Below are 57,671 nucleotides of genomic sequence, written 5' to 3' on the forward strand. Positions count from 1 at the left end.
GGTGGTGGCCGGCCAGCGCGGCCCGTCCGCCGTCGCCGTACTCGCCTGGATCGGCTGGCGCGCCCGCCGGCTCGGCCGGATCCGCCCGCTGCTGGTGACGGGCGCCGCGCTGCTGCTGCTCAACCTCACGGTCGGCACGGTCAAGATCGTCACAGGCCGGCTGGGCCCGCACTACGCCCACTACGTCGGTTCGCCCGAGCTCTTCTCCGGCGGCACCATATTCCCCTCCGGACACACCGCCAACGCCGTGGTCACCTGGGGCGTGCTCGCCTACCTCGCGGGCCGGTGGCGCCGCACCGGGGCGGTGCTCGCCGGCGCCACCGCCTGCTCGGTCGGGCTCACCACCGTCTACCTGGGGACCCACTGGGTGACGGACGTGCTGGCCGGCTGGGCGGCCGGCCTGCTCGTCCTGCTCTCGCTCCCCCTGCTGGAACCGCTGGTCCTCGCCGTCGAGCGACGCCTCGGCCGGCCGCCGGCGAGGACCGGTCCCGGCGGGGCCGGCCGGGACGTCCCGGCGAGCGCCCCGGCTACCCCTCCCAGCTGCGCACCACCACCCCGTCGCGCACCGCGAGGTTGAGCCGCCCCTCCCGGTAGTCCATGGTCATCGCCGCTCCCTGCGCCATGACCCGCACCGAGGCCCATCCGTGCCTCCGGGCCAGTTCCTCGGCCCGTTCCACCCGCAGCCCCGCGTAACCTTCCGCGTCGGCGTCCGTCATCGCCCCTCCCCGGCTCGCATCCCGGACGTACGCTGGAATCGTAGACCGCCGTACGAGGACCCGTACCGACGGCAGGCGCCGGTGGCCGGCACCGGCGGCCGACCCGGGAGGTGACCGCGGATGCCCACCACCGCCCCGCGCCGGTGGCGCAGCGGCACCGAGCCCGCCACCGCCCGCAGTGCCCTCCGGCTGCGCTACCTGCTCTCGTTGACCTTCACCCCGTTGTTCGCCCTGGCCACCGTGGGCTTCGCGGTCTGGGCCGCGAACGCCCCGGAGTTCGGCGCGCCGAGCCGGTCCACCCTGACCGGGTTCGCCGTGGCCTGCGGAGTCCTCACGCTGTTCGCCGTCGTCGATCTCGTCGTCGTGATCCGGCGCCGCCGGACCGAGCTCTGAGGCGGTGCCTCCCACGGAGTGGGAAGCCGGCACGCCCGGCCTCCCGATCCCCCCACACCCCGGCGCCCGACCTCCCCGGCCGCACGGGCCGGCCGCACGGATCCACTGCCAGGACCGGCCGCGCGGACCGGCCGGACCGCTCAGCGGTTGGAGACCGCCTGCTTCACCAGGGTCCGCCCGAAGTCCCACATCAGACCGCTCCCCCGGTGCGCGTCGTCCATCACCTCGGTGAACGCGTCCATGAAGCGGTCGACGTCCCGTTCGGTGATGATCAGCGGCGGGATCAGCTTGATCACCTCCAGGTGGTCGCCGGACACCTGGGTGAGGATCCGGTGCCGCTGCAGCAGCGGCACGACCACCATCTGGGCGAACAGCCCCTTGCGGGCCGCCTGCAGCGCCGTCCAGCCGGTCCGCAGCTTCAGCGACTTCGGTCGGCCGAACTCGATGCCGATCATCAGACCGCGCCCGCGCACCTCGGCGAGCAGCTCGTACGTGTCGACGAGCGCCGTCAGCCGCTCCCGGAAGTACTCGCCCACCTTGGCGGCGTTCTCCACCACCTGCTCGTCCCGGACGACCTCCAGGGTCGCCAGCCCGGCCGCCATCGCCTGCGCGTTGGCCCCGAAGCTGGCCGAGTGGACCAGCACCCGGTCCATCGAGGAGTACACCTTCTCGAAGATCCAGCTCTTGCCGAGCGTCGCGCCGACCGGCACATAGCCGCCGGAGAGCGCCTTGGCCGCGCAGACCAGGTCGGGCAGCACGCCCTCCTCGTACTGGTAGGCGAAGAAGTCGCCGGTGCGTCCGATGCCGGTCTGCACCTCGTCGCAGATCAGCAGCGCCCTGTGCTCGTGCAGCAGCTCCTGGGCCGCGCGGAGCCAGCCGGGCGGGGGCGCCTGCACGCCCTTGCCCTGGATCGGCTCGACGATCAGGGCCGCGACGTCGCCCCGCTTCAGCTCCTTGGCCAGCGCCCCCAGGTCCCCGAGCGGGACGGCGGTGTCCGGGAGCAGCGGGTCGAAGCCCTTGCGGAAGCCACCCTCGCCGTTGACCGAGAGTGAACCCGTGGTCAGCCCGTGGAAGGCGTGGTCGGCGAAGAGGACCCGTTTCCGGCCAGTGGCGTACCGGGCGAACTTGAGCGCCGTCTCCACCGCTTCGGTGCCGCTGTTGCCGAAGAAGACCCGGTCCAGTCCGGGCGTGTGGGACAACAGCCGCTCGGCCAGCAGACCGGGCAGCGGCGAGCAGTCGAAACGGACCAGGTCGGGCAGGTCGAGGTCCATCACCTGCTGGATCGCCGAGCGGACCACCGGGTGGTGCCGGCCGAGCGCGAAGATGCCGAAGCCGGCGAGCATGTCGAGGTACTCGTTGCCGTCGGCGTCGTAGAAGTACTGTCCCTTGGCACGCTCGTAGAACTTGTCGAAGCCGATGGTGTGCAGCATCCGCGACAGCTGCGGATTGAGGTAGCGGCTCTGCAGCTCGTACCGCTCGCCGCCGCGCTCGGCGAGCAGGGCGGCGAGGTCGAAGCGCGCTTCGGTGCGGTCGTCGGGGTCAGCCGGCATGGTGCTGGTTCGCTCCTCGGTTCGGTAGTCCTCTGGCCCGTAGCAGGTTCTTGGCGAAGGCGGCGGTCTGGGCGGCGACCCCGGTACCGGTCAGGCCGGTCTCCTCCAGGATCTCGCCGCGGGCGGCGTGCCCGAGGAACTCCTGCGGCAGTCCGAGCACCCGGACCGGGACGTCCACGTCGGCGTCGCGCAGTGCCTGGGCGACGGCCGTGCCGACCCCTCCGGTGCGCCCGTTGTCCTCGACGGTGACGACCAGCCGGTGCCCGGCGGCGAGGGCCGGCAACGCCGGGTCGACCGGTTTGACCCAGCGCGGGTCGACCACGGTCGCGGTGAACCCCTCGGCGAGCAGCAGCCGGGCGGCGTCCAGTACGGCGGCGGCCGTGGTGCCGACCGCGACCAGCAGGATCTCCGGCTGCTCGGCGGTCCGCAGCAGGACGTCCACGCCGCCGATCCGCTCGACCGCCGGGACGGCCGGACCGACGGTCCCCTTCGGGAAGCGGACCACGGTCGGGGCGTCCGCGACCTCGACCGCCTCGCGCAGTTGGACGCGGAGTTCGTCGGCGTCGCGCGGGGCGGCGAGCCGCAGGCCGGGGACGACCTGGAGGATCGACATGTCCCACATGCCGTTGTGCGAGGCGCCGTCCGGCCCGGTCACCCCGGAGCGGTCCAGCACGAAGGTGACGCCCAGCCGGTGCAGGGCGACGTCCATCAGCACCTGGTCGAAGGCGCGGTTCAGGAAGGTCGCGTACACCGCCACCACCGGGTGGAGCCCGCCGGTGGCCAGGCCGGCGGCGCTGGTGACGGCGTGCTGCTCGGCGATGCCGACGTCGAAGGTCCGCTCCGGGTGGGCCTTGGCGAACTTGGCCAGCCCGACCGGCTGGAGCATGGCGGCGGTGATCGCCACCACGTCCGGACGCTCCGCGCCGATGGCGAGCATCTCCTCGCCGAAGACGGACGTCCAGGAGACCCCGCCGCTGGGCGAGATCGGCAGGCAGGTGTAGGGGTCGATCGGGTTGACCGCGTGGAAGCGGTCCGCCTCGTCCTGTTCGGCGGGCCGGTAGCCGCGGCCCTTGACCGTCAGGCAGTGCACGATCACGGGGCCGCCGAAGCCGCGGGCCTTGGTGAAGGCCGACTCCAGGGCCGCCAGGTCGTGGCCGTCGATCGGGCCGAGGTACTTGAGCCCGAGGTCCTCGAACATGCCCTGCGGCGCGAAGGCGTCCTTGAACCCCTTCTTGGCGCCGTGCAGCGCGTCGAAGATCGGCTGGCCCACGACCGGGGTGCGCTGCAGCGCGTCCTTGCCCCAGGAGAGGAACCGCTCGTAGCCCTGCGTGGTGCGCAGCGTGGCGAGGTGGTTGGCGAGGCCGCCGATGGTGCGCGCGTAGGAGCGCTCGTTGTCGTTGACGACGATGACCAGCGGCCGGTCCTTGGCGTCGGCGATGTTGTTGAGCGCCTCCCAGGCGAGGCCGCCGGTGAGGGCGCCGTCGCCGATCACCGCGACGGTGCTCCGGTCGTGCTCGCCGAGCAGCTGGGCGGCCTTGGCGAGGCCGTCGGCGTAGGAGAGGGCGGTCGAGGCGTGCGAGTTCTCGACCAGGTCGTGTTCGGATTCGGCCCGCGAGGGGTAACCGGAGAGTCCGCCCCTGGAGCGGAGTTTCGAGAAGTCCTGGCGACCGGTGAGCAGTTTGTGGACGTAGCTCTGGTGGCCGGTGTCCCAGACGATCCGGTCGTACGGGGAGTCGAAGGCCCGGTGGAGGGCGATCGTCAGTTCGACCACCCCGAGGTTCGGGCCGAGGTGGCCGCCGGTCCTGGTGACGGCGTCGATCAGGAAGTCGCGGATCTCGTCGGCGAGCCGGGGCAGTTCGGCGGCCGGGAGTCTTCGCAGGTCCGCCGGGCAAGTGACGCTGGAGAGCAGTGACACGGGTTCACCTCACGACTCGGAGCGGTGCGGTGGTACCCCGCCTGGCGGGGTGGCCCGGCCCGGGCGCGGAGGCCCGGGCCGGGCGGGGCGGGGCGGCGGTCGCGCCGCCCGCCGACGGTGTGCGCTCAGCGGCTCCGGCCGGAGCCGACGGTCTCGGTCATCGCCCGCAGCGACTCCTTGAGCGAGCCCATGGTGGCGAGGACGGCGGTCGGCTCGTAGCCGCAGTGCGCCATGCAGTTGGCGCAGCGGGCGTCCTTGCCGCGGCCGTACTTGTCCCAGTCGGTCTTCTCGATCAGTTCGCGGTAGGTCGGCACGTACCCGTCGGCCATCAGGTAGCAGGGCCGTTGCCAGCCGAACAGCGAGTAGTTCGGAATGCCCCAGGCGGTGCACTCGAAGTCGACCTTGCCCTCCAGGAAGTCCAGGAAGAGCGGGCTGTGGTTGAGGCGCCAGCGCCGCCGGTTCCCACCGGCGAAGGTCTTGCGGAACAGCTCCCGGGTCTGCTCGACGCCGAGGAAGTGCTCCTGGTCGGGCGCCTTCTCGTAGGCGAAGGCCGGGGAGATCATCATCTCGTCGACCTTGAGGTCGTCGTTGAGGTAGTCGAGCACGTCGATGATGGTCTGCGGGGTGTCGGTGTTGAAGAAGGTGCTGTTGGTGGTGACGCGGAAGCCGCGCCGCTTGGCCTCCTTGATCGCCTCCACCGCCTCGTCGAAGGTGCCCTCCTTGGCCACCGAGGCGTCGTGCCGTTCCCGCAGGCCGTCGATGTGCACGGTGAAGGTGAAGTACGGCGAGGGCGTGAACTTGTCGAGCTTCTTGCGCATCAGCAGCGCGTTGGTGCAGAGGAAGACGTACTTCCGGCGTTCGACCAGCTGCCGGACGATCTCGTCGATCTGCGGGTGCATCAGCGGCTCGCCGCCGGCGATCGAGACCATCGGGGCCCCCGACTCCAGCACCGCGCCGACCGCCTGGGCGACCGGCATCCGCTGCTTCAGCACACCTGCCGGATGCTGGATCTTGCCGCACCCCTCGCAGGCCAGGTTGCAGGCGAAGAGCGGTTCCAGTTCGACGATCAGCGGGAATTTGTCGCGCCGCTTGAGCTTCTGTTGCATCAGGTAGGTGCCGACCCGCACGGTCTGGCGCAACGGCATGGCCATGGCTAGCTCGCCTCCTGAGGGAGCGTCGAGGATGTGGGGTGGTTGAGGGTGCCGGGTGACGGTCGGTCCCGGTCCTGCCGGTTCCGGTGGTGCCAGTCGACCAGCGCGGGCACCGTCGCCCGCAGGGTCCGCCAGGCGCGGACGCCGGCCGGCAGGGTGCCCGGGCGCAGCAGCTCGCGCTCGGGGGTGTCGACCACGACCCGCAGCACGGCGGCGGGCAGGGCGGGGCGCAGCTCGCGGAGCGCGGCCAGTACCGCGGCCGCCTCCATGTCGACGGCGAGTGCTCCCTGAAGGTGCAGGGCGCGCCGTTCGAGCCCGCGCACCACGTGGTCGGCGGTGTGGTGCACGCCGGTGTGGGCGGTCAGGCCCCGCTCCCTGAGGGCGCGGGTCAGTGTCGGGCCGGAGTCGACGGCGAAGTGGTTCCCCTCGGCGTCGCGCACCCCGTCCGCGACGATCACGTCCCCGGGCGTGACCCCGGGTGCGACGGCCGCTCCGAAGCCGGCCACCACGACGGCGCCGTAACCGCCGGGCGCCGCGGTGAGCAGTCGCCGGACCGTGAGCGAGGCCCGGCGCCGGCCGACACCGGTGCGGACCAGGACCGGCGGGCCGCCGGCCGAGCCTCGCCAGTCCCCTCCGCGCAGGGCCCACACCTCGGGGCCGAGCGCGCAGAGGACCAGCAGCGGGGCGGGCCTCACCGGGACGCCCCGATCGTCGGGGCACCGGGGGCGAACCGGCCGGTGGCGGGGCTGCCGTGCAGGTAGCGGCCCAGCGCGGTGACCGGGAAGACCAGCCGGTACAGGTGGTAGTTGATGGAGAAGTCCCACGGGAAGCCGGTGCCGGTGAACTGCGGTTCGTCCCAGGTCCCCTCGGGCAACTGGGTGCGGACCAGCCAGTCGACCCCGCGTTCGACGGCCGGGTTGGCGTGGCCGTCCGGTCCCTCGCCGGCCGCGAGCAGCGCCATCAGCGCCCAGGCGGTCTGCGAGGCGGTGGAGTCGCCGCGCCCGGCCCAGCGCGCCGGGTCCTCGTAGGAGCGCATGTCCTCGCCCCAGCCGCCGTCGGTGTTCTGCCGGTCCTCCAGCCAGCGGACGGCCCGGCGGATCGCCGGGTGCTCGGCGGGCACACCGGCGGCGACCAGCGCGGGCAGCACCGAGCCGGTCCCGTAGATGTAGTTGGTGCCCCAGCGGCCGAACCAGGAGCCGTCGGCCTCCTGGTTGCGCAGCAGCCACTCGACGCCGCGCCGGGTGCGCGGGTCCCGGGCCTTGCCGACCTCGGCGAGCATCTCCACCACGTGTGCGGTGACGTCCGCGGACGGCGGGTCGACCACCTCGCCGAAGTCGCAGAACGGCAGCTTGTTCGGCAGGGTGCTGGTGTTGTCGACGTCGAACGCGCCCCAGGCGCCGTTCTTGGACTGCATGCCGAGGTTCCACCGGACGCCCCGGTCGATCGAGCCGCCGACCTTGGCCGGGTCGGGGTGGGCGACCCGGCAGAGCGCGAGCACCACCTCCGCGGTGTCGTCGATGTCCGGGTAGGTGTCGTTCTCGAACTCGAAGGCCCAGCCGCCGGGGGCCAGCGAGGGCCGCTGGACCGACCAGTCGCCGCGCCTGGTGATCTCCTCGCCGATCATCCAGTCGACGGCGGAGACCAGCGCGGGGTGGTCGGGCGGCAGACCCGCGTCGGCCAGCGCGACGGTCGCCAGGCAGGTGTCCCAGACCGGTGACTGGCAGGCCTCCAGCCAGCGCCGGCCGTCCTCGGTGTGGACGGTGAACCGGTCGAAGGAGGAGAGGCCGGCCCGCATCACCGGGTGGTCCAGTTCGTAGCCCTCCAGGTGCAGGGCGATCAGCGAGTAGACGGCCGGCGGCTGGATGCCGCCCCAGCAGCCGTCGGCCTCCTGGCGCTCGACGATCCAGCGGCAGGCCTGGGCGACGGCGAGCTTGCGCAGCGGGCGCAGGGCCCGGCGGTGGTAGGCGTGCAGCACCTTGTCCAGGCGTTCGAAGACGCCGTCCCAGGTGGTGGCCCGGGCGAGCGGCCTGACCGGGTACGGGTCGTCCGGGTCGGTGTGCAGCTCGGTGAGCGGGAAGGGGGCCGGACGCACCGGCCGGTGCGCGGAGACCACGGTCAGCGGGACGATGGTCTGCCGTGCCCAGCACCCGAAGGCGTAGATGTTCAGCGGGAGCCACTTCGGCAGGAAGATGATCTCCGGCGGCATCTCGGGCAGCCGCTCCCACGGCCACCAGCCGAAGAGCGCCAGCCAGATCCGGGTGAAGACCCGGGCACCGGCGATGCCTCCGGCGGAGCGGATCCAGCGGGCGGCGGCCAGCATGTGCGGTGCGTTGGGGTCGTCGCCGGCCAGTTTGAGGGCGACGTAGGCCTCGACGGTGGTGGAGATCTCGGCGGGCCCGCCGTGGAAGGTGGACCAGGTGCCGTCCTCCCGTTGCTGGGAGCGGATCCACTCGGCGGTGGCCTTGGTCTGCTCCTCCGTCCGGATGCCGAGGAACTGCCGGAGCAGTAAGTCCTCCGCGTCCATGGTGACGTTGGTCTCCAGGTCGCCTTTCCACCACCCCTCGGAGCTCTGTAGGGAGAGCAGGTGAGTGGTGGCGCGGGCCAGGGCCTCCTCGGCGGAGGCGGGCTGTTCCTGTTGTTGTTCGGTCCGGCCGGCCTGGCGGGCCGGCGCGGACCCCTCGGGCTGCCGCCGCCCGGCGCTCAGCAGCGCCGGGGGGAGGCCCCCCACCGCGACCGGCTCGGAATCGTACTCAGGGTCGAGCCGGCCGTCCGCGGTTGCTGTCAACGTAACGTCACCTCTCTCGTACCACCACGAATTCGGCGAGTGCGACGAAGTGCTCGCGCACCCCGTCGGGCATGGGCACCTCGTCCAGGGCGGCGAGGGCAGTCGTGTGCTGGCGGCGGGCCTCCTCCCGGGTCCAGTCCCGCCCGCCGGCCTGCTCGATCAGCGCGGCACGGGCGGCCAGCTCGGCCTCGCTCTCCTCGCCGCGCCCCTTGGGGTCGGCGAGCTGCTCGGCCAGTTCGCGCGAGGCGGCGCCGCCCTCGGCGAGCGCGGCGGCGACCGGAAGGGACTTCTTGCGCTGGCGCAGGTCGCCCCAGTGCGGCTTGCCGGTCACCTCGGTGGCGCCCCAGATGCCGAGCACGTCGTCCACCGCCTGGAAGGCCAGGCCCAGGTGGTGGCCGTACCGCTGGAGGGCGTCCGAGACCCGGTCGTCGGCGCCGGCCAGGACGGCGCCGATCGCCGAGGCGGCGGCGAGCAGGGCTGCGGTCTTGCCGCCCTCCATCTCCAGGCACTCGGCGACGGTGACGCTGTCCCGCTGCTCGAAGGCGACGTCCATCGCCTGCCCGTCGATGAGCCGACGGGTCGCGGTGGTGAGCAGCCGGACGGCGCGCGCGGCATCGACGGGGCTCGCGCCGCCCGCGGTCGCGGCGTCGAGCAGCACCTCCGTACCGAGCGTGGCCAGAGCGTCACCGACCAGGATCGCCTGGGCCGGACCGAAGACCGTCCAGGCGGTGGCCCGGTGGCGTCTGGTCTCGTCACCGTCCATCAGATCATCATGGAGCAGGGAGAAGTTGTGCACCAGTTCAACAGCGACACCGCCCGGCACACCGGTCTCCGCCGGAGCCCCCGTGGCCCGGGCGGAGAGCAGTGCCAGGGCGGGGCGGACGGCCTTGCCGCCGTCCCCCGCGGCCGGCGTGCCGTCCCGGTCGATCCAGCCGAAGTGGTACGCCGCGACGGTGTCCATCGGCGCCGCCAGACGGGCGACGGCGGCCCGCAGCGGCGGGGTACAGAGCGTGCGGCTGCGGGCGAGCAGCTCCGGCACCGAGACCGGTTCGGCGTGCGCCGTGCCTCCGACGGCAGTGCCGGTGCGTGACTCCACGTGCGTTCCCTCTCCCTGGTGGTGCCGAGCCGCGTGGGACGGCCGGGCGCTGGCGATGTCGATGCGGCCGGTCGGACCGGTGGGGCCGCCGGAACCTGGGGCGTGACCGCCGGGTCTGGCGGGGTCGCCGGGGTCGCCGCCGAGCGGGCCCCGGGTCACCTGGGCCACCTCCCGTCGCCGCGGTCCGCCGGAAGGCGGTGGCCGTCGGCGGCGAGCACGGCGTCGGCGGCGGCATGGCCGCTGCGCACGGCGCCCTCCATGGTCGCGGGCCAGCCGGTGGCCGTCCACGCGCCGGCCAGCAGCAGGCCGGGGACCCCGGTGCGCGGACCGGGGCGCAGCGCCGCCGTCCCGGGAGCCGGGTCGAAGGTGGCGGTGCGCTCCCGGGTGACGAAGAAGTCCAGCACCTCGGCCCCGCCCGCGGCGGGGAGCAGCCGGGCCAGCTCGGGGAGGTACCGGTCGCGCAGCTCCGCGACCGGCAGGTCGATCTCGTCCTGCACGGCGGACTGCGAGAGCGCCAGGTACTGGGCGCCGGGGTGGGCCCGGCCGAGTTCGGTGCCGGCCAGACCGGAGTGCGCGGTGCGGTCGAAGACCCACTGGACCGGCGAGCCGAGTGCGGCGAAGAACGGCTTGCGCAGCACCTTGCGGTCGTAGACCACGTGGACGTTGAGGATCGGCGCGGTGCCGAACTCCGCCAGCCGGGCCTGTCCGGGGATCGCGTCGGGCGGCAGCAGGGCGGCGGCCGTGTCCTGGGCGCCGGCCAGCACCACGGTGTCGGCGGCGAGCGGCTCGCCGTCGCCCTCCAGCCGGACTGCGTGCTGCGGCGCGGCCGGCTTGAGCTCCGCCACGCGGGCGCGCAGCAGGACCTTCACCCCGGCCCGCTCCAGTTCGGCGAGCGCCCGGTCGTGGTGGATCGTGCCGAGCGGGACGGTGGCCGTGCCGATGTCGGAGGCGCCCGGGTCGGACAGCAGCCCGGTCTTGAACACCATCGCGGCCAGGGCCAGCGACACCTGGTCGGCCCGCGCGTTCAGGGTGGCGACGCCGACCAGGTCCCAGAGGGCGGCCAGGGTCCGCTCGTTCTGCCCCTGGCCGCGCAGCCAGTCACCGAAGGAGACGGCGTCGAGCGCCGGGTCGGCGAGGTCCAGCCGCTGGAGCGCGAGCGCGCCGCGGACCACCCGGGCCCGGTCGAGCGGGCCCAGGTGCGGGTACCGGGCCAGGCTGCCGGCCAGGTGCAAGGGGACGGGCAGGGCGGCGCGGCCGAGCCGGCCGAGCGTGCGGACCGGGGCGTCGGCGGGCCCGGAGACGCCCAGCACGGGGACGTCGAGCCGGTCCTGGAGGTGGACCAGCCGGCCGGCGCCGAGCCGGTCCAGCAGGCCCCGGTAGGCGGTGCAGCAGCGCAGGTAGACGTGCTGGCCGTTGTCGACGGTCAGCTCGCCGCGCTGGAAGGAGAAGGCCAGGCCGCCGAGCCGGGGGCGGCCCTCGGCCAGGGTCACCCGGTGGCCGGCCTCGGCCAGCCGCAGCGCCGCGGTGATGCCGGCCAGACCGCCGCCGACCACCACGGCGGCCGGGCGCGCGGCATCGGCTCGCCCGGTCATCGGCCCTCCCCCTCGTGTCCGACGCGCGGCCCGTTCGTGGCCGGCGCGCCCGTGATCAGTACGGTCGTGCCCAACACAGCGGTCAACACGGCTCTACCCATAAGTGATTCCCCGCTGACACAGCGTGACAGAACTGTGGCAAGAATCAAGAACGCCCCCCGGCGAGCCCGGAAAGCGCGACGTACGCCTTCTCCCAGCCCGGCAGCGAGACCCGGCCGCGCAGGACGGACTCCGGGTCCGCCGCGATCCGGCCGAGCAGCCGGTGGTAGATGCCCGCCATCGCGGCCGTGCACGCCCGGCTGCGGCGGTCGAGCATCGGCAGCAGCCGCAGGCCCTCCTCGAAGGCGGCCTGGGCCCGGGCGGCCTCGAACGCGATCAGGCCGGTGAAGTCGGCACCGACCGGCGGCCTGGACAGGGCGAAGCCCTCCTGGCAGCCGAACCGGACCAGGTCCTCGGCGGGCAGGTAGGTCCGGCCGTTCATGGCGTCCTCGCGCAGGTCGCGGAGGATGTTGGTGAGCTGGAGCGCCAGGCCGAGGGTGTCCGCGTAGCGGGCCCCGCGCTCGGGGTCGTCGCAGCCGTAGACGCCGAGCGAGAGCCGGCCGATCGCCCCGGCCACGCACCGGCAGTAGACCTTGAGCTCCTCGTACGTCTGGTACTCGGCGCCCTTGAGGTCCATCTCGACCCCGTCGATCAGCTCGTCGAAGCCGCCGAGCGGGATCGGGAAGCGCCGCGCGGTGTCCGCCAGGGCCACCTTGATCGGGTCGGTGTCGTCCTCCGCCACCGAGCCGGCCCGGACCTCGTCCAGCAGCTCGCGGGTGCGCAGCAGGGCCTCGGCCTTGCGGTCGGCCGGGAGGTCGCCGTCGCCGATGTCGTCCACCCGGCGCGCCAGCGCGTAGAGGGCCGACATGGCCAGCCGTTTCGGCTCCGGCAGGAGCCGGATCCCGTAGCTGAAGTTGCGGGCCTGCAGCCCGGTCACTGCCTCGCAGTACCGGTACGCCGCCATGACCGGCGCCGACGCCAGTGGTGATGCCGCCACGCGGGCGTTCACCTTCCCTTCGCGAAGATGGCCGCCGCCTTCACTGCGAGGCGGCGCTTGTCAGGCTTCGCCTGCTGGGCGAGTACGTCGTACCCGGCGGCCTCGACGGCCGCCAGGGCCGCGTAGCCGCCGGCGGTGAATCCCGCCAGGAGCAGTCGAAGCCTCCCCCGAACCGTACCCACCAGGGGCGCGCCCCGGTCGAGCAGGGTCCGGGCCCGCTCCGCCTCGAAGGCGATCAGCTCGCGGACCGGGCCGCCGGCGGTCGGCGCGGCGAGGTCGGCCTCGGTCACGCCGAACCGGGCGAGGTCCTCGGCCGGCAGGTAGATCCGCCCGCGGGCGAGGTCCTCGGCGACGTCCTGGATGTGCTCGACGATCTGGAGGCCGCTGCAGACGGCGTCGGAGAGCGCGATCCGTTCGGGGGTGGCGACGTCGGCGAGGGCGAGCACCATGCGGCCCACCGGGTCGGCGGAGAGCGTGCAGTACTCGATCAGGTCCTCGTAGCGGGCGTACCGGGCGGTGGTCTGGTCGACCCGGTTGGCCTCGATCAGCCGGCGGAACGGCTCCGGGGTCAGCCCGTGCCGGTCCAGCAGCGGGACGAGGGAGCGCATCAGGGGGTGCCGCGGGGCCTCGGCGGTCCGGGGGTGCAGGGCGCTCTCGAACGCCCGGTCGAGGTCGTGTTCCAGCCCGTCCAGGAGGGCCAGCCGGAACGCGGTCTCGGCCGGACCGGGCTGCGCCGAACGGGTCACGGCGGCGGGCGGTCCGGCCACCCCGAGCAGTGCGGCGGTGCCGGCCGGGTCGGCGAGGTCGCCGTCGCCGGCGTCGTCCACCAGCCGGGCGAATCCGTAGACGGCCATCAGGTCGTCGCGCCACGCGGCGGGCAGGAAGAACGGGGCGACCGGGAAGTTCTCCGCGCCCGCCTTGTCCAGGGTCGCCCCCACGGGGCTCTCCGCCGGGGCGCCACCGGGGCGGGACTCACTACTGGGCTGGGCCGAAGCCGACACTGCTGTCACTCCCCCGTTCTACACCGCTCCGCTGATCGGCCCGAGTCGGACACGCGTCCGACCACGGGAGTCACGTCCGGCACACCACCCCCGCGCCTACAGCCTGACACCGTCGGCCGCGCCGGAGAAGAGCGCCTCGCCCGGCGCACGGGGCGCTCACCCGGGCGGCGGCGGGCCACCCGGGGCACGACGGGCGGATCCGGGGCGCACGAACGGCAGGAGGGCCGGCCCCCGGATCACCTCCGGCGGCCGGCCCTCCCTCACGGTCGGGTCTGCGGTGCTACGGGCGCTCGCCGCGCTCGTAGCAGCCGACGACCAGCTCGGTCGGCCCGTCCATGACCAGCTCGCCGTGCTCGATCCAGATGGTCCGCTCGCAGGTCTCGCGGATCGAGGCGTTGTCGTGGCTGACCAGGAAGACCGTGCCCGCGGCGTCGCGCAGCTCCTTGATCCGCTTCTTGCTGCGCGCCTGGAAGGCCTGGTCACCGGTGGCCAGCGCCTCGTCGATCAGCAGCACGTCGTGGGTCTTGGCCGCGGCGATCGCGAACCGGAGCCGGGCGCCCATGCCGGAGGAGTAGGTGCGCATCGGCAGCGAGATGAAGTCGCCCTTCTCGTTGATGCCCGAGAAGTCGACGATCTCCTGGTAGCGGCTCTTCACGTCGGCCGGCGACATGCCCATCGCCAGGCAGCCGAGGACGACGTTGCGCTCACCGGTGAGCTCGTTCATCAGGGCCGCGTTCACGCCGAGCAGCGAGGGCTGGCCGTTGGTGTAGATGCCGCCGTGCTCGGTCGGCAGCAGGCCCGCGATGGCCGCCAGCATGGTGGACTTGCCGGAGCCGTTGGAGCCGATCAGGCCGATCGCCTCGCCCTTGTACGCGGTGAAGCTGATGCCGCGCACGGCGTGCACCTCGCGCACGCCGGCGGAGCGCTTGCGGCTGATGATCCGGCTCAGCGCGGACGTCGCGCTGCCCTTGCCGGAACCGGCGCCGTGCACCCGGTAGACGATGTGGACGTCGTCGACGACGACGGTGGGCTCGCGGGCCACGTCGGCGTCGAAGATCGGACGGGTCTTGGGCAGGTCGTTCTTGCCCAGCGCGCCCTTGCCCGGCGCGCTCTTGCGCAGGTCGGTGTCAGCCACGGCCGTACTCCTCCTCGGCCTTCCAGAAGAAGACGTATCCGATGACCAGCATGCCGACACCCCAGGCGATGCCGTACTTCCACTGGTGCGGCGGGAACTCCAGGAACACCGCTTCGTGCTTGTTGTAGATGACCGGCGCCAGCGCGTGGCGGACCAGGTCGATGTACACGGAGGCGGGGTTGATCTCCATCACCGTCTGCCAGAACGGCGGCCATTCCTTGATCTTGTCCTGGATGCTGTACATGACGCCGGACAGGAACAGCCAGGCGCGCATCGCGAACGGGATCAGCTGGGAGATGTCGCTGGTCCTGGCGCCGATCCGGGCGAAGATCAGGGCGACACCGGTGTTGAACATCGACTGCAGCAGCAGGGCGGGGATCACCAGCACCCAGGTGCGGCCGGGCGAGACGCCGCTCGCCAGCACCACGACGAACAGCACGACCATCGAGATCATCAGCTGCTGGAGCTGGATCAGGGTGAACGAGATGGGCATCGAGGCGCGCGGGAAGTGCAGCGCCCGGATCAGCCCGAGGTTGTCCGCGATCGCCCGGGTGCCGGACTGCACCGCGTTCTGCGTGAACTGGAAGATGAACACGCCGATGCAGAGCCACGGCACGTAGTACGGGTTGTCGTCCTTGTTGGCCAGGATCTCGCCGAACACCAGGTAGAACACCGCGCAGTTGAGCAGCGGCGTCACGACCTGCCAGACCTGCCCGAGCTTGGCGTCGGTGTACTGGGCCACCAGACGCGCGGTGGCGAAGGCCCAGATGAAGTGGCGCCGGGCCCAGAGCTGCTTGGAGTACGCGAACAGGCCGGGCCGTCTGCCGCTGACCGTCAGGCCGTACTTGTCCGCCAGCTGCTTGGGGGTCAGGCCCGTGTCCGCCCCCCTAGGGGCTGAGAGGCTGACGGGTTCACTCACTGTCGACACATTCGTCCTTCGCGCGGGATCGGGTCGGGGCGAGCCGGTCGGCGGGGGGTCCGCCGGCCTTCCGCCGAGGGGGATCCACTCGGATCTCGGGGGGAGTCCGGCCGGTGCGTGACACCGGCCGCGGCGATCGGCCTGCCGTACGGCTGTACGACCGTCCGATCCGTCTACCGTACGGTCATCGGACAGATCAGATGACCGGGGGTCGGCCCAGCCTGGTCAGTCGCCAAACGGTACGCCATCGCATGGGCCGCCGCGTACCGCAGGGTTCGCGCCAGCCCGCCCGGAACCCGCCGAGCCAGGCCTTCAGCGCCTCGGGGGAGGGGCGGCGGGCCACGGTCAGCAGGAACCAGGTTCCCAGATAGAGAGGCACCAACAGGCCCGGAAGGTTCCGTCTCGCGAGCCAAACCCTGTTCCGGGCCACGTTGTGGAAGTAGGAGGCGTGCCGCGCGGGCGAGGTGGTGGGGTGGTGCAGCACCACGTCGGCCCGGTAGTCGATGGCCCAGCCGGCGTCCACCGCACGCCAGGCGAGGTCGGTCTCCTCGTGGGCGTAGAAGAACTCGGCGGGCAGCTGGCCCGCCTTGTCGAAGACCGCGCAGCGCACCGCGCTGGCACCGCCCAGGAAGGTGGTCACCCGGGACGAGCGCAGCGGGTCGCTGGCGCGCAGCCGGGGCACGTGCCGGCGCTGGGTGACGCCGGTGTCCGGGTCGGCGATCCGGAAGCTCACGATGCCGAGCTCCGGGTCACCGGTGAAGGCCTCGCGCAGCAGGCGGGCCGAGTCGGTGCCGGGCAGCCGGCCGTCGTCGTCCAGGAACAGCACCGCGTCGACGTCCCGGCCGTTGCGGCCGAAGAGCTCGATGCCGACGTTGCGGCCGCCCGGGATGCCGAGGTTCTCCGGCAGCTCGACGGAGCGCACGCCCGCGGGGAGCGGGGGCAGCGGGGCGCCGTTGGCGACCACGGCCAGCTCGACGGCCGGGCCCTGCTGGGCGCGGACCGACTCGATCAGGGCGTTCAGTTCGGCCGGGCGGTTGCCCATGGTGATGATGACCGCACCGAGCCGGAAGGCGTCCGCGGCGCTCGCGCCGGGGCCCTCCGGGGCGCCCTGGACGTCGCGGGTGTTCGGGGTGTCCCGGTCCACGTTCACGGCGCTCACCGGAGCCTGTTCGACAGGACGATGCTGAGCAGGTGCAGCACGGTCTGCAGCATGGCGATCGAGGCCAGCACGACGACCGCGAGCCGGGTGAAGAAGAGCCCGCCGTGGACGGCGTCCGCGACACCCGCGGCGAGGATGAACAGCGAGGCCTCGACCGCGCCCACCAGCCGGTGGAACTTCAGGAGGGAGGCGGCCCGGCGGGCCTTGGCGACACCGGACGAGCGCGGCACGGCGGCGCTGTCCTCGACCGCCGTCAGGCCGCTGCGGGCCCGGGCCACGTCGACCAGGTCGGTCTCCGACTTGATCAGGATCGCGCCGAGCGCCGCCAGCGTGCCGAGGAACGCCCACTCCCAGTGCGAGGCCGGGCCCTCCCGGTGCAGCAGGTCGGTGCCGCGCAGGCCGAGGCCCGTCAGCAGGGCGGCCTCGGACATGTAGTGGCCGACCCGGTCCAGGTAGACGCCGGTGAGCGAGGTCTGCCGGCGCCAGCGGGCCACCTCGCCGTCCACGCAGTCCAGCAGCAGGTAGACCTGGATGAGCACGGCCGCCAGCACCGCGCCGGCGAGGCCCGGGAGGACCAGCGCGGCACCGGCGAGGACGCCCGTGAGCATCATCAGGTAGGTCAGCCCGTTGGGCGTGATCGCCGTCACGGTGGAGAGCACGCGGGTGATCCGCAGCGAGATGCTCCGCATGTAGAGCCGGCCGGCCCAGTGCTCCGCGCTGCGGCGCTGGAGCATGCCCTCCGGGTGGATCACCGCGCGCAGCTCCTCGATCGAGGGGCGGCGGGTCAGGTCCACCGGCGGCGGCGTGGACCCGGCGGCGGAGCGGTCAGCTGTTGACGGCTTGGACATAGTCGGCGTACGCGTCCCTGATTGCGGAAGGGGAGAGGTCGAGGTGCTCAAGGATGGTGAAGCGGCCCGGGCGGGTGTTCGGAGCGTAGTGCACCGCTTCGGTGAACTCCGCCTCGGTGAAGCCGATCTGAGCGGCGGTCACCGGCAGTCCGTGGTGCGCCAGGCGCTCCACGATCAGACCGGTCAGCTCGCGCTCGCCCCGCAGGAAGCTGGCGAAGGCGGCGCCGAGGCCGACCTGCTCGCCGTGCTGGGCGGACCGCTTGGGATACAGCACGTCCAGGGCATGCGAGATCTCGTGGCAGGCGCCCGACGAGGGCCGGGTACTGCCGGCGATGTTCATCGCGATGCCGGACAGTACCAGTGCCTCGGCCAGCGCGGTGAGGAGGTCCTGATCCTGGAGGTTTCCTGGGTGCCGCAGCAGGTTCTCACCGGCCGAGCGGGCCATCGCGACGGCCAGTCCGTCGACCGGTTCACCGGTCTCGACGTGCGACAGCTCCCAGTCGGCGCAGGCCGAGATGTTGGAGACGACGTCGCCGATGCCGGCCGCGACGAACCGTGGCGGGGCGTCCCGGATCACGTCCAGGTCGATCACGATGCCGATCGGGCTGGGCACCCCGTAGGAGCCCCGCCCGGCGTCGTTGTCGAGGGTGGAGACGGGCGAGCAGATGCCGTCGTGGGCCAGGTTGGTGGGGACCGAGACCAGCGGCAGGCCGACCCGGGCCGCGGCGTACTTGGCAGCGTCGATGATCTTGCCGCCGCCCAGGGCCACCATGGTGTCGTAGTGACCGCCGCGCATCGCGTCCGCCAGCCGCACCGCACTGTCGATGCTGCCGTCGTCGACGTGGTACCAGTCGGCGCCGGGCAGCGCCGGCTCCAGCCGGGTGCGCAGCACCGTGCCCGAGCCGTTGCTGATCGCCACCGCGATCCGGCCCGAGGCGGAGAGGCGCTGGTCGGCGAGGATGCCGCCGAGCGCGCCGAGCGCGCCCGGGCGGATCTCGACGAAGACCGGCGACGGCACCAGCCGGGTCAGTACTGGCACGCGATCTCCCGCGCCTTGGCCAGGTCGTCGTGGTTGTCGACCTCGACCCAGGACACCTCGCCGATCGGCTGGACGTCGATCCGCAGGCCGCGGTCGACCATCTCCTGGTAGCCGTCCTCGTAGTAGAGCTGCGGGTCGCGCTCGTAGGTGGCGCGCAGCGCGTCGGTGAGGTCGGCGGCGGCGGCCGGGTTGATGACGGTGACGCCGATGTACTCACCGGTGGCCTCGGCCGGGTCCATCAGCTTGGTGATCCGGCGCACGCCGGTGGCCGGGTCGACGACGACCTTCATCTCCTCGTCGGCGAGCTTCTTCACCGTGTCGAGGGCGAGCAGGATGCCCGGGGCGCGGCCCTCGGCGGTCAGCCGCTCGTTGCCCTCCAGCATGGTGCGCTGCACCGAGACCGGGTGGACGGTGTCGCCGTTGGCGAGCAGCAGGCCCTCGGCGAAGAGGTCGCGGGCGCACCAGAGCGAGTAGGCGTTGTTCCACTCCTCGGCCTTGTCGTTCTCGACCAGGGTGAGCCTGACGCCGTACTTCCGCTCCAGGGCCGCCTTGCGGTCGAGGACCGCCTCCTTGCGGTAGCCGACGACGATCGCGGCGTCGCGCAGGCCGATCTCGGCGAAGTTCCCGAGGGTGAGGTCCAGGACGGTCCGCTCCCCGTCGACCGGCACCAGTGCCTTCGGCAGGGTGTCGGTGTACGGGCGCAGCCGGCGGCCGGCGCCGGCTGCCAGAACGAGGCCGATCATGCGGTTCTCCTGATCCGTCGTGCTGTGCGCTACCGCGCCGGTTACCGGTCCGCGGGACGGCGGGGCCGGCCCCTTCGGGTGGCGCGCCCGGGGCCGCCGAGGTGCGGCCGCCGTGTCCTATGTGATGGTAGGCGACCGCGACGACCAGCCCGAACGCGGCCGGGGGGCTGTGCGGCACGGTGCGCGGGTGCCGCGCGGGGCGCGGTGAAGAAGGGGTGACGCCCAGGTGCGCGTTCCCGTACGGCCGGGCCACCTGATCGAACGGGAGTCGAACAGGTTCCGAACGACTCTGCTATTCCCATGCCCTCAGGCGGCCCGGAACGGGTCGGGGGCGGTCCTGATCCGGCCGGTTGTGCGTGGGACCCCCTGGGGAGTGCCACCCGTACGGCAGACTTGACCGCGACGCCACCGGTGCCGTGGTTGCTCCCATTGCTCCCGAAGCTTCCGAAAGAGGCCTCATGCCCCAGAGTCTGCCGACCGATCCGACGCGCTTCGCCTCGGACACCACGGAGATCGGGACCGGTCTCGACACCGGCCTCGACACCGGCCTCGATGTGGAGACCGACGTGGCGACCGGCGCGGAGGCCGTCGGTGCCCCCGCCGAGATCCTGCTGGAGCTGGTCGACGACGAAGGCGTGACCATCGGCACCGCCGAGAAGCTCTGGGCCCACCAGCAGCCGGGACGGCTGCACCGCGCGTTCTCGGTGTTCCTCTTCGACCGCCAGGGCCGGCTGCTGCTCCAGCGCCGGGCCCTCGGCAAGTACCACTCCCCCGGCGTCTGGTCGAACACCTGCTGCGGCCACCCCTACCCCGACGAGCCGCCGTTCGTGGCCGCCGCCCGGCGGACCGCGGAGGAGCTGGGGGTCGCCCCGGCGCTGCTCTGCGAGGCGGGCACGGTCCGCTACGACCTGCCGGACGAGGCGTCCGGGCTGATCGAGCGCGAGTGGAACCACCTGTTCGTCGGCCTGGTCACCGAACCGGTCCGGCCGAACCCCGACGAGGTGGACGACTACGCCTTCGTCACCGCCGCGGAGCTGCGCGAGCTGGAGGCGGACCGGCCGTTCTCGGTGTGGTTCCGGACCGTCTTCGAGGCCGCGCTGCCGGGGATCCGGGAGATCGCCGGGAACGACTGGTAGGACGGACGCCCGGCCCGCCTCAGCGCTCCGGGTCCCTCCGGGGGAGCGGCAGCGAGGCCCAGATCACCTTGCCGCCCTCCCCCGCCTGCTCGACGTCGCACACCCCGCCGGCCTGCAGCGTGATGCTCTTCACCAGCAGCAGGCCGCGCCCGCCGGTCCGGCCGGTGTCGGTCTCCAGCGCCTTCGGCCGGTACGGGTCGCCGTCCTCGACGGAGACCCGCACCCAGCCGTCCTGGACGGCCAGTTCGGTGGTGACCTCCGGTGACAGTTCCGCGGCGTGCGTCACCGCGTTGCCGACCAGCTCGGAGACGATCAGCAGGACGTCGTCCACCAGCTCCTGGTAGCGGATCTCCGCCATGCCCTGGGCCAGCAGCCGGTCCCGCACCGCGTGCCGGGTCCGCGGCACCGAGGCCTGCTCGGCCGGAACGGTGAACCGCCACACTCCCTCGGCGGGCCCGTCCTGGGCCCGGGCCTTCGCCGCCGCCCCGGCCCGCGCCGCCGTGGCCGCTCCCGCCTGCGCCACGGCGGCGAGGACCGCTCCGGCCTCCAGGATCGCGGTGGCGAGCACCGCGCCGGTGTCCCGGACCGCCCCGGCCGCGCAGGCCGGCCCGCTCCCGGCATCGGCCGCCGCGGTCTCCACCTCCGGCCCGGCCCCTGTCTCTTCCTCGCTGGTCTGCTCCACGTCCAGCCGCCCTTCGTCCGCGACCCCGGGAATCAGGCGTTCCGCTCATGGCGCCCTCGATCCACAGAGGCTAGGAGAGCCGCCCCCGGGACCGGGGCACCGTCGACAACTTGCCCGTGTCGGATCGCTCCAGACCGCTTCCGACCGTTCGCCACCCCTGAACCGACCGTTTACCGCCCTCGAACCACCGCTTCGCGCACATCCGCGACCCGTCCCCGTCACCCCGCCCATCCCCACCGGGGAAACGCAGGTGAGAAGCACTCCGGGAGCCTGGTAATGTTCTCTCTGTCGCCGAGGGGGCGCCGAGAAAGTCCCCGAAGCACACACCCTGTCCGGGTGGCGGAATGGCAGACGCGCTAGCTTGAGGTGCTAGTGCCCTTTATCGGGCGTGGGGGTTCAAGTCCCCCCTCGGACACCGTGAATTCCCCCGGGGAACTCGAAAGAGTTCCCCGGGGGAATTTCTTTTTTCCGGGTGCGTTTACGGCCCGGACTTCCGACCCGGACTTCCGGCCCACGTTTCCGGCTGCCCGTCCCGTCGGGACCCCCGCCGAATGTCCGACGACCGGACACGGGACGGCAACGATCGGACGATTTGCGGTAAATCTGAGGCCGATCTGAGGTTTGGTCCGATTTCGCCCCATAAGCTGCTGTCCGTTTGTGCGTATACCCGATGAGCAGATGAGACAGAGGACCGATACGTTGAGTGAGCGCGAGTCGACGACGGCATCCCATCAGAACTACCGCCGCTCGCTCGGCACCATCAGCCTCACAGCCGTCGGGCTGGGGTCGATCATCGGCTCGGGCTGGCTGTTCGGCGCCGAACGGGCCGCCCGGCTGGCCGGGCCGGCGTCGATCGTCGCGTGGGTGATCGGAGCCGCCGTCGCGCTGACCATCGCCCTCACCTACAGCGAGCTCGGGTCGATGTTCCCCAAGGCCGGCGGAATGGTGCGGTACGGGCAGTACTCGCACGGCTCGCTGGCCGGCTACCTGGCCGCCTGGGCGAACTGGATCGCCATCGTCTCGGTCATACCCGGCGAGGCGACCGCCTCGGTGCAGTACATGAGCTCCTGGGACTTCGGCTGGGCGAAGGACCTGTACGACGGGAAGGAACTCTCCCTCAGCGGTGTGGCGCTCGCGAGCGTCCTGCTGGTCGGCTACTTCGCCCTGAACTGGTTCGCCATCACGCTGTTCGCCAAGACCAACACGGCGATCACCGTCTTCAAGGTCGTCGTCCCGACACTCACCGCCGGTGCGCTCCTGCTCGCCCACTTCGACACCGCGCACTTCACCGACCACGGCGGCTTCGCGCCGAACGGCTGGAGCGCCGTGTTCACGGCGGTGGCCGTCTCCGGCATCGTCTGGGCGTTCAACGGCTTCCAGTCCCCGCTCAACCTCGCCGGCGAGGCCCGCAACCCCGGCAAGTCGCTGCCCAAGGCCGTGATCGGCTCGATCCTGATCGCCCTGGTCATCTACGTCGCCCTGCAGATCGCCTTCCTCGGCGCCATCCCGTCGGCGGACCTGACGAACGGCTGGAGCAACCTCGGCTACACCTCGCCGCTGGCCGACCTGGCCATCGCCTGGGGCCTCAACTGGCTCGCACTGCTGCTGTACGCGGACGCCTTCGTCTCCCCCAGCGGCACCGGCATGATCTACGCCGCCACCACCTCGCGGATGATCCACGGCGTCCAGGAGAACGGCCACCTGCCGTCCCTGTTCGGGCGGGTGGACCGCAGGACCGGCATCCCCCGCCCGGCGCTGGTGCTCAACCTCGTGGTCGCCTTCGCCTTCCTCGCGGTCTTCCGCGGCTGGGGCTCGCTCGCCGAGATCGTCTCGGTGGCCACCGTGATCTCCTACGTCACCGGCCCGGTCGCGGTGATGGCGCTGCGCCGCCTGGCCCCCGAGCTGCCCCGCCCCGTCCGGCTGCGCGCCATGCCCGTGATCGCCCCGGTCGCCATGGTCTTCGGCTCGCTGGTGCTCTACTGGGCCCGCTGGCCGCTGACCGGCAAGGTCATCCTGCTGATGGCCGCCGGGCTGCCGATCTGGGCCTGGTACGAGCTGCGCAAGCCGTTCTCCGAGCTGAAGCCGCACCTCAAGGCCGGCGCCTATATGATCGCCTACCTGTTCGTGATGGCCGGCGTCTCGTGGGCCGGCTCCACCGAGTTCGGCGGCGAGGGCTACCTCCCCGGGGGCTGGGACCTCCTGGTCGTCGCCGCGATCGGCCTGACCTTCTACGCCTGGGGCGTCCGCAGCGCCTGGGCCAACCCCTCCCTCGACGCGGTGAAGCGCGAACTCGCCGCCGAGGCGGAGGCCGGCGGGACCGGGGGAACCGAAGCCGAACCGCCGCACCGAACGGCCCAGCCCTCCCGGGCCTGACTCCCGTACACATCGCGCCGGAGGGTCCACCGACTCGTCGGTGGACCCTCCGGCATTTTTTGGCACGGGCGTCGATCCAGGTCTGACCGTACGAAATACTGGATCACATGCCACCCGTCGCCTCCTCCCCCTCCGTCGCGACACGCATGAGTCGCCAGGCTTCCCGCGACACCGCGCAGGAGGTGGCCGTCCGACGTCTCCTGTTCAAGTGGGGTCTCCGGTTCCGCAAGAACGCACGCGTTCCGGGGATGCCCCGCCGGACCGTCGACATCCTCTTCCCCGGCCCCAGGATCGCTGTGTTCCTCGACGGATGCTTCTGGCACGGCTGCCCGGAGCACAAGACGAGCCCCAAGGCGAATGCTGTGTGGTGGCGGACCAAACTGGACAAGAACGTCGCCAGGGATCGCGAGACCACCTCGCACCTGGTCGACGAGGGCTGGACCGTTCTGCGGTTCTGGGAACACGAGTCGGCGGACGACATCGCCCGGGCCGTTTACAGACAGGTGCGACCTGACACCGTCCCACCGGAGGATCGTCGGTGACCCACAGGTTCACGTCGCTCGAGATCTGCTCCGGCGTCGGTGGTCAGGCACTCGGGCTGGAGCGTGCGGGGTTCGACCCGGTGATGCTGATCGACAACCGGGACGACGCCTGCAGTACGATCCGCCTGAATCGGCCGCACTGGGACGTGCGCTGCCAGGATGTCGTCGACTTCGATCCGGAGGATCATCCCCACACCTACGACGTCGACCTCCTCAGCGGTGGTCTGCCCCGGGTCAAGTCCGCCGCGGCGGTGCGTCGGGTCGAGGACGAGGCCGAGCGCAAGGTGCTGCGTGCCGCGGTACTGCTCCTGACCGCTGTCCGACCGAAAGCTCTGCTGCTGGAGAACGTCCCGGAGCTGGTCGAGAAGGCCACCTACACCGATGACCGCAGCTGGATCGAGGACGAACTCGTACATGCCGGATACCGGCCGTACTGGAAAGTCCTCAACGCCGCCGACTTCGGGGTGCCGCAGAACCGGAGGAGCGGGTTCCTCGTCGCGCTGGCCGACGGCCCGGGGGTGAACTTCTCCTGGCCCGAACCTACGGGCGAGCCCACGCCGACCGTCGGCCGGGCCCTCCGTGTATCGATGGCAGCCCACGGTTGGCCCGGTGCGGAGCGGTGGGCGGAACGTGCCGACCGACCGGCACCCGCCCTCGTCGGCGGGTCCCACCGTCGTGGTGGCGCGGACCTCGGACCGACCGGCACCAAGAAGGCCTGGGCGGCCCTCGGAGTGAACGGGAACAGTCTCGGCGACGAACCTCCGGCCGCCGACTTCCCGCCGGACGGACACCCCAGGCTCAACGTCCGCCAAGCGGCGACGCTCCAGGCCGTTCCCGACGACTGGCACATCCACGGTCGCAAGACTGCGGCGTACCGTCAGATCGGGCACGCCCTCCCTCCACCCCTGGCGGAGGCCGTCGGCCGGTCGATCGCAACTTCCCTGTCGAGCTAGGATCGTCCCCATGCCTTCGCCCGACCCAACCCCCGACTTCAAGATCGTCGATCTCTTCGCCGGCCCCGGCGGCCTCGACATGGCCGCCCACGTACTGGGGATTCCGGTGACGGGCGTGGAGTGGGACGGCAACGCGTGCGACACCCGGTCCGAAGCCGGCCTCGAAACGGTGAAGGGTGACGTCCGTCAGCTGGACCCCGGTCATTTCGACGCCAACGTACTCGCCGGCGGCCCCCCGTGCCAGACCTTCACCGTTGCCGGCAAGGGCGCCGGGAGGCAGGCGCTGGACCAGGTCCTCGGATTCGCCAGGCGCATGGCCCTGGGGGAGGACGTGCGGCCCGAGCTCGACGGACTCGACGACGAACGCACCGGCCTCGTCCTCGAACCGCTGCGATGGGCGCTGGACGCGCTGAAGGACAACGGCGCCGGCTACGACACGATCGTGCTGGAGCAGGTACCGGCAGTACTCCCGGTCTGGGAGGAATACAAGCGCATCCTGGAGGAGCGGGACTACTCGGCCCACTGCAAGGTCCTCCACACCGAGGAGTTCGGTGTTCCGCAGACGCGCAGGCGGGCAATTCTCATCGCCCGCAAGCGTCCTACGGGCGTTCTGCTGAGTCATGTGGTGGAATTCCCCAAGCCCACCCACCGACCGTTCCGGAAGGGGAAGGGTCCCGAATTCGGCGATCCCGCGCTGGAGCCCTGGGCCACTATGGGAGAGACCCTGAAGGGCCTGAAGACCCCTCCCTACGAAGTCGTGTCGAACTACGGCACCGGCGGCGATCCCCAGGCACGTGGCCGCCGCAGCCACAACGAACCCGCCTTCACCGTCACGGGCAAGGTCTCCCGGAACCTGCTGGAACGTCCGAACAGCCGGGCCTCCGATCCCAAGGAACGCTTCGATTCCAAGGAGTCGGGCCTTCTCCAGACCTTTCCCGCCCTGTACCCGTGGTCCGGCAAGGACCAGTCTCAGCAGGTCGGCAACGCCATTCCTCCCCGGCTCGGCGTCCACGTCCTGGCCGCCGCCCTGCAGCGGAGCAAGGAGGACGTCGCAATGGCGTTGAAGAAACTGGAGGCTTGGGAACCGTCCTCCCGCACCGTCGCCTGCTCGGTGGCGGACTGGAAGCACAGGGCCGAGGTCGAGAGGTCGACAAAGACGGTCGCCCCCGCCTGACGAACGGGTCGGGGGGTCGGTCGCCGGGGGAACCGACCCGACCTACCGATCAGGAAGCCCCCTCACGGCTGCGGTCCCGCAGTGGTGCGGCCTCGGAGAACTGCTGGAACATCAGCGTCAGGTGGTCCACCGAATCGCGTCGGACCGCTTCCTCGGGCGGGCCGTCGGGCAGGCGGTCCCACGGGACGGCGGGAGCCGAGTCCGCCTCCTTGATCCATTCGACCAGCGCAGCCGGATCGACCGGGTCGTCCGGCGCGAGCACGTCGTACATCAAAGTGCTGCCGGCCACGTTCACCGCGGTGCAGAGCGCGTTCACGCGGTCACCCAGTCGAGTGACGCCCGACTCTGCGAGGCCCTTGAGAACCCTGACCATCGCCAGAGCGGTCGGTCGGTGGTCGAGTGCGTCCAGACGCAGCGCCGTATTGAGCATGTCCTGGTTTCGACAGGCGATCTCGACCGGGCGGTAGTCGTAGCCGTCCCGGAACACCTCCGCCGCCCACCAGAGTCGGGCGAAGGCCTGGCTGTAGTGCACCCCGGTGAAGCGCGGGGCACTGACCGCCCGTGGCTCCCCGTTCTTCGCCTCACCCCGTGGGAGGTGTCGCCACAACACATAGTCCGGTGCCACGACCAGCGCAAGGAAGTTCCAGAGCGCTGGGCGGGCCGCCTCGGCCCGGGTCATGCGCAGAGTCGCGTGCAACCGGGGAGCCAACCAGGCGTCTGCGTCCGTCGGTACGTCGAACCGATGTATCGCCTCGTCGAGGACCTCGCGTACGGGAGCGACGTCCCAGCGGCCGGATCCGTCCTCGAGGGCCTCGCTCGCGCGCAACAGCGCGACCTGCGGGAGTCGCTCGTGCCCTGACCGCACTGCGGTGGTGAGATGTTTGGCCGCCGCCGTCGCAGGGAGTAGCGCGAGCCGGTCGGGCGTGGCCTGGGTTCCGGGTCGGTTCATCGGCTCGGGCCTTCCTGGTTGCGAGAGACGGTGCGAACGGCTGCGGTCAGCTGCTTGGGCATCTGGGCCCGTCGGGCGGCCGCGAACTGGATCCGGGACTGGAGTTCGGCCCAGCCGTGCCCGTCGCGCCGCCGATCGTGCGCCTCCGTCAGAGCGTCGGCGACCGGCAGCCCCGGCAGGACATCGGGAAGCATCGCGCGCAACACGGCCTCCCGCCAGCCGTCGGGGAACCGAGGAACCCCGTCCTCGTCGAGCTCCAGGTCGCCGAGCGCGGCCTGGAACATCGCGGTCCACGCCTCGGCCGCCGCCTGGGCGGCCACCAGACCGGCGGTGGCCTTCTCCAACGGGCCGCGCGGAGCGTTGAGCAGTTCGGCCAGCCCTTCGAACGCCGTGTTGAGCAGAACCACCGGCAACTCGCCCGCGGTCTCGATCAGCCACGGCGACTCCTTGTACGGCCGGAGCCACTCGTGCGGGCCGTCACGGAAGTCCTCGTGCCGGATCTCGATCTCCCGCCGGCGCAGCGGGGTGCGGGCGAGGAGATCGACGAACCAGGGCTCGTCGGCCGTCCCGATGATGCGACCGTCGACCCCGTCGTAGCTCCCGACGAGGCTCACCTGCAGGGTGGCGCGCGCCGCGTGGGACGACCTGCGGACGACAACCTCACCGCGCCAGCGCCGGTCACTGCGGCTCCGGGCGAGCCGCGTAACCACCCTCGTGTTGGTGGCGCCCTCGGTCAGTACCGCAACACAGGTCACAGCCGCCCACGGGCCGTCGGCGAGCTCGTCCTCCGGCGCGGCGACCTCCAGGTCGAGCACACCTTCCTGCCAGTCGGCACGGCCGACCTGGTGAAGGGCGACGACCCGTTCGCGATCCGAGACGTAGGAGAACGGCAGGTCCTTGCCGTCGATGCTCGCCCGCCGGACGGACACGTCGATACTGCCCAGCAGGGTGGGGTAGGGGTACACGGTGCTCACTGCGAGGCCTCCCTTGCCTGCTGGACCTCGACGAGCACACCCGCCATGGCGGCGGGGACCGGGTGACTGCCGACGGCGGTGACCCCGGAGAACCTTGCGGAGCGGATCTCGGAATCCACGAGGATTCGTCCGTCGACGATCCGGCAGTTCTCGACGGCCGAGAGCTCGGCCCATCGTAGGGACGGGCGCCCGCCGGATCGCACGTCGAACTTGACGACCGGTGTCAGCTGCCACGGATCTTCACGGGGCGGGATCTTCAGGAGCACGTCGAGTGTCCAGGCACCGGAGGCGTCGACCCGCCCCCTGACCCGATCCACGACGGGGTGGCCGTCGACGCGACGAGCGACGGACGGTGACAGGTCCAGACGCAGCAGGTTCCGTAGCACCTCCGGCCCGGCGGACTCCTGGCGATCCAGCCTGCGGCCCACCAGCTCACGCAGGGCAGCGTCCATCGCCGCGTTGAACTCGGTGAGCCTCCGCGGGGCGTTGGGGTAGGTGGCGGTGAGATCCTCGGTCGTGCCCCAGCGGTCGTGCTCGGGCGGTTCGGCCGCACGCAGGAAGGCCTCCCCGGCGTGCACCGCCGCGTCGTCCTCGCCCGTCGCGAAGCCCGCCAGCAGGACGGCCTGGAACGGGTCGACACCGGGGCCGAGATTCCGGGGCGGACGAGCTGTGACGGTCATCCGAGTGCCGCGCATGCAGACGATCCGACTGTGCTTCTCGTCGGTGTCGTCGGCCGGGGTGACAAGGAGAACGGCCTGGTGGGTCAGGCCCTTGGCCCGTGCCCCGGCAGATCGCGGTGCCGGTACGTCGAGCGCGACGCGTACCGCTGCGACCTGGTCGACAGCCGTGAGCCGGTCGACGGTCTCGCCGTTGAGATAGGCCTGGAGGGCGTGGGTCAGCGACGGGCGGCGTTCCCGCGGGTCGACCCGGCGCTCGGAAAGGATCGGTTCCCCGTTCTGCAGGACACGGACCGAGGCCTCCAGCAGCGGCGGAGCGGAACGGCCCGCGGTCATGGCCGCCCAGAAGTTCTCGGCGAGCGCACCGACCAGCGAGTCCTGCATCTCGGCGAGGCGGTTGCCGTCCCTCGCCTCCGAGAGGGCGCCGTTCCCCGCGGCCGCGTCGTGCGCTCCGACGATCAGGAACGACGTCCCCGGGTCATCGCCCTCACGGGCGAGGTGCAGGTCCGCGACCGTCTTCTCGTCGGCCCACCAGGAACGGGAGACACCCTCGTGCTCCTTCTCTGTGTCCGGCTCTCCGAGCCAGGCCGGCCCGGCGTAGGCGACGCCGTCGACGGTTCGCCAGGGCAGGTCGAGGCGGCCGACCACACGACGTGCGGTGCGACCCTCGTGGGCGGCCGACAATGTGCTGTTGATCAGCACCAGTCCGAGGCGACTGGCAGCCCACAGGGTGGCCTTGCCCAGACCGTACGACCCACCTGCGCGGTCATTGCTCTTGTGGCTGTCAAGCTGACGACGGACAACGGCGGCGAACCGCCCGTCGCCGTACTCCGGGCCGGTCAGCCCCGAAGCGTTGTAGTCGTCGATGCGGAGCAGCAGGAGCGAGGTCTCGTCCCTCAGGCCCCTCAGCCCCTCGGCGACCACCCGGCCCACCTTCTGCCGGGACTGTGCCGCGGCGTCGTAGTGCGGCTCGATCTTGTCCCAATGGAGTGCGCGGAGGAAGGAATGACGGTACTCGCCGGTCAACTCGTGCAGTGTGAAGCGGACCCTGACCGGCCGGGTCGGGTCCAACCGCTCGTCCAGGCTGTTCTGGGTGGCCTCACGTGCGAGCACGGCGAGGTTGGCGTCGAAGGCGAAAGCAGCGGCATTGCCGTACTCCCGGCCGCCGTCCTGGTGGGCCGACCGGTGGTGCCACCTGATCGGTCGGACCGCACCCGTATCGGTGTCCCGGGTAACCACGGTGGCCACGTCCGTGTCCAACAGTTCCGCGATCCTCGGCATGAGCTCCGGCCGGGGATGGGCCCGGCCGGTGACCCAGGCCGAGACAGCTGCTCTGGTGAGCTCCAGCTGTTCGGCGAACTCGGCCTGCGACATCCCGCTCCGGCGCAGTTGGCGCCCCAGCCAGGTGCCGAAGTGCTCGCTGTCCTCCATGTGCTCCACTTCCGTTTCCTTCAGGACACCGCCCCCGCGGCAGCCCGCGGAACAACAGTAGCACCGACGATTGACACTGCGGGATGCGTCAAACAGGCTTTGACATGAGCCGCCGGTCTCAGCGCCAGCAGTCGTCGATTCCGAGAAATCACGAAACCCCTGACGCCGACCGACGGACTGTGCCACTATGGCGCCGCGATCTTCCTCGACCCGGCCGACGGCCGGGTCGAGGGTTGAAAGCAGGGGGGTGGGGAGGATAGGCTCCGTCCTGTCGGGTGAGCCTCAACTCCCCCTTCAGAAACGCCTGTTGCTTGAACAGCGGCACCCGTGCGTCCACATATCGGAGGGGAACGTCTTGTCCTACAGCACCCGGATCGCCCGCCACATCCAGCGCTATGACGCACTGCCCGATTGCCGGGCCCGCGCCGACTACCTGGCCCGGCACGGCCTCCTCCTCCACGACCTGGACTACGGAAGGCAGTTCCTCCTGGAGCGGCGTGCCTCGATGGAAGCGGTCACCAGTACCACGGACGTTCCCGGCCACCTCCGTCCCCGCCGGATCCACCGCCGTTCTCGGATGCAGCGGCGCCGTCGGACCACCGCCGCGCGCGTCGGCACCGGTAGGACCCAGGGGCTCCCGTCCGTCCGGACGCATTGGGCGTACCAGAGGTCCTCCCGCACTTTCGTGCTGACCCTCACGATCCGGTTCCGGGGCTGAACTTCCCCTCCCCTCTGCCCCACCCCGGGGGTGCCGGCCTGCCGTGCGCCGGCACCCCCGCCCATCGTGCTCGTTCGGATCTTCCCGAGAACAGGTGCTCCATGAGTGACCGGCAGTTTGCCGAGCCCGCCCTCTCCCCCGTCATCGCCACCGTGCTGCGACAGTCGTCAGTCGTCCTCCAGACCTACAAGGTGGACCCGGGCCTCGTCCAGGAACACGCGAACGGCGAACGGCGCATCACCCAGGGCGGCTACGGGGACCGTCAACTCTTCGAGCTCGTCCAGAACGGCGCCGACGAGATCGCGGCGGCCCCGGGCGGGAAGCTGCACGTCGTACTGACGGACACCCACCTCTACTGTGCCAACGAGGGCACGCCGGTCACTCCCCAGGGAGCCGAGACCATTCTGCGGATGAGCGTCTCGCGCAAACGGGGCGGCCAGATCGGCCGCTTCGGCGTCGGGGTCAAGTCGGTCCTGTCGGTCAGCGACACCCCCCAGTTCTTCAGCACCAGTGGCAGCTTCGGTTTCGACCGCGACTGGTCCGCCGGCGAGATCGCGGCTGCGTTGGGCGGTCAGGGTCCGTCGGACACGGAGACGCCGGTCCTGCGCATGGCCCGGCCGCTCGACGAGGAGCAGGAGCGCGCCGACGACAGCGTCCTGGACAGTCTCCTCAAGTGGGCGAGCACCGTCGTGCGGCTTCCCCTTCTGCCGGGTGCCGCAGAACGCCTCGGTCACGACATCAACGGCCACAAGTACCGCGACGGACGCACGATCAGCCCCTTCCCGTCCCGGTTCCAGCTGTTCTCCTCCCACGTCGGCCAGGTACTGCTGCTCGACCACCGGACCATGCCGCCGGTCCGCCGGGAGATCTCGGTCGAGAGCAGGGGTGTCCGTCGCACGCTGAAGGAACTGGCGCGAGGAGCGAAGCCGACGGTCGAGGAGTGGAAGGTCTTCACCGCCCCGCACAGTCCCACGGCGGACGTCCGCGACAGCGCGGGCGAACTGCAGTACCGTCCGGTCCTCGACATCTCCTGGGCGGTTCCGGAGTACGTGGTCAAGAACGGACTGCACACCGTTCCCATGGGGAAGGGCGAGTTCTGGGCCTTCTTCCCCACCAAGTACGAGGTCTCTCTCACCGGCATCCTGAACGCACCGTGGAAGACGAACGAGGACCGTCAGCACCTGCTGGACGGCAACGCATTCAACCTGGAACTGCTCCGGGCTGCGGCCGAACTCGTCGTGGACACCGTCCCGGCGCTGGTCCCGGCGGAGGATCCCGCTGCCTACCTTCCGCTGCTTCCGGGCCGCACCAAGGAGTCCCTGAACTGGGCCGACGACTACCTGCTCCGGCAGGTCTGGTCGCTCGCGGCCCGGAGGCCCTCGTTGCCCGACCAGAACGGCGAGTTGCAGGTCCCGGCCGACCTGAACATCACACCGGCCGCGCTGGAGAAGGACTGGGTGCGGATCTGGTCCGAATATCCGGGCCGTCCCACGAACTGGGTCCACTCCTCGGTCGACGCCGCCGACAACGCCCTGCGCCGCGGCAAGATGAACTGGATCCTGGACGCCGCCGGGAAGAAGCCCGAGGACGTCAGGACCTGGTTGGAGGCGTTGGTCGCCGACGGAACCCCCGAGGCCTCCTGCCATGCCATCGAGATCCTCTCCTCGATGGTCGTCACCGACCAGTCCCGCCGGCTGTCCCGGGACTCCGAGATCACCGCCGACGCCCGCAAGGCACGGATCGTCCTGACCGAGGAACACGGCATGGTGGCCCCGGTGGCGGGCGAGATCTTCCACCGGACGTCGGACGACGCCCTGCGGGACGACATGGTCTACATCGACCCCCGTATTTCCGGGCGCAACGACATGGCCCGGCACCTGCACAACATCGGTATCCGGGTCGCCGACGCACAAGGGCGGTTCGAAGGTGTGCTCGACCAGGGCTTCGAGCACTACAACGCCCAGGACTGGACCAACTTCTGGGTGCTGTTGCGCAGCGCGGGCGGCAATGCCCAGATCAACCGCATTCGCGCAAAGGTCGCAAAGCCGCTGGAGACACTGCACGTCCGCACCGTCGACGGCCGCTTCCGTCCGATGCGCGGCTGTCTCCTGCCGGGGCCGGTGGTCCCCGACGACGGAAGCCGCGACCGGTCGATCGCCGTGGACACGGACTTCCACGCCGGCGATCGGTCCGTCTTCCGGGACCTCGGCCTGTCCGACCGTCCGACACCGAGTCACCGTCCGGATGCCGAACCCTGGTTCGACGAGTACCGGCAGGTCGTGCACGAGCACTACCTGCGCACGCTGCCGGCGGACGCCCCCCGCCCCAGCCCGTCCCGACTGACCGTCGAGGGCGCTCCGACTGCGGGGCCGCTGCACCTGCTGAAGGAGCTGTCGGACGAGGGTCGTGCGGGATTCGTGGCGGCCCTTCCCGACCTGGGGATCGTCCAGCAGTGGACCAGCCAGTACGGTGCCCAGTCGGCGACCCGCAAGGCGGTGGTCTCCCCATTGCGCTGGATGATCAACCGATACGGTCGGGTCAACACCTCCCTCGGCCTGACCAGGATCGCCGAGGCGGTCGGCCCGCAGCTCAAGGAGTACGCGGGCGTCCTGCCTGTCGCGAGCATCCCCGCCGAGACCGCGCACAGGCTCGGTATGCCCACCACTGCCGACGCGGTTCCCGCAGCGCGTTGGGGCAAACTGCTCGACCGGGTACTGGAGAGCGAGGACGACGCATTCATCGGCCGTACCTACGCACTGCTGCTCCGGGTCGGTTTCGACTTCCCCGACGACGTGCTGACACGTTGCCGCATCGGAAACACGTGGGACACCCGCCCCGACGGCAAGATCGCCGTGGCGACCGACGAGACCTCCTTCAAGGAGCTGGTGCGCGAGCAGCTGCCCGCACTCCTGGTCGCCGACAGGACGGACGCGGCCACCGCCAAGGCGATGGTCGAGGAATGGGGCATGCTGAAGGTCTCCGACGTCATCAGCAAGGAGGTCCGGTCGGTCAAGACCGGCCCGGCCGTCTCCCTGCTCGACGAGTTCACCACCGTGCGTGCCCGGATCGGCAACGCCGGGAACAGTCTCAAGATCCAACGCTGCTCGGAGCTCGACCATGCGATCCGGACGGAGAAGGGACTCACGTCGACCCCGCTGGAGTACGCCCGCAAGGGCAACACCCTCCTGGTGCGGGACAACCTCGACCGGCTGCAGGTGTTGACGGCCGCCGACGCCGAGTTCAAGTGGAACTTCGGCGCGGACGGCTGCCGGCAGGCACTCGAACTGCAGGTCCGGCAGGAACAGGACCAGCAGCTCCAGGCTCGTCTGCGTGCCGTGCGCGAGGTCGAGAGCGTCATCGACAAAATCGCTCTGCTCATCGGTGCGGAAGCGCTCACCCGGGGCCTCCCCCCGGGCCTGATGGAGAGCGAGCGCGACGAACGGGGCGAGGAACCGACCGAACGCCGGGTCGCGGAGATGGCCTTCAACTCGCACGGCGAGTCGATCCTCTCCGAACACGCACGGGACCTCTCGCTGGAGTTCCCCGCCCGCGCCCCCAGTGCTTTCAACGGTAGCGACAAGGCCCGCCGATTCGTCGCCGACCTGGGGTTCCCGGACTCCTTCGCCGGTGCCCGTGCGCCGTCGCTCGACCCGCGTCTGGAGGTCGACGGCCCGTCCGAGTTCCCGTCCCTGCACGCGTACCAGGAACAGTTGGCACAGGCGCTGCTCGCCCTTCTGGCAAGCCCGACGCCGCGGCGTGGCATGCTCAGCCTGCCGACCGGGGCGGGCAAGACCCGTGTGACGGCAGAGGGCGTGATCCGCTGGATCCGCGACGTCGAGTCCCGGCCGGGGCCCGTACTGTGGATCGCCCAGACCGAGGAGTTGTGCGAGCAGGCGGTGCAGAGCTGGAGGTTCGTCTGGTCGAAGGTCGGCCCGGAACGACCGCTGGTCGTCAGCCGCCTGTGGTCCTCCAACTCCGCCACGCCCGTCGACGACCGTGTCCACCTCGTCGTGGCAACGGACGCGAAGCTCGCCGAATGCCTGGGTACGGACGACTACGCCTGGCTGCGCGACGACACCTCGCTGGTCGTCGTCGACGAGGCCCACACCGCCATCTCGCCCCGGTACACGCGGCTGCTCGAACTGCTGGAGCTGACGCACCACCGCACCGGCAGGCACCTGATCGGGCTCACCGCCACGCCCTACCGCAACGACGAGGAGCTGACCCGACGCCTGGTACAGCGATTCGGGAACCGTCTCGACACCGGGGTGTTCGACGGCGACCTGGCCGAAGCGATCAAGCAGCTCCAGCACATCGGGGTTCTGGCCCAGGTGCGACACCGGGAGCTGGCCGGGGGAACGATCTCCCTCAACCCGGACGAGCTGAAGCGGTCCGAGAGGTTCGCGACCTTGCCGAAGGGCGCCGAGCAACGATTGGCCGACGACCACGAACGCAACCAGCGAATCATCGAAGAGATCGCAGACATGCCGTCCGAGTGGCCGGTCCTGGTCTTCGCCACCTCGGTGGCGCATGCCAAGTTCCTCGCCGCGAAGCTGAGCGACCGCGGGATCTCCGCCACAGCCATCGACTCCACCACTCCTGTCGCGGACCGTCGCCAGCGGATCGACGCGTTCCGAAAGGGGAGGATCCAGGTGATCACCAACTACGGTGTCCTCACCCAGGGCTTCGACGCCCCGGCCACCCGTGCCGTGGTCGTGGCCCGACCGACCTACAGCCAGCACGTCTACCAGCAGATGATCGGACGCGGTCTGCGCGGCCCCAAGAACGGCGGCAAGGAGACCTGCCTGATCCTCAACGTCCGCGACAACATCACCAACTACGGCGAGCGCCTCGCCTTCACCGACTTCGAGTACCTCTGGGGGGAGGAGAAGTGACGTCGCCCGTCCGCGGGGACCACCCGCTGACAGCCGAGCAGCAGGCCGTGGTGGACCGGCCGTGGGACGCCCGCGTACTCGTGACGGCGGGGGCCGGCGCCGGCAAGACCCACACCCTCGTACGACGTCTCGACGCCTTGGTGGAACGGGAGGAGCTGGAAGCCGGCGAGATCCTGGTCCTGAGTTTCTCGCGGGCCGCGGTAAGCGAGTTGGCGGAGCGGATCGAGCGGCACGCCTCGGCCGCACAGCGGATCCGGGTCCAGACCTTCGACGCGTGGGCGGCGTCCCTGCTGAAACGGGCCTACCCGGACACCGATTGGGCCTCGATGTCCTTCGACCACCGCATCGAGGCTGCCACGGAGGCGATCGACCGGGGTGCCGTCGAGGTCGGCGACCACGGTGTGCCCGCCCACGTCGTCATCGACGAGGTCCAGGACCTCGTCGGTGTCCGCCGGGAAATGGTGGAGGCACTGCTCGACCGCTTCCAGGACAACTGCGGGTTCACGGTGGTCGGAGACTCCGCCCAGGCGGTCTACGGCTTCCAGGTCTCCGACCCCGACACGCGCGCCGAGGAGACGGACCGCTTTCTGGACTGGGTCCGGGCAAGTTTCGGGGACGACCTGGACGAGTTGCACCTCGGCGACAACTTCCGTGCCCGGACGGACGAGGTCAGGATCGCCCTTCCGTTCGGGGCTCAGCTCCAGCGTCTGCCCCGCGACCCGGGTCCGGCCGCCGCGGAGGCCGAACGGATCCACGGAGAGCTGCGCTCCCTCCTGCTCGCCACGCCGAACTTCGGCAGCCTCGACTCGGAGTTCGTGCAGGCCGCCCTGCGGGACTTCCCGGGGAGCACCGCGGTCCTGTGTCGGGACAACGGGCAAGCGTTGACTATCTCCGGCCGGCTGTCGGAGGCCGAAGTGCCGCACGTGTTGCAGCGGTCCGCGCGCGAGCGCTCGGCGCCGTCCTGGGTCGCCGAACTGCTGGCGGCCACCAACACCTCGACGCTCCGGCAGGACCGGTTCGTGGAGCTGCTGGCCGAGATCGAGCTGCCGGCCGGTAGCAGCCCCGAGATGCTGTGGCGGGCGGTCCGCAAGGTCGCGCGGGGCACCCGCGGGGCAGCGGACGTCGCCGCGCTGCACCGCGCCCTGGCCGAGCGGCGACTTCCGGACGAGCTCACCGCCCCGCAGCCTGCATCGCTCGTGATCTCGACCGTCCACCGGGCGAAGGGCCTCGAGTTCGACCGGGTCCTGGTCGTCGAACCTCGGGTTCTCAAGGAGCCGCGGCGTGTCGAGAGGAAGAAGTACGACTACGACCCCGCCGCCGAGGCCCGCCTCCTGTACGTCGCCATGACACGTGCCCGGGACGACCTGTACGTCCTGGACGCCCCCAGCACGTGGCAGGTCCGCAAGGACCGGCGGCTCGACCGTTGGTATCTGGGAGGGCGGAGCACCTGGGCGCGCAACGGAATCGAACTTTTGGGCGAGGACGTCTCGCACGAGTCGCCGCCCGGGAGCACCGACCTGCACGAGAGCCCTTCCGAGCTGTTGGAGCATCTGCGGGCCGGGGTCACCCCAGGAGCGCCGGCGGAGCTGGAGCTCCTGCACGGCATCCCGGTCGCCGCCGACCAGTCGCCCCCGTACGCGGTGTCCGTCGCGGGACGACGGACCGGCGTCGTGTCACAGCGATTCCGCACGGACCTGCACCGCATGCTTCGGCGCAACGCGCGCACCGAGGTCGCGAACTGGCCACCGCTGATCACAGGCCTGCGGGTCGACTCCGTCGAGAGCGTGGCCGGCGACGGAGCCGTGAGCGAGCGGGCCGGCCTCGGCGACCGAGGTGTGTGGCTGGCCCCGCGCCTCTGCGGTCTCGGGCGGTTCCGTTGGTACGACGAGCAGGGATCGAAGACCGAAGAGAGCGAGAGGAACGCGGTATGACCGACTCGACGCACAGTGCCCACTACAGGATGTGCGACTCTCTGCTCGACGCGCTTCGCGCCGACCTGCTCGGCCCAGTGGGTGGCGAGGGCGAGGTGCTCACCGACGATGCGCCGATCACCGTGTATCCGGTCGGGGTACTGTTCCCACGCACGCGGACCGACGAGTCCCACCCGGAGCCGGGGGACCTGGAGGCAGTGCGCGACGGGCTCGACTCCACACCGCTTCCGACACGCCGGGACGTCGAGGAGTCGACCGGGGACCTCGGTGTCTCGCTCGCCAATGTTCGGATGCCCTCGTCCATCGGCCTCACCCTCGCCGTCGATCCCTCAGTCTCGCACTACATCCGTTTCACCGTCCGCGCCGCCGTCTACGTCCCGGAGGACGCGCAGGGGAAGGCTGTGCCTGCCAAGCGGACACAGGCCCGCACGACCGACGCCCAACAGGAGAACTGGCGGCGCGTCGCCCTTCACCCCGAGCCTGTGGACGTCGATGTGTCACGGCCGGGGGTCCTCCCCCCGATCGTCCTGCACCCCGGTCTTGAGCTGCGTGTTCTGGTCCGACCTGCCTCGGGCCCGGGTGGAACCGTGACGGTGACCGCCACAGTGATGAACAGTCTGGAGATCGGTCAGTACGACCTGCGTGACGCCCACTGCTTCTACCAGCCGGTGCTGGAGGTGACCGGCGGGCAGGAGGGAACCGCACCGTTCGTCGAGCGTCGGGCCGTCCTCGGGGCGGTCGACTCCGAACATGCGCTCAGCCGCCTGCTGTACCGCCACGCACCGAGCTTCGCAACCGGACACGGCTGCGCGGCCCAGTGGAACTGGTCCCCCCCGCCGGCCGGTGAACCTTCGACGGGACCTGCGGCCGTGGGTGCGGTGCGCACCGAGTTCGTCCCCGCCCACGAGGTCCTGCTGACGGAGTCGAATCCGCGGATCGACGCCGGGGCACTGACCATGCAAGGCCTCGGCACAGCCGCGGCCGAGGAGATCGTGGCAGCGCTGCGCCGGTTGCTCTCCGGGTACGAGCAGTGGATCGACGGCCAGGAGCAGCAGGCCCGGTCGGCGGAGCTCGGAGAACATCGGGAGGTCGCTGCCGAACAGGTGGAGCGCTGCCGGAGGGCCCTGCGCCGTATGCACGCCGGTGTCGATCTCCTGACGGACCGGGAACAGCCCGAGATCCTGAAGGCATTCCGGCTGGCCAACCTCGCGATGGCCGACCAGCGGGCCCGTACCGCCTGGATCAAGGGGGGTCGGGCAGGTTCTCCGGATCCGACGGCAGGCCGGTGGCGACCGTTCCAGATCTCCTTCGTCCTTCTCTGTCTGGAGGGGATCGTCGACCCCGAACACGAGGACCGGGGCATCGCCGATCTGCTGTGGTTCCCCACCGGTGGTGGCAAGACGGAGGCCTACCTCGGGCTGATCGCCTTCACCACGTTCCTCCGCAGGCTCCGTGACGGAGCGAACGGCGCGGGCGTGACGGTGCTGATGCGCTACACCCTGCGCCTGCTGACCCTGCAACAGTTCGAGCGGGCCGCAGCGCTCATCTGCGCCATGGAGAGGCTCAGGTCGGCGGACAGCGCCGCCCTGGGCACCGAAGAGATCTCCATCGGTATGTGGGTGGGACGCTCCGCGACGCCCAACACCTTGGACGTCGCCGCGGAGAAGCTGGCCGAGCTGGCGGCGAACCCGCACCGGTCCGTGCAGACCGAGAACCCCGTCCAGCTGCGGAACTGCCCGTGGTGCGGGGAGTCGCTCGTGGCACGCGACTACGCCGTCGACGAGGAGGCCGAACGGATGACCATCCGCTGCCCCTCGACGGCCTGCGAGTTCAGGTCCGGGCTGCCGGTGCACCTGGTGGACCAGGCCGTCTATCGGGCCCGCCCGACCCTGGTGATCGCCACCGTCGACAAGTTCGCGTCCATGCCCTGGCGCCCCAGGTCTGCGGCACTCTTCAACCGCGACCGATCCGACCACACGCGGCCGCCGGACCTGATCGTCCAGGACGAGCTCCATCTGATCTCCGGACCTCTGGGCAGCCTGACCGGACTGTACGAGACCGCCGTGGACACCCTGGCGAGCCGACCGAAAGTCATCGCTTCGACCGCCACCATCCGACGGGCGGACGAACAGGGCGCACGTCTTTTCGCGCGTGCGGTCGAGCAGTTCCCGCCCGCCGGGCTGGACGCCCGCGACTCCTGGTTCGCCGTCGAGACGCCGGCCGAACAGAAGGCGGCTCGGCGCTATGTCGGACTTCTGACCTCCAGCACCAGTCAGTCGACACTGCTGATCCGCGTCTACGCCGCCCTGCTGCACCGCGCGGCCGCGGACGACACACCGCCGGAGGTGAGGGATGCCTACTGGACACTGGTCGGCTACTTCAACAGTCTCCGTCTGCTGTCCGCAGCGGAGCTCCAGGTCCTCGACGACGTGCAGGACCGCCTGGAGTACGTCGCGGCCCGCGAGGGCCTGAAACCCCGTGCCGTCAACAGCATGACGGAACTGAGCAGCCGGGCGAACGCGAGCGACATTTCCCGACGGCTGAAGGAGGTCGAGCGCGCGCTTCCCCTGGACGACGTGCTCGACGTCCTGCTGGCCACCAACATGATCTCGGTGGGTGTGGACATCGACCGACTCGGTCTGATGGCGGTCATGGGCCAGCCCCAGACCACCGCCGAATACATCCAGGCAACGAGCCGGGTCGGTCGACGCCACCCGGGGTTCGTTGCCGTCATGCTGAACTCGTCACGTTCCAGGGATCGTTCGCACTACGAGGACTTCCACCACTTCCACTCGGCGCTGTACCGGGAGGTGGAGTCGAGCAGCGTCACACCCTTCTCGGCCCGCGCTCGGGACCGCGGCATGCACGCCGTGGTGGTGGCACTCGCCCGCCTGATGCTGCCGGGGGCGCGGGAGAACGACCGGGCCTCCCGGATCGAGGACTTCCTCCCCGACCTGAAGGGACTCGTCCGACCGGCGGTGCTCGACCGCGTCGCACGGGTCGAACCGCACGAACTCGACGCGACCGCCAGGGCCTTCGACCACTTCGTCGAACAGTGGCGGGACGTGGCCCACTTCGAGCCGAACCTCGTCTACGAAGCAGCCCGCGGCAGCCGGAATCCGGCTCTGCTGAGCAGCTACGACGACGAGAGCCGCAATGCGACAGGTTGGCCCACCTTGTGGAGCCTGCGTGACGTAGACGCCTCGTCCACCTTCTTCGAGGAGCGCTGAACCCGTGAGCCCTTTGCCGCCCCGAACCCGTCGTCGAGGACCCCTGTCCGCGCCCGTGCGTGCCGCGCGTCGGCTCGGTGAGATCCGACGGAGCCAACTGGTCACCACCTACGGTGTGGGCGCCATGATCGCGGTCGAGAACGAGTCGTTCATGATCCGGGGCATCGACTCGTGGGACACCTCCGAGGCCGTCACAGTGCTGGAGCCGAGGCTGGCCCGGCAACTGGGTGTCAACGAGTTCCGCCTGCCGCCGGCGCCCGACCCCGAACGGGCGAAGGACGGCGTGCGGGCCACTCGGTTCCCGCTCATGTACTCGTGTCCGCAGTGCGGCGCGCTGGACACCTTTCGCAAATTCAACTCCCCTGCGGGCAAGGCAGAATGCTCCACGTGCCAGGAGGACCTGGTGCCGTCCCGCTTTGTCGTCGCGTGCGAGAACGGACACCTGGACGACTTCCCCTATTGGCAGTGGGTCCACCGCGGAGCCGCGCGCGCGGCGGGCACCTCCTGCGGCGGAACGCTGTCCCTGCGGACGGAGGGTTCCACGGCTTCGCTCCGAGCTGTGGTGGTCGGATGCAGCTGCGGAGTCAAGGCGTCCATGGAAGGCGCCTTCCGCCGGCAGACACTCAAGGAATTGGGCATCCGCTGCTCCGGCCGACTCCCTTGGCTGAAGGACGAGGAGGCCGAGACGTGCGGCCTCCGACCACGTACCCTCCAGCGAGGTTCGTCCTCCGTCTGGTTCCCGGTCATGCACTCCGCCCTGTCGATCCCTCCGTGGAGCGAGGGGCTCGCCAAACTCGTCTCCCGCTACTACGACAAGCTCAAGGACTCCGACGCCGACGAGATCCGCGCCTATCTGCGTGTCGAGAAGATCCTGCGGAACCACCCCGAGTACACACCGGACCAGGTCGTCGACGTGATCGAACAGTGGCGAGCGCACCAGCCCCCGGACGAAGGAGCGGGCGAGGCCGGAGAGCAGGGCCGGCGCAACCTGCGGGCGAAGCTCTACCGCGACGAGTACGACACTCTGTGCCGAACGTATCCCGAGCAGGACGACGCCGGCAGCCAGGACTTCGTCTGTGAGCCTCCGGCCGCACCTGTCCTTCCGCTCGCCGACTCGTTCGGCATCGAGCAGGTCATGCTGGTCAAACGACTGCGGGAGGTGCGCGCCCTGCAATCGTTCACCCGAGTGGAGGAGCCCAGTGCGGCCGATGCCCCCGTTCGACGGGCACGGATCTCACGCACCCCGCAGAACTGGCTGCCCGCCGTCGAGGTGAGCGGCGAGGGAGTCTTCCTCCGGCTCGACGAGGAACGGCTCCGCTCCTGGGAGCAGCAATCGGGACCGGCAACCCGAGCGAGGAAAATCCGCGAGAACCACGACCGGCTTCTCCGCGAGCGTGCCGGCACCACCATCGGTTCCGTTCCCCGCTCCCCCGCCACGCCCCGCTACCTGCTGCTGCACTCGCTCGCTCACGTACTGATCAACGAATGGAGCCTGGACGGCGGCTACCCGACGGCCGCACTTCGCGAACGGCTCTACGTCGACGAGGACATGGCAGGGGTACTGATCTACACGGCTACGAGCGACTCGGCCGGGAGCCTCGGCGGAATCGTTGCCCAAGGAGAGCCGGACCGTCTCGCCGGTGGCCTCCGCACGGCCCTGCACCGTGCGAGTTGGTGCTCGAACGACCCTCTGTGCACGGAGGCCGAGGCAAGTGGGGCGGACAGCCTCAACCTGGCCGCCTGTCACGCCTGTCTCCTGCTTCCGGAGACGAGTTGCGAGAACAACAACATCCTGCTCGACCGTACAGCCCTGGGCGGCACCCCGGACGGTCTGCTCGAAGGTTTCTTCCTCGTGCCGTAATCGCGCCGCACGCGGGTACGCCCCGAACCTCGCCCCCGAACGGGCCGGCGAAGCGCCGGCCGGGATTCTTTCCGGCCGGCGCTTTCGCGCTCCGCTGTGCGGGGGGCGCCGGGTTCGTCGGGGTGGTCCTGCGGCGGAGTGCGGCGGTCAGCCGCGGCGGGCGCGGCGGATGGCGGAGGTGACGACCGGCGGGAGGAGGTCGCCCGCGACGCGCTTGGCCACGTTGGCCGGGCGGCGGCGTTCGGCGGCGAGGGCCCGGCGTTCGGTCAGGTCCAGCACGGCCGCCCGGCGCTCCAGTTCCGCCTCGTGGAGGGCCTGGTGCGCGGCCCGTTCGGCCTCGCGGCGTTCGGCCTCGACGGTGAGTCGGGCGTGGTGGCGCGAGACCGGGGACGGGGCGGCGCCCTCCGCGCTGCCGCCTATCCGCACCAGCCGGTGCCCGGCGAGCGCCTCGCTGGTGATGGCGCAGTGCGGGAGGGTGCCGCGCCGGGCGAGCAGGTCGAGCCGGGCGGGCTCCGGGTCGCCCCAGGTGCCGTAGAACTTGCTGTCGGTGAGCACGATCGGCTTGAGGCCGTGGTTGAACAGGGCCTCCCAGGTGGCGGCCGCGACGCCGGGGGTGTGCGCCGAGCGGTAGTCGTCGACGGCCACCACCCCTTGCGGGGCCAGCGCCGTACGGGCCACGTCGAGGTCGGAGGCCGCGTGCTCGTAGAGGTGCGAGGCGTCGATGTGGACGAAGCGGAAGGTGCCGGCCGGGAGGCGGCCGCCGGCCAGCACGGAGGTGGACGCCTGGACGATCTCCGGCAGCCTGTCGTGGAAGGACAGGTAGTTGGTCTCGAACGCGGTCCGGGTGAGCGACCGCCGGTAGGACATGTCCATCTCGGCGGCGTTCTCGACGTCCGGGGCGTCCGAATCGAAGAGGTCACAGACCGTGAACGTCTCGCCGGGTTGCAGGTGGGAGCCGATCACGATCGCGCTGCGCCCCAGGTAGGCGCCCATTTCCAGCAGGTCGCCGGTGAGACCTGCGGCTTCCTGCCGGCCGAGGAACCACTCGAAGAGATGACGGTCATGGTCCCAGAACCAGCCGGGGACGTCGTCGAGCACGGCGGGCTCGGTGAGCGGGTGCTGCTCGGTGCCGAGTGCGGTGTCGGTCACGAGGTGGCTCCTTACACGGTACGACCGACCGTCGGCCGCTCCCCGTCTCCGGGCGCGCTGCTGCCGGTCGGTGACGGGTCTCCGCCGGTTCACCGCCCGGGACGGACGGCGGACCGGGCGCGCGAACGCGGCTCAACCTGCCGCAAACGGTAGCCCCGGTACCCGAGCTCGCTGCAATCTACCGGTCACCGAACGGAGTTGGAGAGAGCCCGGAGCAAAGTATTTCGCCGCCCGGCGATTCTGTGGAAGGACCTGATCGGAGATGTTCGGGGGGCGGAGGAGCGTTCATCCATACTGCCGCCCAGGTGTCCGATTTGTCATCATCACGGAGATGATCTCCGCCCGCGGCGCCAGGGGCGGGGTGCGGCGGCGGGGTGCGGGGGTCGCCCCCGCACCCCGCGGGGGCGACTACGCCAGGTCGACGCCCGGGTAGAGCGGGAAGCCGGCGAGGAGGTCGGCGGCGCGCTTGGCGATGCCGTCGGCGACGGCGGGGTCCAGGACGTACTGGGCCTTGGAGGGGGCGCCCGCGGCGGTGGTGGCCGGGGTGGTCGACCGCAGCACGGTGTCGATCAGGGCGGCGATCTCGTCCATCTCGGCGACACCCAGGCCGCGCGTGGTGAGCGCGGGCGTGCCGATCCGGACGCCGGAGGTGTACCAGGCGCCGTTCGGGTCCTGCGGAACGGAGTTGCGGTTGGTGACGATGCCGGAGTCGAGGAGCGCCGCCTCGGCCTGGCGGCCCGTCAGGCCGTGGCCGGAGACGTCGGCGAGGACGAGGTGGTTGTCGGTGCCGCCGGTGACCAGCGTGCCGCCGCGCCGCAGCAGGCCCTCGGCGAGCGCCTGGGCGTTGTCGACGACCTGGCGGGCGTAGGTCCGGAACTCCGGGCGGCGGGCCTCGGCGAACGCGACCGCCTTGGCCGCCATGACGTGCGAGAGCGGGCCGCCGAGGACCAGCGGGCAGCCGCGGTCGACGTGCTCGGCCAGCTCGGCGGTGCAGAGCACCATGCCGCCGCGCGGGCCCCGCAGCGACTTGTGGGTGGTGGTGGTGACGATCTGGGCGTGCGGGACCGGGTCGTGGTCGCCGGTGAGCACCTTGCCCGCGACCAGGCCGGCGAAGTGCGCCATGTCGACCATCAGGGTCGCGCCGACCTCGTCCGCGATCTCGCGCATCACGCGGAAGTTGACCAGCCGCGGGTAGGCGGAGTAGCCCGCCACCAGGATCAGCGGGCGGAACTCGCGGGCGGTGGCGCGCAGCGCGTCGTAGTCGATCAGGCCGGTGACCGGGTCGGTGCCGTAGCTGCGCTGGTCGAACATCTTGCCGGAGATGTTGGGGCGGAAGCCGTGGGTGAGGTGACCGCCGGTGTCCAGGGACATGCCGAGCATCCGCTGGTTGCCGAGCTCCTGGCGCAGCAGGGCCCAGTCCTGCTCGGTGAGGTCGTTGACGTTGCGGACCCGGGCACGCCGGAGGGCGGGGCTCTCCACCCGCTGGGAGAGGACGGCCCAGAACGCGGTCAGGTTGGCGTCGATGCCCGAGTGCGGCTGGACGTAGGCGTGCTCGGCGCCGAACAGGGCGCGGGCGTGCTCGGCGGCGATGCTCTCGACGGTGTCGACGTTGCGGCAGCCCGCGTAGAAACGCCGGCCGACCGTGCCCTCGGCGTACTTGTCGCTGAGCCAGTTGCCCATCGCGAGCAGGACGGCCGGGGAGGCGTAGTTCTCGCTGGCGATGAGCTTGAGCGAGGCGCGCTGGTCGTCGATCTCCTGGCCGACGGCGGCGGCGATCCGCGGTTCGACCTCGCGGACGACGTCGAGGGCCGATCGGAACGCCGTGTTGGCGGAGGGGGTGGCGGCCGTGTGGGGCTGCTGGGCCATGACGGTCTCCTGGAAGGAGGTTCGGGGGGCCCAGGCGCTCGGCGACTTGACGTGATTCGGCACGGGGCCGCTTCCCGATGGTCGATTCCATCCGTGCGCGCCAGTCGCGGCCCGCCGGAATCGTATCAACGCCGCCGCTCCTGTGTCGGAGATCTCAAAATGCGGGACGACAGCGGACATGACATGACTTTTGTCCACGTATGTCCGTTCTACTGCTACGGCAGTATTGCGGCGGAATGAAGCCGCCGTCATTCCCGCAACAAAGCCGACGACAGGCCCGGGGAATGATTTGCGGAACTCCCTCGGTATCCGATCTGATGGCGCTCGGCGGCCCACCGGGAAACCCCCGGACCGGCCGCCCGGAAATGCACGTCAGCGCACCCTCACCCACGGGGCGGCGGAGAATTCGGGGAGTACGCCTCTCATGGCAGTGGTCGAACCAGTCGCAGGGCCCGCCGCGGAGCCGGCCCCCCGGACGCCACCCACGGCGCCCACCCGGTCGGGCTCCCAGGATCCCGGTCCGGCGCCGGACCGGGCGCCCGCCCCCGCGAGCCTGCTGCGGCGCGTCTGCCGCGACCGCACGGGAGCCGTCTCCCTCGCCGTCGTCCTCCTCTTCCTCCTGCTCGCCGTCGCGGCCCCGCTGATCGCCGCGCTGTACGGCAAGAACCCGACCGAGCACTACGGCCAGAACACTCCCGGCCTGCTCAGCGACGGTGGCCTGCCGGTCGCGCCCAACGGCGGCATCTCCGGGGAGTTCTGGTTCGGCCTGGAGCCCGGTCTCGGCCGCGACGTGCTCACCCAGCTGCTCTACGGCATCCGCACCTCGCTGCTGATCGCCTTCGTCGCGGCCGCCGTCACCACCACCCTCGGGGTGCTGGCCGGGGTCGCGGTGGGCTACCTCGGCGGGATCACCGACCGGCTGTTCGGCTTCCTCTCCAACGTCCTGCTGGCGTTCCCGACGCTGCTCCTGCTGCTCGCGATCAGCCCGGTGATCCAGTCCCGGCTGGTCGATCCCGGCACCGCGGAACCCGACTGGATGCAGTTCCTCGTCCTCATCCTGGTGTTCTCCGCGTTCGGCTGGATTCCGCTGGCGCTTTCCCTTCGCGCCACCGTCAGGTCGCTCCGGGAAAGGGATTTCGTGCAGTCCGCACGGGCGATGGGAGCGAGCGGATTCCATATCGTCTTCCGTGAACTCCTGCCGAATGTCCGGGCGCAGCTGCTGGTGCACGCCACCATGGCGGTGCCGACGTTCGTCGCCTCCGAGGCGGTGCTGTCGTTCCTCGGCGTCGGGATCAACGAGCCGATCCCGGACTGGGGCCGGATGATCTCCCGCGGCTCCGAGGTCTTCCAGGCCGATCCGACGTACATGTTCTTCCCCGGCATCGCGCTGCTGCTGTTCGTCCTCGCCTTCAACCTGCTCGGCGACGCCGTCCGGGACGCGCTGGACCCGCGCAGCGCCCGCTGAGGCGGCCGGTCCCCGACCGCTCGCCGCCGGCCGTCCGGCCCTCCCCGACCTTCCTCCCTTCTTTCGCCGTTCACCTATCCGCCCCGGGCCCCCGGGGCAAGGAGAGATTCGCCATGCGCTGGATCAGACCGTCCCTCGCCGTCGTCGCGACCGCCCTGCTGGCGACCTCCTGCTCGGCCGGCGCGGGCTCCACCTCCACCGGCACCGCCGCCTCGCCGAAGGACACCTCGCCGCTGACCGCCGCGCTCGGCACCGAGAAGGAGAGCGCCGGACCGGCCCCCGCCGTGCCCGGTGCCCGCGCGGGCGGCACGGTGAACGTCTACAACGCGACCGACTTCCGCCACCTCGACCCGCAGAAGGTGTACGCGGGCGCCGCCTACAACACCTCGCTGCTCTGGGGCCGCCAGCTCACCCAGTACCAGGTGGTGGACGGCAAGGCGAAGCTGGTCGGCGACCTCGCCACCGACACCGGCACCCCCGCCGACGGCGGCCGCACCTGGACGTACAGGCTGAAGGAGGGCGTGGCCTGGGAGGACGGCCAGCCGATCACCTCCCAGCAGGTCAAGTACGGCATCCAGCGCAGCTTCGGCAAGGGCTACGAGGTCGGCCCGCCGTACTGGCCGCAGTGGCTCACCGGCGAGGCGAGCTACGACGACGCCCGCAAGAAGTACGGCGGCCCGCAGGACGGCGACCTCGCCGCGATCGAGACGCCGGACGACCGCACCATCGTCTTCCACTTCCCGCAGCCGCAGGCCGACGTGCCCTACATGGCCGCCCAGTCCTCCTCGTCCCCGGTGCGCAAGGACAAGGACACCGGCACGGACTACGACCGGCTGCCGTACTCCAGCGGCCCGTACCGGATCGTCGAGCACGTCCAGAACACCCGCCTGGTCCTGGAGCGCAACCCGCACTGGAAGCCGGAGAGCGACCCGATCCGCAACCAGTACCCGGAGAAGTTCGTCTTCACGTTCGGCAAGGAAGCGCTCAACATCAACCAGGAGATCCTCTCCGGGCGCGACGGCGGAGCGGACGCGACCACGGTCGCCACCCAGCTCTCCCCCGAGCTGTACCAGACCGTGGACACCGACCCGAAGGCCAAGGAACTGGTCGTCTCGGGCCGGCAGGGCGCCTTCGTCACCCAGCTCGTGATCAACAACGAGCGGGTGGCCGACGTCGAGGTCCGCAGGGCCCTCCACCTCGCCTACCCGCGCCAGCAGGCCCGCCAGGTGCAGGGCGGCACCCGGGCCGGCGAACTCGCCACCACGCTCAGCTCCCCCGCGCTCGTCGACTGGCAGAAGTACGACCTGGACCCGGCCAAGCCGGAGGGCGACCCGGACGCCGCCAAGGCCACCCTCGCCAAGGCCAAGCAGGCCCCCGCCTCGCTCACCTACGCGTACGCCAACACGCCCAACGGGCAGCGGGTCGCCCAGGTCCTGGTCGACGGCTTCGCCAAGGCCGGCATCACCGTCGTGCCCAAGCCGATCGACCCCAAGGCGCTGCTGGACGAGACGCACCGCGCCGACTCCCCCTACGACCTGTGGGAGGAGACCAGCTCGGTCGACTGGCCGACGCCCTCCACGCTGATCCCGTTCTCCTTCGACGGCCGCGCCAACAGCGACCTCAACTCCGCCCGCTACCGCAACGCCGAGGTCGACAAGGAGATCGACCGGATCAACCAGATCGGCGAGCCGCGCCAGAAGGCCAAGGAGCTGTACGCGCTGGAGCAGACCGTGATGAAGGAGCTGCCGGTCCTGCCGTTCGCCTACCCGAACATGAACCAGCTGCGCGGCGCCAACGTCGGCGGGACGTTCATCCACCCGATCTACGGCTCGGTCAGCCTGGCCTGGGTCTACCTGAAGTCCTGACGCCCCGAAGTCCCCGGCGGCCCCGCCCGCCGCGCCGTGCACCGCACGCGCGGGCGGGGCCGCCCACCCCGACGCCCTCTGATTCGGACCGGCCACCATGCTCTCCTTCGCCCTGCGGCGGATCCTCCAGGCGATCGCCGTCCTGGCCGCGGTCTCCGCCGCCGCCTTCGTCCTCTTCTACGCCGCCCCCGCCGACCCGGCCCGCGCCGCCTGCGGTCCGCGCTGCGACACCGGCCAGGTCGCGGCGGTCCGTTCGAGCATGGGCCTGGACCAGCCGCTCCTCGCCCAGTACACCGACTACCTGGCCGGGGTCGTCGCCGGCCGGGACATCAAGGACGTCGACGGTTCGGTCATCCACTGCGACGCGCCATGCCTCGGCTACTCCTACCGGCTGCACCAGCCGGTCACCGAGGCTCTGGTCGACCACCTGCCCGTCACCGTCTCGCTGGCCGTCGGCGCCTTCGCGTTCCTGCTGCTGTTCGGGCTCGGCACCGGCTTCGTCGCCGCCCTGCGCCACGGCACCCGGACGGACAAGCTCCTCTCCGGCTTCACCCTGGTCGGCGCCAGCGTGCAGATCTACTTCCTCGGGTACGTCGCACAGTGGGGGCTGGTCTACACCAGCGGGCTGCTGCCGCTGCCCTCCTACACCCCGCCGGCCACCGACCCGGCCGCCTGGGCCGGCGGGATGCTGCTCCCCTGGCTCGTCCTCGGCTTCGTCAACTCGGCCGTGTTCGCCCGGCTCTCGCGCTCCCAGCTGCTGGAGACGATGAACGAGGAGTACGTCCGGACGGCGCGCGGCAAGGGCCTCGGCCGGCTCCGCGCCCACCTCAAGTACACCTCGCGCGGCGCGGCCGGACCGCTGGTGCAGCTGCTCGGCCTGGAGGCGGGCGCGCTGCTCGGCGGTGCGGTGATCACCGAGACGGTGTTCGGGCTGAACGGCATCGGCCGGTTCGCCATCGAGGCCGTCGAGGGGCAGGACCTGCCGGCCGTGGTCGGTGCGGTGCTGCTGGCCGCCTGCTTCGTCGTGCTCTTCGTCGCGCTGGCCGACCTCGTGGTGGCCTGGCTCGACCCGCGCATCCGCCTCAGCTGACCCCGCCCCGCCGTTCCTGGAGCCTGTCCCGATGACCGAGCCCGCCACCACCCCGGACCCCGCCGCCGCGGCCGCGTCCGCGTCGGCATCCGCCCCCGCCGAGGAGCCCGTGCTCCGCGTCCGCGACCTGTCCGTCTCCTTCGCCGACCCGCGCGGCGGCGCCCCCGTGGCCGCCGTACGCGGCCTCTCCTTCGACCTGGCCCGGGGCGAAGTGCTCGGTCTGGTGGGCGAGTCGGGCTCCGGCAAGTCCGTGACCGGACTCGCCGTGCTCGGCCTGCACGACCCGCGCACCACCACCGTCACCGGCTCGATCCGGCTGGGCGGGCAGGAGCTGGTGGGCGCCGAGGAGTCCGTGCTGCGCGAGGTGCGCGGCGGCCGGGTGGCGCTCGTCTTCCAGGACGCGCTCACCTCGCTCAGCCCGTTCCACGGGGTCGGTGCGCAGCTCGCCGAGATGTACCGGCTGCACCACCCCGGTGCCGGGCGCGCCGAGTCCGGGCGGCGGGCGGCCGAGATGCTGGACCGGGTCGGCATCCCGGGCACCCGGGTCCGCGACTACCCGCACCAGTTCTCGGGCGGCATGCGACAGCGCGTGATGATCGCGATGGCGCTGATGAACGACCCCGACGTGCTGATCGCCGACGAGCCGACCACCGCCCTCGACGCCCGCGTCCAGCGCCAGGTCCTCGACCTGCTCGGGGAGTTGCAGCGCGAACACGGCACGGCGGTGCTGCTGGTCAGCCACGACCTGGGTGTGGTCGCGGGCACGACGGACCGGACCCTGGTGCTGCGCGGGGGCGAGCAGGTGGAGACCGCCCCGACCGCGTCGCTGCTCGCCTCCCCCCGGCAGCCCTACACCCGGGCCCTGGTGGGCGCCGCGCTCACGCTGGACACGGTGCCGGGCACGCCGCTGCCGACGGTCGACGACCCGTCGCCCTCGTTCTCCTTCGCCGGGCGCGACGGTTCCGGCGCCGACACCGGAGCCCGTGCCCGTGCCGGAGCCGGTGCTCCCCAGGACGCTCCCGGCGGTTCACCCGGCGGGGCCGCGCGGGACGGTCGATGGCTGGTCGAGGTCGAGGACCTCGCCGTGCACTTCCCCGGCCGCCGCCGCTTCCCCGGCCGCCGGGCCGAACCCGTCCGGGCGGTCGAGGGGGTCAGCCTGCGGATCGCCCCCGGCGAGACCCTCGGACTGGTCGGCGAGTCCGGCTCCGGCAAGTCCACCACCTCCCGCGTCCTGGCCGGCCTCCAGCCCGTCACCGGCGGGACCGTGCGGTACGACGGCGTGGACGCCACCGCCCCGGACCGGGCACTCCGACGGCGCCTCAGCAAGGAGATCCAGCTGGTCTTCCAGGATCCGTACGCCTCGCTCAACCCGCGCCGTACGATCGCCCAGACCCTGGACACCCCGCTGAGCCTGCACACCGCGCTGACCCCGGCGGAACGCCGCGACCGGTCCGCCGAACTGCTGGAACAGGTCGGCCTGCCGTCCTCGCACCTGGACCGCTACCCGCACGAGTTCTCCGGCGGCCAGCGCCAGCGGATCGGCATCGCCCGCGCGCTCGCCCCCGAACCCCGGCTGATCATCGCCGACGAACCGGTCTCCGCACTGGACGTCTCGGTCCAGGCCCAGGTGCTCAACCTGCTGATGGAGCTGCGCGAACGGCTCGACGTCGCCTTCCTGTTCGTCTCCCACGACCTCGCGGTGGTCCGGCACTTCTGCGACCGGGTGGCCGTGATGCACCGGGGCCGGCTGGTCGAGTCCACCGACCGGGACCAGCTGTTCGCCGCCCCGCACACCGAGTACACCCGGGAGCTGCTGGCAGCCGCGCACTGAGGCCCGGCCGGCGCCCCTTCCCGCCGTGTCGGTTCCGGCACCCCGGTACCGCTCCGTCTACGATCGATCACCGGCAGTGACCCGCGCGTCCCCAAGAAGGGGTTCCGATGAGCCTAGTCCGCCAATCCGCCACCCTCCTCTACCTGTTGGGCCGCCTCCATCCCGAGGCGATCGACGGCATCACCCCGCACCTGCCCGTCCTGGGCCCCACCCGGCACGTGCACCTCGCCAACAGCGGCGGCGGGCCCGTGACCCTCAACCCGCAACCGATCCCGCCGGGCGCCGCCGAGCTGCGGCTCGCCGTCTCCGGCACCGTCAACGCGGTGGCCAACGCCGCCATCACCGCCCGCCTCTCCGGTGGCAACGTGCGGAACATCCTCACCGAGGTCGGTGACGACTGGTGCGGCACCCCGCACGGCAGGATCCCGTGGCCGAAGCACTGGCCGCTGCCCTGGCCGCCCGGGGAGCCCTACCCGATCGACCCCGCGTACGCCACCCCGGCCGTCCAGGCCCAGGCCGCGCTGGCCTTCCAGTCCTACGCCGGGGGCGTCGCCGACGAGGAACTCGGCTCCGCCTTCGGCGACCTGGCGGAACGACTGGCGGACGCGGCGCTCCGGAGCGCGGGCTGAGGACGCGCTCCCGCCCGGGACGGTCGGCGGCGAGGAGCGTGCGGCACACCCGTGTCGCGCCGCTCGCCGCCGACGGCCGCCACCGGGCCGGCAGGGGCGGCGGGTCCGGCAGGGGCGGCCGGGACGGGAGGCGGGGGCGGGAGGCGGTTGCCGGCTTCGGCTGCGCGACGGCGCGGCGGCGGGTTAGCGTGCAGACTTCGGAGCGATCACCAACCGAGGGGGCACCGTGTCGGAGGAACTGCTGGTCGCCAAGATCAACCACGGCTTCGACCATCTGGACGCCGACGGGGACGGCCTGCTGACCGAGCGCGACCACGTCCTGATGGGGCATGCGGTGGCCCGGTCGCTCGGCCACGCCGAGGGGTCGGCGACGGAGGAACGGATCGTCGGCGCCTACCTGGCCATCTGGCGCGACCTGCACCTCGCCCACCTACCGGAGGGCACCACGGCGGTCACCCGGGAGCAGTTCACCGCCTCGACCCTCTCGGTCGCCGACGACCCGGCCGCCGCACGGGCCGTCTTCGGGACGCTGGCCGAGGCGTTCCTGGCCGTCGCCGACGTGGACGGCAGCGGGACCGTCGACGCCGGCGAGTTCTTCGTCTTCCAGCGGGGCCACTTCTCCGCGCTCTCCCGCGACGACGCGGACGAGGCGTTCCGCCGGCTCGACCTGGACGGTGACGGGCGGCTCTCCGCCGCCGAATTCGTCTCCGGCATCGTCGAGTTCTGGACCAGTCGCGACCCCGACGCGCCCGGCAACTGGTGGGCCGGCAAGCCGTCCGCACTGTTCTGACCGACCCGGGCGGGTCGGCCGGGGGCGCGGGCGTCCCGGCGTAGGCTGGTCGGCATGCTCCTGTGGATCAACGGCCCGTTCGGCGGCGGCAAGACCCAGGTGTCGCACGAGCTGCGGCGACGGCTGCCCGGCAGCGTGGTCTGCGACCCCGAGGAGGTCGGCTTCGGGCTGCACCGGATGACCCCCCGGCCACTGCGGGGAGACTTCCAGGACCTGCCCGCCTGGCGCCAGGGCGTGTACGAGGTGCTCGACCGCACGCTCGGCCACCACCGGGGCACGGTGATCGCGCCGATGACGGTCACCGAGCCCGCCTACCTCGCCGAGACCGTGGGCCGGCTGCGCGAACGAGGCCACGACGTCCGGCACTTCGCCCTCCTGGCCGAACGGGAGGAGGTGCTGCGACGGCTGCGCGAACGCGGGGCCGGGCACGCCGTGCGGCTGGTCGCCGGGAAGGACGCGCCACTGCGCCGGGAGAGCTTCGCGGTGTCGCGGCTCGACCACTGCCTGGACCGCCTCAGCCGCGACGAGTTCGGCGAACACGTCCGGACCGACCGCCTCACCGTGCCCCAGGTGGCCGAACACCTCGCCGCGGCAGCCGGGTTGACACTCACGCCGAACACCGACGGCCCGCTGCGCGGGCGCCTTCGACGCGCCCTGGTCGGGGTCCGGCACATCCGGTTCGTCTGAGCGGACGGCGGCCCGGCAGCGGCGACCGGTCGACCGGCGGCACGAGCCCCACGGACGGCACCGGCGGCACGGACGGAACGGACGGAGCGAACAGGGGAAGAGAAGGAAAGACGGGGGAAGACGTGCGTCGTTACATCCTCACCGGCACACCGGGCGCCGGAAAGACCACCCTGCTGGCAGAGTTGGCCCGCCGCGGCTACTCCGTCACGGCGGAGGCCGCCACCGACGTGATCGCCCGCCGGCAGGCCGCCGGGGATCCGGAGCCGTGGACGCGGGCCGGTTTCGTCGACGAGGTCGTCACCCTGCAGCGCGAGCGGGCGGCGACGGCGACGGCGCCCGGGGAGGTCCGGTTCCACGACCGGTCCCCGGTCTGCACCGAGGCCTTGCGCACCTTCCTCGGCCGCCCCGCGTCCCCCGCGCTCACCGCCGAGCTGCGGCGCATCGGCGACGAACACGTCTACCGGAGCGAGGTGTTCTTCGTCCGCAACCTCGGCTTCGTCGAGCCGACGGCCGCCCGGCGGATCTCCTTCGAGGACGCGCTGACCTTCGAGCGGCTGCACGAGCGGGCCTACCGGGCGCACGGCTACCGGCTGATCGACGTCCCGGCAGCCGGGGTGGCCGAGCGGGCGGACCTGATCGAGGCGGTCCTCGCGCGCACCGCGCCGCACCGGTGAGGGCGAGCCACGGGACGAGGTGAGGGAGGGGACGGCGGACGCGGTCACGGGTCGGAGACCAGCTCCTTCCCGGATCCCCCTTGCAACCACTACGGCCGGAGTACTATAACTGTCGTGGTCAGGGCGCGAGGCCCTCACCGAAACCCAAGGACGTGCATGCGCAAGCTCACCTACTACGTCGGCGCCACCCTCGACGGCTTCATCGCCGCGCCGGACGGCGACTTCGAGGTCCTCATGCAGTACGTCTCCGGCGACTTCCTCTCCTTCATGGTCGGCGAGTTCCCCGAGACCCTGCCCACGCCGGGCCGCACCGCACTGGGCGCGGCGGACGCTCCCAACAGGCGCTTCGACACCGTGCTCATGGGTCGCGGCACGTACGAACCGGGGCTGCCCCTCGGGCTCGCCAACCCCTACGCCCACCTGCGACAGCTGGTCTTCTCCCGCTCCCTGACGCAGAGCCCCGACCCCGCGGTCGAGGTCACGGCCGCCGACCCGCTGGCCCGGGTCCGCGCACTCAAGCAGGAGGACGGCCTCGGCATATGGCTGTGCGGGGGCGCCGATCTGGCCGGACAACTCCTCCCCGAGATCGACGAGTTGATCGTCAAGCAGTACCCGGTCGTGACCGGCTCGGGCATTCCGATGTTCCGCGCGGGCTTCGCGCCGCACACCTTCCGACTCGAAGCGTCCCGCACCTTCGACAACGGGGTCGCCGTCCTCACTTACGCGAAGTCCGACTGACGCTCACCACCAGGCAGACACCCACGACCACGATCGCCCCACCCAGCAGGGTGGGGCCGGTCAGTGGCTCGGCCAGCACCAGCCAGCCGAGCAGCACCGCCACCACCGGGTTCACGTAGGCGTAGGTGGCGACCAGGGTCAGCGGCGCCGAGCGCAACAGCCACGCGTACGCGGTGTAGGCGACCAGCGAGCCGAACACGACCAGGAACCCGAGTGCCAGCCAGGACCGCCCGGAGACCTCGCCCAGGTCGAGCCCGTGCTGCTCACCGCGCACCAGTCCTATCAGCAGGTTGCCGAGCCCGCCGGCGAGCATCTGGTAGGCACTCGCGGCGAAGACGTTGCCGGGCATCCGGATCCGCTTCGCGGCGAACGACCCGAACGCCCAGGTGACCGTGCCGCAGACCACCGCGATCACGCCGCCGATCGCGATGTCGCCGCCGATCGCGGGCGCCGAGAGCACCCCCAGCCCGACCAGTCCGAACAGGACGCCGGCCAGTTCCACCGGCTTGGGCCGGTGGCCGTCCGCCGCCGTCAACAGGACCATCCACAGCGGCACCACGGCCACCACCAGCGCGGCCAGACCGGACGGGATCGAGTTCTCGCCGAGCACCACCAGGCCGTTCCCGCCGGTCAGCAGCAGCCCGCCGACCAGCGCGGAGGACCCCAGCTGCCGCAGGTCCACCCGGAGCCCCTCGCGCCCGTGGCGGAGCGCGACGAACCCGACGAGCAGCAGGCCGGCGGTCAGGAACCGCGCCGCGGCGGAGAGGAAGGACGGCATCGTCTCCAGCGCGATCCGGATCGCCAGGTACGTCGATCCCCACACCACGTACACGATCCCGAGGGCCACCCACACCTGCCCTCCCAACCGCGCCGCCGCGGGACCGGCACCGGCGGGGCCCGCGTCGACGGGGCCGGCGCCGGCGGGACGGGCATCGGCGGGTGCGGGTGCGGCACCGGCGGGTGCGGCGGCAGAGGCCGCGCCCGGCTTGCCTGCGACGGGTGCTGTCATGGGTGTCCCCCTAAGACGGTACTGGCGTTCACCCGCCATGACACCTCATCAGCCGACCTGGACGCCAGTGGGTATCACCGGACGATCGGCCACCGGGCACCGAAAGCAGCCCCATCCGGACAAACCCGGCACCGGACGGCAGCCGGCGGCGGGGTGACGGCAGAGCAGCGGACGAGGCTGCGGACGACGCAGCGGACGGAGGCCGACGGGCGGCGCGCGGACTCCGGACCACGAACGACGGCCGGGGGGTGGCGCCCGGCGGACGACGAGTGCTGGAATCTGTCACCCGCCGATGCCGTCCGTCGGCCGCCCGGTCCCGCAGGAGAGCCCCATGCCCACCACCCCGCCCGCCCCCGACCTCCCCTTCTTCGTCTACGGCACGCTCCGCCCCGGCGGGCGCAACCACGCCGTGTACCTGGCGGGCCGGTGCGCCGAGGTCCGCGGCGCGGTCCTGGAAGGAGCGGCCCTGCACGAGGGACCGGGGTTCCCCTACGCGGTACCGGACGCCGCGCCCGGGCGGCGGATCGTCGGCGAACTCGTCACGGTCCGCCGGGGCGCGTACCCGGAGGCGCTCACCGCCCTGGACCGCCTGGAGGACTGCCGGACGGACGGCACCGGGGAGTACGTCCGGGAGCGGCTGACCGTCCGGACCGCCGACGGCGGCACGGCGGAGGCGTGGGTGTACCTGGCCGGCCCGGACGTCGCCGCCCGGCTGCGCGCGCACCCCGCGCTGATCGTGTCCGGGGACTGGCTGCGGGCACGCTGAGGGCGCGGGCCCCGTCCTCGGCCCGCGCCCTCCCTCGCCGTCACGCCCTCAGGTCGTCACGCGCTCAGGTCGTCACGCCCTCGCACCTCGGGCGTCAGTCCTTGCCCACGCCCGAGGCGACCCGGTCGCCGAGCGCCTTGTCGACGTTGCGCCAGTACTGCACCGCCCGGTCCAGCACCGGATCGCTCACCCCGCCCTTGAGGTGCCCGACGATGTTGGAGACCAGCCGGTCGCGCTCCGCGTCGTCCAGCACCTTGCGGACCATCGTGCCCGCCTGACCCCAGTCGTCGTCCTCGGCGTGCAGCGAGTAGGCCTCGCGCACCATGTCGCCGGAGGTCTGCCAGCCGGCGGACGGATCGTCGTACACCTTCGGGTCCGCGGCCGGCCCGCCCTTGGAGTTGGGCGCGTACGGCGCCGCGGTACGGGCCGGGTCGAACCGCATCGGGCCGTCCTTGGCGTACGAGTGCACCGGGACGTGCGGCCGGTTCGGCGGCAGCTGCGCGTAGTT

The 57,671-nt window shown here is 71.6% G+C and carries 46 protein-coding genes, 1 tRNA gene and 1 riboswitch (2 of these 48 running past the window's edge); of the genes, 23 read left to right on the plus strand and 24 right to left on the minus strand.

The genetic code is table 11. The features are described from left to right. Positions 1–577 carry the 3' portion of a phosphatase PAP2 family protein gene (locus tag ACFWIC_RS01300; protein ID WP_380514778.1) on the plus strand. Its footprint begins 266 nt before the window's first position, so the window shows 577 of its 843 coding nt (coding positions 267–843); the start codon falls outside the window, past its left edge; the stop codon is at positions 575–577. On the opposite strand, the gene ACFWIC_RS01305 is transcribed toward ACFWIC_RS01300, so the two are convergent. Further along, positions 528–716 carry an I78 family peptidase inhibitor gene (locus ACFWIC_RS01305; RefSeq protein WP_329948818.1) on the minus strand — a complete coding sequence of 63 codons (189 nt, stop codon included), beginning with the start codon at positions 714–716 and terminating at the stop codon, positions 528–530. The two genes, ACFWIC_RS01300 and ACFWIC_RS01305, sit on opposite strands and share 50 nt — an antisense overlap. A 120-nt stretch (positions 717–836) precedes the next feature. On the opposite strand from ACFWIC_RS01305, the gene ACFWIC_RS01310 reads away from it, so the two are divergent. Then, the gene (locus tag ACFWIC_RS01310) at positions 837–1,109 is read left to right on the plus strand and encodes a DUF6343 family protein (RefSeq protein WP_329948819.1); all 273 of its coding nucleotides are present in this window, start codon (positions 837–839) and stop codon (positions 1,107–1,109) included. Positions 1,110–1,249: 140 nt separating this feature from the next. On the opposite strand, the gene ACFWIC_RS01315 is transcribed toward ACFWIC_RS01310, so the two are convergent. From ACFWIC_RS01315 to ACFWIC_RS01385, 15 genes are all read right to left on the minus strand, one after another. Continuing rightward, positions 1,250–2,659: an aspartate aminotransferase family protein gene (locus tag ACFWIC_RS01315; RefSeq protein ID WP_380514783.1), complete on the minus strand. Its 1,410-nt coding sequence runs from the start codon at positions 2,657–2,659 to the stop codon at positions 1,250–1,252. After that, positions 2,649–4,574 (minus strand): 1-deoxy-D-xylulose-5-phosphate synthase, encoded by a 1,926-nt coding sequence (gene dxs / locus ACFWIC_RS01320; protein WP_355400905.1) that lies wholly within the window; start codon positions 4,572–4,574, stop codon positions 2,649–2,651. The genes ACFWIC_RS01315 and dxs overlap by 11 nt, the downstream gene beginning before the upstream one ends. 125 nt (positions 4,575–4,699) lie before the next feature. Continuing rightward, on the minus strand, positions 4,700–5,725 hold the full coding sequence (gene hpnH, locus ACFWIC_RS01325; protein WP_355400907.1) for an adenosyl-hopene transferase HpnH: 1,026 nt from the start codon (positions 5,723–5,725) through the stop codon (positions 4,700–4,702). Positions 5,726–5,727: 2 nt separating this feature from the next. After that, complete coding sequence (locus tag ACFWIC_RS01330) at positions 5,728–6,420, minus strand: 1-hydroxy-2-methyl-2-butenyl 4-diphosphate reductase (RefSeq protein ID WP_380362186.1); 693 nt, start codon at positions 6,418–6,420, stop codon at positions 5,728–5,730. Next, complete coding sequence (shc, locus tag ACFWIC_RS01335; RefSeq protein WP_329948823.1) at positions 6,417–8,510, minus strand: squalene--hopene cyclase; 2,094 nt, start codon at positions 8,508–8,510, stop codon at positions 6,417–6,419. Before shc ends, ACFWIC_RS01330 begins: the two co-directional genes overlap by 4 nt. Before the next feature lie 7 nt (positions 8,511–8,517). Then, positions 8,518–9,606 (minus strand): polyprenyl synthetase family protein, encoded by a 1,089-nt coding sequence (locus tag ACFWIC_RS01340; RefSeq protein ID WP_380362183.1) that lies wholly within the window; start codon positions 9,604–9,606, stop codon positions 8,518–8,520. A 155-nt stretch (positions 9,607–9,761) separates the two neighbouring features. Further along, entirely contained in the window at positions 9,762–11,198 is a 1,437-nt protein-coding gene (hpnE, locus tag ACFWIC_RS01345; protein WP_380362181.1) for a hydroxysqualene dehydroxylase HpnE, read from the minus strand. A gap of 145 nt (positions 11,199–11,343) precedes the next feature. Next, positions 11,344–12,201, minus strand: coding sequence for a presqualene diphosphate synthase HpnD (hpnD, locus tag ACFWIC_RS01350; RefSeq protein ID WP_329948909.1), 858 nt, complete (start codon positions 12,199–12,201; stop codon positions 11,344–11,346). A gap of 41 nt (positions 12,202–12,242) precedes the next feature. Further along, positions 12,243–13,172, minus strand: a complete 930-nt coding sequence (gene hpnC / locus ACFWIC_RS01355) for a squalene synthase HpnC (protein WP_329880323.1) — start codon at positions 13,170–13,172, stop codon at positions 12,243–12,245. 343 nt (positions 13,173–13,515) lie between these two features. Beyond that, positions 13,516–14,292, minus strand: coding sequence for an ABC transporter ATP-binding protein (locus ACFWIC_RS01360; RefSeq protein ID WP_329880642.1), 777 nt, complete (start codon positions 14,290–14,292; stop codon positions 13,516–13,518). A gap of 70 nt (positions 14,293–14,362) precedes the next feature. Next, positions 14,363–15,289 (minus strand): ABC transporter permease, encoded by a 927-nt coding sequence (locus tag ACFWIC_RS01365; protein WP_380362178.1) that lies wholly within the window; start codon positions 15,287–15,289, stop codon positions 14,363–14,365. Positions 15,290–15,485: 196 nt separating this feature from the next. Then, on the minus strand, positions 15,486–16,331 hold the full coding sequence (locus ACFWIC_RS01370; protein ID WP_329880644.1) for a glycosyltransferase: 846 nt from the start codon (positions 16,329–16,331) through the stop codon (positions 15,486–15,488). A gap of 113 nt (positions 16,332–16,444) precedes the next feature. After that, positions 16,445–17,182 (minus strand): CDP-alcohol phosphatidyltransferase family protein, encoded by a 738-nt coding sequence (locus ACFWIC_RS01375; RefSeq protein ID WP_329880646.1) that lies wholly within the window; start codon positions 17,180–17,182, stop codon positions 16,445–16,447. Between the two features lie 91 nt (positions 17,183–17,273). Next, positions 17,274–18,335, minus strand: coding sequence for an iron-containing alcohol dehydrogenase family protein (locus ACFWIC_RS01380; RefSeq protein WP_329948825.1), 1,062 nt, complete (start codon positions 18,333–18,335; stop codon positions 17,274–17,276). Continuing rightward, a complete protein-coding gene (locus ACFWIC_RS01385) occupies positions 18,323–19,078 on the minus strand; it encodes a phosphocholine cytidylyltransferase family protein (RefSeq protein WP_329880328.1) in 756 nt (251 codons plus the stop codon). Before ACFWIC_RS01385 ends, ACFWIC_RS01380 begins: the two co-directional genes overlap by 13 nt. A 458-nt stretch (positions 19,079–19,536) precedes the next feature. Between ACFWIC_RS01385 and idi the strand changes: the two genes are divergently transcribed. Further along, positions 19,537–20,214, plus strand: coding sequence for an isopentenyl-diphosphate Delta-isomerase (gene idi / locus ACFWIC_RS01390; protein ID WP_329880329.1), 678 nt, complete (start codon positions 19,537–19,539; stop codon positions 20,212–20,214). A gap of 19 nt (positions 20,215–20,233) precedes the next feature. Here idi and ACFWIC_RS01395 read toward each other — a convergent pair whose 3' ends face one another. After that, complete coding sequence (locus tag ACFWIC_RS01395) at positions 20,234–20,656, minus strand: ATP-binding protein (RefSeq protein ID WP_355400958.1); 423 nt, start codon at positions 20,654–20,656, stop codon at positions 20,234–20,236. A gap of 570 nt (positions 20,657–21,226) precedes the next feature. Between ACFWIC_RS01395 and ACFWIC_RS01400 the strand changes: the two genes are divergently transcribed. The 5 genes from ACFWIC_RS01400 to ACFWIC_RS01420 all read left to right on the plus strand — a co-directional run bounded on the left by ACFWIC_RS01400 (position 21,227) and on the right by ACFWIC_RS01420 (position 25,938). Next, a tRNA-Leu gene (locus ACFWIC_RS01400) sits at positions 21,227–21,311 on the plus strand. Positions 21,312–21,574: 263 nt separating this feature from the next. After that, positions 21,575–23,269: an APC family permease gene (locus tag ACFWIC_RS01405; protein WP_380514791.1), complete on the plus strand. Its 1,695-nt coding sequence runs from the start codon at positions 21,575–21,577 to the stop codon at positions 23,267–23,269. Positions 23,270–23,376: 107 nt separating this feature from the next. Continuing rightward, positions 23,377–23,811, plus strand: coding sequence for a very short patch repair endonuclease (locus ACFWIC_RS01410; RefSeq protein WP_380514794.1), 435 nt, complete (start codon positions 23,377–23,379; stop codon positions 23,809–23,811). Then, positions 23,808–24,764, plus strand: a complete 957-nt coding sequence (locus ACFWIC_RS01415) for a DNA cytosine methyltransferase (protein ID WP_380514796.1) — start codon at positions 23,808–23,810, stop codon at positions 24,762–24,764. Before ACFWIC_RS01410 ends, ACFWIC_RS01415 begins: the two co-directional genes overlap by 4 nt. Positions 24,765–24,774: 10 nt before the next feature. Next, complete coding sequence (locus ACFWIC_RS01420) at positions 24,775–25,938, plus strand: DNA cytosine methyltransferase (RefSeq protein ID WP_380514799.1); 1,164 nt, start codon at positions 24,775–24,777, stop codon at positions 25,936–25,938. 49 nt (positions 25,939–25,987) lie between these two features. Here ACFWIC_RS01420 and ACFWIC_RS01425 read toward each other — a convergent pair whose 3' ends face one another. The 3 genes from ACFWIC_RS01425 to ACFWIC_RS01435 are packed head-to-tail and all read right to left on the minus strand — an operon-like array spanning position 25,988 to position 29,969. Continuing rightward, positions 25,988–26,887, minus strand: coding sequence for a DUF6339 family protein (locus ACFWIC_RS01425; RefSeq protein ID WP_380514802.1), 900 nt, complete (start codon positions 26,885–26,887; stop codon positions 25,988–25,990). After that, positions 26,884–27,861 carry a hypothetical protein gene (locus ACFWIC_RS01430; RefSeq protein WP_380514805.1) on the minus strand — a complete coding sequence of 326 codons (978 nt, stop codon included), beginning with the start codon at positions 27,859–27,861 and terminating at the stop codon, positions 26,884–26,886. Before ACFWIC_RS01430 ends, ACFWIC_RS01425 begins: the two co-directional genes overlap by 4 nt. After that, complete coding sequence (locus tag ACFWIC_RS01435; protein WP_380515006.1) at positions 27,858–29,969, minus strand: helix-turn-helix transcriptional regulator; 2,112 nt, start codon at positions 29,967–29,969, stop codon at positions 27,858–27,860. The genes ACFWIC_RS01430 and ACFWIC_RS01435 overlap by 4 nt, the downstream gene beginning before the upstream one ends. A gap of 355 nt (positions 29,970–30,324) precedes the next feature. Between ACFWIC_RS01435 and ACFWIC_RS01440 the strand changes: the two genes are divergently transcribed. The 5 genes from ACFWIC_RS01440 to drmB all read left to right on the plus strand — a co-directional run bounded on the left by ACFWIC_RS01440 (position 30,325) and on the right by drmB (position 42,604). Next, on the plus strand, positions 30,325–30,687 hold the full coding sequence (locus ACFWIC_RS01440; RefSeq protein WP_380514807.1) for a hypothetical protein: 363 nt from the start codon (positions 30,325–30,327) through the stop codon (positions 30,685–30,687). Positions 30,688–30,788: 101 nt separating this feature from the next. Further along, on the plus strand, positions 30,789–35,582 hold the full coding sequence (locus ACFWIC_RS01445; protein WP_380514809.1) for a DEAD/DEAH box helicase: 4,794 nt from the start codon (positions 30,789–30,791) through the stop codon (positions 35,580–35,582). Beyond that, complete coding sequence (locus ACFWIC_RS01450) at positions 35,579–37,513, plus strand: UvrD-helicase domain-containing protein (protein WP_380514812.1); 1,935 nt, start codon at positions 35,579–35,581, stop codon at positions 37,511–37,513. Before ACFWIC_RS01445 ends, ACFWIC_RS01450 begins: the two co-directional genes overlap by 4 nt. Then, positions 37,510–40,743, plus strand: coding sequence for a helicase-related protein (locus tag ACFWIC_RS01455; protein WP_380514814.1), 3,234 nt, complete (start codon positions 37,510–37,512; stop codon positions 40,741–40,743). Before ACFWIC_RS01450 ends, ACFWIC_RS01455 begins: the two co-directional genes overlap by 4 nt. A 4-nt stretch (positions 40,744–40,747) precedes the next feature. Next, the gene (gene drmB, locus ACFWIC_RS01460) at positions 40,748–42,604 is read left to right on the plus strand and encodes a DrmB family protein (protein WP_380514817.1); all 1,857 of its coding nucleotides are present in this window, start codon (positions 40,748–40,750) and stop codon (positions 42,602–42,604) included. Positions 42,605–42,751: 147 nt separating this feature from the next. On the opposite strand, the gene ACFWIC_RS01465 is transcribed toward drmB, so the two are convergent. Together ACFWIC_RS01465 and ACFWIC_RS01470 are read right to left on the minus strand one after the other, a co-directional pair. Beyond that, the gene (locus ACFWIC_RS01465) at positions 42,752–43,753 is read right to left on the minus strand and encodes a class I SAM-dependent methyltransferase (RefSeq protein ID WP_380361960.1); all 1,002 of its coding nucleotides are present in this window, start codon (positions 43,751–43,753) and stop codon (positions 42,752–42,754) included. Positions 43,754–44,161: 408 nt separating this feature from the next. After that, complete coding sequence (locus tag ACFWIC_RS01470; protein WP_380361958.1) at positions 44,162–45,619, minus strand: glycine hydroxymethyltransferase; 1,458 nt, start codon at positions 45,617–45,619, stop codon at positions 44,162–44,164. Between the two features lie 21 nt (positions 45,620–45,640). Continuing rightward, positions 45,641–45,737: riboswitch (ZMP/ZTP riboswitch) on the minus strand. Positions 45,738–46,043: 306 nt separating this feature from the next. Between ACFWIC_RS01470 and ACFWIC_RS01475 the strand changes: the two genes are divergently transcribed. From ACFWIC_RS01475 to ACFWIC_RS01515, 9 genes are all read left to right on the plus strand, one after another. Further along, positions 46,044–47,084: an ABC transporter permease gene (locus tag ACFWIC_RS01475; protein WP_329880335.1), complete on the plus strand. Its 1,041-nt coding sequence runs from the start codon at positions 46,044–46,046 to the stop codon at positions 47,082–47,084. Between the two features lie 113 nt (positions 47,085–47,197). Continuing rightward, positions 47,198–48,949, plus strand: coding sequence for an ABC transporter substrate-binding protein (locus ACFWIC_RS01480; protein ID WP_329880337.1), 1,752 nt, complete (start codon positions 47,198–47,200; stop codon positions 48,947–48,949). 97 nt (positions 48,950–49,046) lie between these two features. Beyond that, on the plus strand, positions 49,047–50,039 hold the full coding sequence (locus ACFWIC_RS01485; protein ID WP_329880339.1) for an ABC transporter permease: 993 nt from the start codon (positions 49,047–49,049) through the stop codon (positions 50,037–50,039). A 31-nt stretch (positions 50,040–50,070) separates the two neighbouring features. Next, positions 50,071–51,870 (plus strand): dipeptide ABC transporter ATP-binding protein, encoded by a 1,800-nt coding sequence (locus tag ACFWIC_RS01490; protein ID WP_380514822.1) that lies wholly within the window; start codon positions 50,071–50,073, stop codon positions 51,868–51,870. Positions 51,871–51,977: 107 nt separating this feature from the next. Next, positions 51,978–52,499 (plus strand): hypothetical protein, encoded by a 522-nt coding sequence (locus tag ACFWIC_RS01495; protein WP_380514825.1) that lies wholly within the window; start codon positions 51,978–51,980, stop codon positions 52,497–52,499. 226 nt (positions 52,500–52,725) lie between these two features. Then, positions 52,726–53,289 (plus strand): EF-hand domain-containing protein, encoded by a 564-nt coding sequence (locus tag ACFWIC_RS01500; RefSeq protein WP_329880345.1) that lies wholly within the window; start codon positions 52,726–52,728, stop codon positions 53,287–53,289. A 54-nt stretch (positions 53,290–53,343) separates the two neighbouring features. After that, positions 53,344–53,976: an AAA family ATPase gene (locus ACFWIC_RS01505; RefSeq protein ID WP_329948834.1), complete on the plus strand. Its 633-nt coding sequence runs from the start codon at positions 53,344–53,346 to the stop codon at positions 53,974–53,976. 122 nt (positions 53,977–54,098) lie between these two features. Next, the gene (locus ACFWIC_RS01510; RefSeq protein ID WP_380361949.1) at positions 54,099–54,650 is read left to right on the plus strand and encodes an AAA family ATPase; all 552 of its coding nucleotides are present in this window, start codon (positions 54,099–54,101) and stop codon (positions 54,648–54,650) included. Between the two features lie 156 nt (positions 54,651–54,806). Next, complete coding sequence (locus tag ACFWIC_RS01515; RefSeq protein WP_380514829.1) at positions 54,807–55,388, plus strand: dihydrofolate reductase family protein; 582 nt, start codon at positions 54,807–54,809, stop codon at positions 55,386–55,388. Here the strand turns inward: ACFWIC_RS01515 and ACFWIC_RS01520 are convergent. Beyond that, positions 55,366–56,397 carry an EamA family transporter gene (locus ACFWIC_RS01520; RefSeq protein WP_329948837.1) on the minus strand — a complete coding sequence of 344 codons (1,032 nt, stop codon included), beginning with the start codon at positions 56,395–56,397 and terminating at the stop codon, positions 55,366–55,368. The genes ACFWIC_RS01515 and ACFWIC_RS01520 overlap by 23 nt on opposite strands. 331 nt (positions 56,398–56,728) lie before the next feature. Here ACFWIC_RS01520 and ACFWIC_RS01525 point away from each other — a divergent pair, with 331 nt between their 5' ends. Further along, the gene (locus ACFWIC_RS01525; protein WP_380514832.1) at positions 56,729–57,163 is read left to right on the plus strand and encodes a gamma-glutamylcyclotransferase family protein; all 435 of its coding nucleotides are present in this window, start codon (positions 56,729–56,731) and stop codon (positions 57,161–57,163) included. Positions 57,164–57,257: 94 nt separating this feature from the next. Here the strand turns inward: ACFWIC_RS01525 and ACFWIC_RS01530 are convergent, their stop codons facing one another. Continuing rightward, positions 57,258–57,671 carry the final stretch of a catalase gene (locus ACFWIC_RS01530; RefSeq protein WP_380514835.1) on the minus strand. The gene runs 1,047 nt beyond the window's last position, so the window shows 414 of its 1,461 coding nt (coding positions 1,048–1,461); its start codon lies beyond the right edge, outside the window; its stop codon occupies positions 57,258–57,260.

The organism is Kitasatospora sp. NPDC127035, from assembly GCF_042726075.1.
Lineage (GTDB): Bacteria > Actinomycetota > Actinomycetes > Streptomycetales > Streptomycetaceae > Kitasatospora.

What these genes read in the sequence shown, in the direction of transcription:
- ACFWIC_RS01305 (WP_329948818.1), bottom strand. Translation starts at nt 716, where the DNA reads ATGACGGACGCCGACGCGGAAGGTTACGCGGGGCTGCGGGTGGAACGG.
- ACFWIC_RS01310 (WP_329948819.1), top strand. Translation starts at nt 837, where the DNA reads ATGCCCACCACCGCCCCGCGCCGGTGGCGCAGCGGCACCGAGCCCGCC.
- ACFWIC_RS01315 (WP_380514783.1), bottom strand. Translation starts at nt 2,659, where the DNA reads ATGCCGGCTGACCCCGACGACCGCACCGAAGCGCGCTTCGACCTCGCC.
- hpnH (WP_355400907.1), bottom strand. Translation starts at nt 5,725, where the DNA reads ATGGCCATGCCGTTGCGCCAGACCGTGCGGGTCGGCACCTACCTGATG.
- hpnE (WP_380362181.1), bottom strand. Translation starts at nt 11,198, where the DNA reads ATGACCGGGCGAGCCGATGCCGCGCGCCCGGCCGCCGTGGTGGTCGGC.
- hpnD (WP_329948909.1), bottom strand. Translation starts at nt 12,201, where the DNA reads ATGGCGGCGTACCGGTACTGCGAGGCAGTGACCGGGCTGCAGGCCCGC.
- ACFWIC_RS01370 (WP_329880644.1), bottom strand. Translation starts at nt 16,331, where the DNA reads ATGGGCAACCGCCCGGCCGAACTGAACGCCCTGATCGAGTCGGTCCGC.
- ACFWIC_RS01375 (WP_329880646.1), bottom strand. Translation starts at nt 17,182, where the DNA reads ATGCTCCAGCGCCGCAGCGCGGAGCACTGGGCCGGCCGGCTCTACATG.
- ACFWIC_RS01385 (WP_329880328.1), bottom strand. Translation starts at nt 19,078, where the DNA reads ATGATCGGCCTCGTTCTGGCAGCCGGCGCCGGCCGCCGGCTGCGCCCG.
- idi (WP_329880329.1), top strand. Translation starts at nt 19,537, where the DNA reads ATGCCCCAGAGTCTGCCGACCGATCCGACGCGCTTCGCCTCGGACACC.
- ACFWIC_RS01405 (WP_380514791.1), top strand. Translation starts at nt 21,575, where the DNA reads ATGAGACAGAGGACCGATACGTTGAGTGAGCGCGAGTCGACGACGGCA.
- ACFWIC_RS01410 (WP_380514794.1), top strand. Translation starts at nt 23,377, where the DNA reads ATGCCACCCGTCGCCTCCTCCCCCTCCGTCGCGACACGCATGAGTCGC.
- ACFWIC_RS01420 (WP_380514799.1), top strand. Translation starts at nt 24,775, where the DNA reads ATGCCTTCGCCCGACCCAACCCCCGACTTCAAGATCGTCGATCTCTTC.
- ACFWIC_RS01425 (WP_380514802.1), bottom strand. Translation starts at nt 26,887, where the DNA reads ATGAACCGACCCGGAACCCAGGCCACGCCCGACCGGCTCGCGCTACTC.
- ACFWIC_RS01435 (WP_380515006.1), bottom strand. Translation starts at nt 29,969, where the DNA reads ATGGAGGACAGCGAGCACTTCGGCACCTGGCTGGGGCGCCAACTGCGC.
- ACFWIC_RS01445 (WP_380514809.1), top strand. Translation starts at nt 30,789, where the DNA reads ATGAGTGACCGGCAGTTTGCCGAGCCCGCCCTCTCCCCCGTCATCGCC.
- ACFWIC_RS01455 (WP_380514814.1), top strand. Translation starts at nt 37,510, where the DNA reads ATGACCGACTCGACGCACAGTGCCCACTACAGGATGTGCGACTCTCTG.
- ACFWIC_RS01470 (WP_380361958.1), bottom strand. Translation starts at nt 45,619, where the DNA reads ATGGCCCAGCAGCCCCACACGGCCGCCACCCCCTCCGCCAACACGGCG.
- ACFWIC_RS01475 (WP_329880335.1), top strand. Translation starts at nt 46,044, where the DNA reads ATGGCAGTGGTCGAACCAGTCGCAGGGCCCGCCGCGGAGCCGGCCCCC.
- ACFWIC_RS01480 (WP_329880337.1), top strand. Translation starts at nt 47,198, where the DNA reads ATGCGCTGGATCAGACCGTCCCTCGCCGTCGTCGCGACCGCCCTGCTG.
- ACFWIC_RS01485 (WP_329880339.1), top strand. Translation starts at nt 49,047, where the DNA reads ATGCTCTCCTTCGCCCTGCGGCGGATCCTCCAGGCGATCGCCGTCCTG.
- ACFWIC_RS01490 (WP_380514822.1), top strand. Translation starts at nt 50,071, where the DNA reads ATGACCGAGCCCGCCACCACCCCGGACCCCGCCGCCGCGGCCGCGTCC.
- ACFWIC_RS01495 (WP_380514825.1), top strand. Translation starts at nt 51,978, where the DNA reads ATGAGCCTAGTCCGCCAATCCGCCACCCTCCTCTACCTGTTGGGCCGC.
- ACFWIC_RS01505 (WP_329948834.1), top strand. Translation starts at nt 53,344, where the DNA reads ATGCTCCTGTGGATCAACGGCCCGTTCGGCGGCGGCAAGACCCAGGTG.
- ACFWIC_RS01515 (WP_380514829.1), top strand. Translation starts at nt 54,807, where the DNA reads ATGCGCAAGCTCACCTACTACGTCGGCGCCACCCTCGACGGCTTCATC.
- ACFWIC_RS01520 (WP_329948837.1), bottom strand. Translation starts at nt 56,397, where the DNA reads ATGACAGCACCCGTCGCAGGCAAGCCGGGCGCGGCCTCTGCCGCCGCA.
- ACFWIC_RS01525 (WP_380514832.1), top strand. Translation starts at nt 56,729, where the DNA reads ATGCCCACCACCCCGCCCGCCCCCGACCTCCCCTTCTTCGTCTACGGC.